The organism is Phycisphaerales bacterium (genome assembly GCA_020852515.1).
Classification (GTDB): domain Bacteria; phylum Planctomycetota; class Phycisphaerae; order Phycisphaerales; family UBA5793; genus UBA5793.
Genome location: JADZAS010000016.1, coordinates 57,672 through 115,342, shown reverse-complemented (window position 1 = coordinate 115,342; position 57,671 = coordinate 57,672). Strand labels below are relative to the sequence as shown.

Here is a 57,671-nt window from a genome sequence, read left to right as displayed (position 1 = left end):
CCTCCTGAGCCGTCAGGCCGTGGTTGGCAACGATCTGCACGGCCGCCCGCTTGCCGCTGCGCCGCTCGACGGCGGTCACATCGAGAATGCCATTTACGTCGATATGGAACGAGACTTCGAGTTGCGGGATGCCGGCCGGCATCGGCGGAATGCCGCGCAGGTGAAACTCACCCAGCGAACGACAATCGCTCACAAGTTCGCGCTCGCCTTGCAGGACGTGGATCTTGATCGAGGTCTGTCCATCGACGGAGGTACTGAAGCGCTCGGTCGCCTGGCACGGCACGGTGCTGTTGCGCATGATGAGCTTCGCCATGGCGCCGCCCATCGTTTCAATCCCCAGGCTCAGCGGGATCACATCCAGAAGAAGCGCCGACTGATGTGCGCCGCTGAGTATCGCGGCCTGCACCGCCGCGCCCAGCGCGACGACCTGGTCCGGATCGATCGCCGTGTACGGGTTGCTCTCGAAAAAGGCCCCGACGCGCTGGCGCACGAGCGGGATGCGCGTCGAGCCGCCGACCATCACGACGCGGTCGATGTCACCCGGGGCGAGTCTGGCGTCGCGCAGGGCACGCCGACACGCCTCGATCGTCCGCTCAACCCAGGGCGTGATCATCGCCTCGAACTCGTCACGTGAGATGGTGCGCTCGTACGTGCGGCCGTCGCCGAGATCGATCTGGATCGGGGCGGAATCCTCGCTGCTCAGTCGGATCTTGGTCGCTTCCGCAAAGCGCCGCAGCGCCTGGCGGGTCGATGGCGGGAACTCGAGCGCCACGCCGTGCTGATCGCGGATCTCGCGCTGCACGAGTTCGACGATAAGGCGGTCGACGTCGTCGCCGCCAAGATGCGTGTCGCCCGCGGTCGATCGGACCTGGAAGAACGCGCTGTCGATCGAGGCGTCGGCGCCGCTGGGCGGGATGATCTGGAGAATGGAGATGTCAAACGTCCCGCCGCCAAGGTCGTATACGGCGATGGTTTCGGGTTCGCCCGAGCGGCCGATGCCGTAGGCCAGGGCCGCAGCGGTCGGTTCGTTGATGATCCGCGCAACATCAAGCCCCGCGAACCGACCGGCATCGCGCGTCGCCTGCCGCTGCGCGTCGTCGAAGTACGCCGGAACGGTAATCACCGCCTTCGCGACCGGACGCTGCAGGGCCGTCTGGGCAATCTCGCGCAGTCTCGCGAGAATGGCGGCGCTGATCTCCTGCGGGCTCAGCAGGCGATCGTGCACTCGAACGCGCGCGGCGGCGCCTTCGCCGGCAGTAACTTCATAGCTGAGATAGTCGAGATCGCCGCGCACCTGATCGATCGTCTGCCCCATGAGCCGCTTGACGCTGTGCACCGTCTGCCGCGGAAACTCCACGGCATGGTCGCGCGCTTCGCGGCCGATGGTCATTTGCCCGTCGGCGTCAATCCGCACGATCGACGGGAGCAGCGCCTGGCCGGCTCCATCGAGCAGAACGCGCGGCCCGCGATCCCCGCAGAAGGCGACGAGGCTGTTCGTCGTGCCGAGATCGATGCCGACGATGAGTTCCGGATCGGTGGACTGATTCATTGCTGAATCGTAGGGGCGAACGCGCCGTCAGCGCAGAAGCGCCAGTTCCTGCAGGCGGCGTCGTATCATCTCCGCTGGCGCCGGGAACTGGCCGCCTTCGGAGTTGAAGCGCGCCGCGTGTTCGTCTCCCGAATCGCGCACCCACAGCAGCATGGCCGGGCCGGTCTCAAGCGGCTCCTCATGCAGCCACTGCGTCGGCGCGATTGACTGCGACTGCGCCGCCATCGCGATGGTCTGCCGCGCAAGATTGAGCAGTTCCGTCATCTGGGCCGATGAGAGCCGCCTCGCCTGGCCGGGATAGGCATTGAGCGCGCCGGCCGGACCGCGAGCGGCGCGCAGCGTGCCGTCGGCGTGGAGGATGTAGTGCTGCGCCACGTCGCTGCGGCCCGCGCCGCTCTGCGGCAGGACCGCCAGGTCGAGGCTGAAATCATCCGGCGTGCCCGCGCGAGGGGCGGAAGTCGCGCACCCCGTGCACAGCGCGCATAAGCCGAGCGCTGCGCTCAACAGCATCGCCAGCAGGGTCCGGTCGGCGCGAGGCGTCATGGTCATGCGACAGTGTATCCTGCACGGAGCGCCAGAGGCGCGGCGGAAGCGTCACATCGGGCGGTAGAGGTCGATGGTCTTCTTGACCTGCATCGGCCGGGGCACGGAGTGCGCGACGATCTCGACGCCATCCTGGCCCGAACTCGATATTCCGATAGTGCCGACGTTGAAGATGCGGTTGAGAAACGACTGCTCCACCTGCACGTTTCGCACATGGTCGTGCATGACTTCGGTCGTGCTCTTGCTGAAGAAGCCGGTGCGAAGGACGGTGCGCTTGTTGGTGATGTAGAGCCGGTTGCCGAGATTGCGGAACCAGAGGATGAGCGTGCCGATGCCAAGCGTGAAGATCATCAGGAACGGATGGGCCCGCCAGTTCGCCGGCGCCAGGACCATCACTTCCTTTTCTGGACCGCTGTCCGGGGGCAGGCCGGCAGCCTGAGCCCGATCGCCCGGCCTCGTCGCCGGCGCGCCAGGCATGAGGTTGACATCGCCGCAGTCCGGGCACTCCACCCGCCGCCCGGCGTGCGAATCCGGGAATTCGAGCGTTCTGTTGCATTTGTCGCAGTGTTTGGTGATCATGGCGCTTCCTGCCGACGGCGAAACGGGCCGTCGGAGTTGTTCGGGAATCAGGTTACGCCCTTGCAGGCGTCCGGGCCAAGGTGCGGCGCCGGTTGATTCTGCATTGTCCAGTCGGCCCGCCAAACGCGAGTAGTGGGCAGGACAGGCGAGCAGTCGCAGCCGAGGTACGACCGACTCCCGGTCGCGGAACCGCGAGCAACGCCCGCCCCGCAGCAAAAGGAGTGAGTCATGAAGAATGTGAAGATGTCTCCCACCGCGTTGTTCGCCATGGTGTGCGCCCTGACGCTTTCTCTGACCGGCGCGGCTCAGGCCGCAGCCGTCATCAGCTGGGGTCACGGCGCCGACCGCAACACCGTCTACTTCCAGTTCAGCACCGACGTTGCGCCCGACGCTTATCGCGCGCTGGTGCGCCAGCCGGGCGTCGGCATCGTGGCCGCCACGCCGGTCCGCCACGTGCACTACGCAAGCAGCGGGTTCGCAGACAGCGTCGGCGGGCTCAACCCCGGCACCAGCTATGTCCTCATCCTGCGGATCCGCTGGGTTCACGGCGGCCCGTGGACGACGGCACGGACTCAATCGTTCATGACAGCGCCGTAGCCATGCTTGCCAACCCGGGGCGACAGTGACCCGCCTCGGTCAATCCGCACGACCCGCCGAACACCACGCTCGGCGGGTCGTCATTGCGCGCCGTCGTGACGGACGCCGCACTCGATGAACCGCTTGAGCCCGTCGCGGAAGAGGCAGTTCCAGCCTTCCTGCAGGCTGGCCAGGTTCGACTGGCTGATGTGGCCGAAATGAGAATCGGTCACCTTCAGCACGCTGCCCTGGCCGCGCGACTCCACGGCGAACTTGAGGTGGCTGCACGCAGGCCCTCCCCAATCGGGTGCCAGGTGGCCGACAAGGTAGACGACGCGCTCCGCCGGGCGAATCCAGTGCACCGTGCACCAGAGCAGGCTTCCTGCGCCCTCCAGCTCCTCGACCAGGCCGCCGCCGGCTCGCGCTTCGAACTGGACCACCGATCCAGGCCCGATCATGTGGAAGTCCGGCAGCCACCATGCGTTGATGTCTTTGAAGATGGCGCGCCAGACGCGATCGGGAGGCCCGGCAATCTCCACTTCAAGTTCATAGCCGGCGACGCTCGCCTCGTGCTGGCCAGACTCGGACATGATTGCTCCTTGCGCGTGCGGACGGAGCAAAGCGTATCAGCGGCCAGCTACGAACTCGACTCGTCGGAGGGCGTTGAGTCCGAATCGCTCTCGGCCGGGAAACAGCAGTGGGCAATGCTGACGGTGGCCGCTTCGAGTCCGGAGTGGCCGTAATCCTCGCCGTAGTAGGTCACGAGGGATTGCGCCTTGTCAGCGAACCACTGCCTGCTCCGCTTGTTGCCGTTCTCGTCGGCGTAGAAGGTCAGGATCTGGTCCGCGTGCTGGGCAAGCTTTTTCGAGATCGGCCCCGCGGCGCCCCATTCGTAAACGCACGGGTTCAGCGCCTCATTGAGGTGATCGGAGATGAAAACGCGAAAGAAGTTGGAGTCCGGCCGCACGTGTGTGTTCAGGCTCCAGTAATCGCCGATGCGGACGAGCATCGGGGGCTGCTCTTCACCCTCAAGAATAACGGGTTCGGTGAGGTTGAGGTAGAACTTGAGACCCAGGTAGTTGGCGGCCAGGTCGCCGTTGGAGAATACTCCGGTGGCGAAGAAGCCGATCGTTGCGGCTTCCGAAATCGGGCCGCGCGAATAGTTGGACACGACGCGCCGCAGCGCCTCGTCCCGATTGACTCCGCCGTCGCACAGCGCGATAAAATCGCGGTGGTAGATGTGGCCGAGATCATGAAAGTGTCCGATTTTGTCGGTGCCGATGTAGTGATCGAATACCCGAATCGTCGATGACGGCAGCGACAGCGGAATGCGCCGAGGATCGAAAGGCAGGTGAACCGACGAGTAGATCCACTTCGATGTTTTGTACGCGGTCATTTTGCGGCCGAAGTGTGATTTGGCCTGCTGCGACCGAAGCGCACCCTCGATCTCGATCATCTCGAAAAAACCTGGGCCGAACGCCGCCCGGACGTGGTTCGCCGCGGCGAGCGGCGACTGGAGCTGCCGCAGAATCGCCTCGCGCGTCTCAGCATCGGGGCCGCGCTTGGTGTCGCGGATGCGCACGTTGGTGCGCGTGACGAAGTCGTCGAGCACGCGGTAGTGGACGTTCGAGAGGTAGGCGCCGACGTCGGCCATCTCGCGGTCGATGGGGAGCAGAAACTGGTCTGTTTCGTTCGCTCGGCTGGTCGGGCTGGTCAGCAGCGCGGCGATGCCGACGAGTAGAATGACAAGGGTCCAACTCCGACGATCGAAACTCGTTGCGGCGCCCATGGAATCGAGCCTCCGGCAAGACAAGGTGCAATCCAATGACCGATCGATTGGTCCGTGAATAGGATACATGCCGTCGATTCATTCGACCAGTACTTTTGAATTGATTGGACGCATGCCGTGACAGACTCATCACCGTCCACTTTCACGCAACGCATTCGATTCCACTCCGTTTTCGGCTTTCGGCGTTCTGTCGCTGCGCCGATCGCGGCAATGCTGCTCGGGTCCGCCGGTGCATTAAGTTGCGCTCATTCACCCTATCGCGAGTCGCTGCGCGAGATGAACGCGGATTCACAAGTGCGTCTGGCTGCGCGAATTAGCGAGGTCGCAGGCCAATACGAAGCGGCCATGGTGCAATTTGAATCGACGGGCACATTGCTGGGCGAAATGGCCGCCGCCGGAGAGCCGCGGGAGTGGGACGTGTACCGCTGTCGCGATGCCGTCCAGTTGTGCCAGTGGTGGACATTCAATCTCAAGCGCTGCGACGAGGCGCTCAAGGATCTCGCGCCGGCGGGCGCCGGTGAGCCGTCCTTCGCACTTTCGGGCGATGGCTCCGAGTCCACCGCGGGCGCCGCGCTTGGTGAGCTGGTCGCAGAGTTTGAGCGCGTGCAGCAGATGATGGAGTCGGTCAGCGGGCAGTACGCGGCCGCCATCGCCGCGATGGAGGGCCCGCCGGCCGATCCATCTGCAGGCGCTGCGGAACTTCCCGATCTGGACCCCTTGCGTGAGGTGATTGCGGCCGCGGTCGAGCGAGCCAACGCGCTGAGCAGCGCCGCGGACCCCGGCCGAGGTGGCGACGCACGCGGCTCCGCGAAACCCTGAGCCGCTCACGCGGTAGGATTCGGTTGCCGCTGGCGGCGGGCTGGCGCTTGGCGCGCCTAGTCCGGCGGCGTGGTGGGTCTGCGCGCGTCTATACTGGAAACTTCACATCCAGGTGGGAGTTCACATGCGCAAGTTCTTCATGTGTGGTGCGTTTCTCGTCGCGGTTCAGGCTTCGCTGCTGCCGGGCGGTTGTGCCGGCAAGGCCACGCCCGAGGCGGCGGGCGGCGCGGGAACAAATCCTGCTGCGGCAGAGCCTCAATCCGCTGCGGCGTCACCTCAATCTGCGCAGCCGCCGGCCCAGCCCCAGCCCGCCCAGCCGCCGCAGCGCGTGGTCGATCCGCAGGCGCAGGGCGAACAGGCGGCGGCGCCGGCCCCTGCCGAGGAGTCCCGGCGGCGCGACAGCCGTTTCCGCGAGCGCGGCACGCGCGATCAGGGCACCATCTTCAGTCCGCTTGATCTTCCCACCCCGACCACCATCCGCCTCGGCTCGGGCGCGCCGGGTCCGGATTACTGGCAGCAGCAGGTGGACTACGTCATGAACGCCTCGCTCGACGCGGACACCAACGAAGTATCCGGCGAAGCGACGATCACCTACACGAACAATTCGCCAAGTCCTCTCGACTACATCTGGCTCCACCTCGAGCAGAACATCTTCCGTGAGGACAGCATCGGCTCGTACATCTCGCGCAACACCGCCATCGGCGTGACGGAGGCGTTCGGCGACGGTTACACGATCAAGTCCCTTCGCTCCGGCGGCTATGACCTCGAGTACCACGTGTACGACACGATGGCTCGAATCGACCTGGCCGAGCCGATCGCCCCGGGGGGTTCGACGTATACATTCCAGATCGCGTGGTCGTTCGTCATTCCCGACCGCGCGTTCCGCCGCTTCGGCATCGAAAAAGTCGAGCAGGGTACGGTGTACCAAGTCGCCCAGTGGTTCCCGGCGGTGGCGGTTTACGATGACGTGGACGGGTGGAACACGCTGGGCTATCTCGGCACCGGTGAGTTCTACACCAACTTCGGCAACTACGACGTGCGCCTCACCGTGCCGCGCAGCCACATCGTGGCCGCCACGGGGGTGCTCCAGAACCCCGGGGACGTGTTCACGCCAACGCAACTCGAGCGCCTCGAATCAGCCCGGCACAGCGATGACACGGTCGTGATCCGCACGGCCGAAGAAGTTGCCGATCCGGCGAGCCGGCCCGAGGGAGAGGGGCCGCTCACCTGGCATTTCAAAGCGGAGAGCGTCCGCACCTTCGCGTGGACGAGTTCGGACGCGTTCATCTACGACGCGTGCAACCTCGACGGCACACAGGTTCAGTCCGTCTATCCCAAGGAAGCGCTGCCTCTGTGGTCCAAGAGCACTCAGATGCTGCGAACTGCGATCAAAGGCTACAACCAGCGCTGGTACAAATATCCATACCCAGTGGCGACCAACGTGAACGGCATCGAAGGCGGCATGGAGTATCCCATGATCATCTTCTGCCGCGCGCGGCGCGGCGAGCCGGGGCTTTACGGCGTAACGACGCATGAAATCGGGCACAACTGGTTCCCAATGACCGTGAACACCGACGAGCGCCGCTATGCCTGGATGGATGAAGGCTTCAACTCGTTCATCAACCACTACTCCGGCCCCGACTGGTTCGGCGGCGAGCCGAGCGGGCGCGGCGGGGGCGGGCGGAACTACGGCCGGACCATGCGCAGCCGGGGCACGGTCCCCATCATGACTCATGCCGACCAACTCCCCGGTAACCAGCTCGGCTTCACGCAATACGACAAGCCCGCGACGGGTCTCGTCCTGCTGCGCGAGCAGATCCTCGGACCCGAACGATTCGATCGCGCTTTCCGCGCGTACATCGATCGATGGGCGTTCAAGTCGCCCCAGCCGGCTGACTTCTTCCGCACGATCGAAGACGTGGCGGGGGCCGACCTCGCGTGGTTCTGGCGCGGCTGGTTCTACGAGACGGCCTATCTCGACCAGGCGGTCTACGAAGTCAAGCAGGAGCTGCGCGACGACGAGGAATTCAACATCTCCATCGAGATCGACAATCTCGCCGAACTTGTCATGCCCGTCGTTCTTGAAATCACCTATGAAGACGGCACGACCGAGCAGAAACGAATTCCGGTGGAAGTGTGGTTCAGTTCCGATCGGTACTCATACGGCTGGCAGTCGCCGCAGCGCATCACCAAGGTCGTCATCGATCCGGAAGATGCGTTCCCCGATGCCGAGCGCGACAACAACACGTGGGAGGCCGGAGCCCGGTCATAATGGATGGCGCCCAGTCGGCGAGGACCGCCGGCGGCGCGCTGCGGCGGCATGGTGACGTTTACTACTGAAAAAAGGGAATGGTGACGAATGGTGCGAACGATTCGCGTGGCGGCACTCGCGTTGATTCTGGCGGCTGCTGAGTTCTCCTCGGCGCAGGTCGATCCGAACGCCGGAATGCTCCGGTATCCGGCCGTCAGCAAGGACCGGATCGTCTTCGTCTACGCGAACGATCTCTGGACCGTGAGCCGCGCCGGCGGTACGGCCGCGCCGCTGGCGAGCCCGCCGGGAGTCGAAGTCACGCCGCGCTTCTCGCCCGATGGCGCGACGATCGCGTTCGTAGGCAATTACGAAGGTCGGCGCGACGTATACACCATTCCCGTGCAGGGCGGTGTTCCCTATCGCGTCACCTACCACCACGGCTCGATGAATCTCAACGGCTGGACCGCGGACGGGCGCATCGTTTATGCGAGCAACTTCCTGGCCGGCCAGCGCCGAGCTGCGCAGATCTTCACGATCGACGCTGAGGGAGGCCAGCCACAGCGCCTGCCCGTGCCCTACGGCGACGATGCGGCGATCAGCGCCGACGGCACGTGGCTCGCTTACACGCCGTACAACACCAACAACCGAACCTGGAAGCGCTACGCCGGCGGCTGGGCCTCGGATATCTGGCTGTTCAACCTCAAGGACCACACGTCGAAGCGAGCCACCGACTGGCAGGGCAGCGACACGCTTCCCATGTGGCACGGCGACAAGGTCTACTTCCTCTCTGACGCCGGGCCGGAGCATCGCCTCAACATCTGGGTCTACGACACGAAGAGCGGCAAGCGAGAGCAGGTCACGACTTATTCCGAATGGGATGTGAAGTGGCCGTCCATCGGTCCCGGCGACCGCGGCCAGGGCGAGATCGTCTATCAGAACGGCGCGAGCCTGTATCTGCTGGATCTGCGCACAAAGGCGCCGCGCGAGGTGAAGGTCACGATCCCCGGCGATCGGCCGAAACTGATGGACCAGGACGTGGACGCCTCGGACTTCATCTCCTCGTGGTCTATCTCGCCCAGCGCCAAGCGCGTCGGGGTCGAAGCGCGCGGCGATCTCTGGACGCTGCCGGCCAAGGACGGTTCGCCTCGAAACCTGACGAGAACCAGCGGCGTGGCCGAGCGGTCGGCGTCGTGGAGTCCCGACGGGCAGTGGATTGCCTATTTCAGCGACGCCACCGGCGAATACGAACTCTACATCACCCAGTCAGACGGCCGCGGCGAGACGAAACAACTCACCAGCGACAACGGCCCGTTCAAAACCAGCCCGCAGTGGTCGCCCGACTCCAAACACATCGTCTTTGCCGACAAGACGAGCACGCTCTGGCTGCACACGATCGAATCCGGCGAAACCAGGAAGATCGATCACGATCCGTGGGGCAACGGCGGCAGCGGGGTGTCGTGGTCGCACGACAGCAGGTGGTTCGCCTACGTCAAGAGCCACGATGATCCCAACAACGGCAGCACCGCCATCTGGGTCTACAACATGGAGACCGGCGAGCCGCGTCAACTCACCAGCGGCTACTTCGCCGACGGAAGCCCGACGTTCGACCGCAAGGGCGACTGGTTCTTCTTTGTGTCAAGCCGCTCGATCGGCAGTCCGCAGTATTCCGACCTGGACACGACCTGGATCTACTCAGGAAGCCAGGTGCTCGTCGCCGTGCCGCTTCGCGAGGATGTGAAGAGCCCTTGGCTGCCCAAGAGCGATGAGGAGAAGTGGAGCAAAGACGAGAAGAAGAAGGACGAGGAAGAAAAGGCGGAGGAAAAGAAGGACGAGCAGGACGGCGAGAAGAAGGACGGCGACGAGAAACCCGCGGCGGTCGACGACGGCATCACAGGCACCTGGGAAGGCGTAGTGCATGTCGAGCAAGTCGAAGGCGGCATGAAAGTCTCGCTCACGCTCGCACTCGGCGCAGACGGTTCGGTGACGGGCACGGCGACCTCGCCGATGGCGACGTTTGCCATCAGCGGCACGTACGACGCCGCCGGCAAGCGCCTGACGCTCTCTGGCTCGACGCCCGACATGGGCACCATCAACCTGGATCTCAAGGTCGAAGGCGACACGATGACCGGCTTGGCGACCTCTGACGATAATTCCGTCGAGATCACGCTGCAGCGAACGAGCAAAGGACCTGCCGGGGACACGAAAGAAGACGATGGCGCCAAGAAGAAGGAGGAATCCAAGCCGGTCGAGATCGCTTTCGACGGCTTTGAGCGCCGGGCGATTCAGATTCCCGTTCCGCCTGGCCGCTTCGGCCAACTCGCCGTCAACGACAAGAACCAGTTGCTCTTCGTTCGCTTTAAGACGCCCGGTTCGTCGGCGACGGACGGCATCAAACTCTTCGACTTTGAAGACGAGAAAAAGCAGGAGCAGTCGGTCGCGGCGGGGGCGACCAACTTCGACATCACGCCCGACGGCAAGAAGATCCTCACCGCGCGCGGCGACTCGGCGTCCATCCAGAACGCCGCTGCGGGCGCCAGCGGCGAAAACGTGCCCACCGGCGGCATGCAGGCCTCCATCGACCCGCGCACCGAATGGAAACAGCTCGTGCTCGACGCCTGGCGCATCCAGCGAGACTACTTCTACGTGGAGAATATGCACGGCGTGGACTGGCCGAAGATCCGCGATCACTACCTCGCCATGGTGGATGACGCCGCCAGCCGCGAGGATGTGAGTTTCATCATCAGCGAGATGATCTCCGAACTGAACATCGGCCACGCGTACTACTTTGGCGGCGACACCGAGAGCGAGCCGACATCCAGCGTCGGCGTTCTCGGCTGCGACTTCGAACTCGACGAAGCGGCCGGCGCCTATCGCATCTCGAGAATCATCGAAGCGGGTCCATGGGATCTCGACGGCCGCGGCCCGCTCAGCCAGCCGGGAATTGATGTGAAAGAAGGCGATTACCTGCTGGAGGTGAACGGCGTGCCCGTTGACCCGACGCAGGATCCTTACGCCGCATTCCAGGGCCTTGCCGGCCGGACGATCACCATCACCGTCAGCGCCAAACCGCAGCGCGATGAAGAGGCTCGCGATGTGGTCATCGAGCCCGTCGGCGACGACGGCGCTTTGCGCTATCGCGCCTGGGTCGAGGCCAACCGGAAGTACGTCGAAGAGAAGACCGGCGGCCGCGTCGGCTACATCCACGTGCCCGACACTGGCGTCAATGGCCAGAACGAACTCGTGCGCCAGTTCTACCCGCAGATCGGCAAGGAAGCGCTCATCATCGACGAACGCTGGAACGGCGGCGGGCAGATTCCCACTCGCTTCATCGAACTGCTCAACCGGCCCGTGACCAACTACTGGGCGACGCGCGATACGATCGACTGGAAGTGGCCGCCTGATGCGCAGCACGGCCCCAAGTGCATGCTCATCAACGGGCCTTCCGGCTCCGGCGGCGACATGTTCCCGTGGCTGTTCCGCTACAACAGCCTCGGGCCGCTCATCGGCACGCGCACCTGGGGCGGTCTCGTGGGCATCTCGGGCAACCCAGGCCTCATCGACGGTGGCTACACGTCCGTTCCAACCTTCGGCTTCTACACCAAAGACGGCAAGTGGGATGTCGAAGGCCACGGCGTCGATCCCGACTACGAAGTCATCGACGATCCCGCCCTCATGGTGAACGGCGGCGATCCCCAACTCGACAAGGCCATTGAACTCATGCTCAAGGCCGCCGACACCAACGGCTTCAAGCGGCCGCAGCGACCGATCGATCCGGACCGCTCGGGCATCGGCCCCGGCCCGGACGGGCGCTGAGCCGATCTGAGATTGAAATCCCCCGCAGAGGCGCCCGCGGCCTCTGCGGTTCGTTTTCTGGAGGTATGATCCTGCCACGAAGGGAGGCGCGATGGATCATCCCAGCGGGCGCATGAAGCGATTGCTCGACTACGCCAACTGCGCGGGTTGAGCCGGCAAACTCTCGGCTCAGGCCGTTGCACAGGTTGTGCAAGGATTACCCCGGTTCCAGGATCCAAACCTGCTCATCGGCGCTGAACATTTCAGCGACGCGGGTGTGTATCGCCTCGCCGACGATTTGGCCATCGTGCAGACGACCGATTTCTTCCCGCCGGTAGTGAATGATCCGTTCGTCTACGGCCAGATCGCCGCCGCCAACGCGCTCAGCGACGTCTACGCGATGGGAGCCCAGCCGCGCACAGCGCTGAACATCGTCGGCTTTCCGGACAAAGACCTCGATCTCTCGATCCTCAACGAAATCCTGCGCGGCGGCGCCGAGCGCGTCATCGCCGCCGGTGCGGTGATCGTCGGCGGCCATTCCGTGCGAGACAGCGAGATCAAGTATGGCCTGGCGGTGACGGGCACTGTGGATCCCAAGCGACTGCTGACCAATGAGCGAGCCCGAGCCGGCGACCTGCTCGTACTCACCAAGGGACTCGGTGTCGGATTCATCACCACCGCCAATCGGGGCGATCGCTGCCCGCCTGAAACGCTGCAGGCGGCATGCGCCAGCATGGTGGCGCTCAACGCGACGGCATCGCAGGCGGCCGTCGACCTCGGCGCCAGCGCCGCGACGGACATCACCGGCTACGGCCTTGCGGGGCACGCATGCGAGATGGCCGAGGCGAGCAACGTCACCATCGAATTGAGCCTGCAGCGCCTGCCGCTGCTTCCCGGCGCCGTTGAACTGGCCACGGCGGCAAACTTCACTCGCGCCGTCGCGGGCAATCGCGAGTTCACGATCGAGCGCACCGAGACAGCCGCCGGCGCCGCTGAATGCGACCTGCTGCCGTTCATGTACGACCCGCAGACGTCGGGCGGGCTGCTCGTCGCCGTGCCGCCGGGAGCGGCGGGCGAGTTCGTGCAGCGCTGCCGGGCCGGCGGCGCGGGCATGGCAACGGTGGTGGGGCGGGTGCTGCCTCCGAGCGGCAAGCGGCTGCGTATCACGCCGTGAGGCTCGTACAGTTGTCCGCATGCGGCAACTCATCCTCGGCACCGCCGGACACATCGACCACGGCAAGACAGCTCTTGTCGCCGCCTTGACGGGTGTCGATACCGACCGCCTGCCCGAGGAGAAGCAGCGGGGCATCACGATCGACATCGGCTTTGCCCACCTCGAAGTCGGCGATGTCCAGTTCGGCATCGTCGATGTGCCCGGGCACGAGCGCTTCATCAGGAACATGCTCGCCGGCGCCGCGGGGGTGGATCTGGCGATGCTCGTCATCGCCGCCGATGACTCGATCATGCCGCAGACGCGCGAACACCTGGCGATTCTGCAACTTCTGCAGATACCCGCGGGACTGATCGTGCTGACCAAATGTGATCTCGTCGAGCCGGACTGGCTCGATCTCGTTGAAGATGAGGCTCGCTCTCTGGTGCGCGATACCTTTCTCGACGGCGCGCCGATCGTGCGGACTTCGGCGGCGACCGGCGCGGGCATTGACGAACTCAAGCAGACCCTCGCCCGACTGGCGAGTGAGAACGAGCACACCATTCTCGAGGCAGTCGCCTCTGGCCACTTCCGCCTGCCCGTGGATCGCTCGTTCGTCCTCGGCGGGCTGGGCACCGTGGTCACCGGCACGGTCTGGTCCGGCGCGATTTCGGCCGGCGATGAGGTGGAGTGGCTCCCCCTCGGCCGGCGCGTGCGCCTGCGCGGGTTGCAGTCGCACGGGCGGTCGGTCGAGCGAGTGCAGGCGGGGCAGCGCGCTGCGATGAATCTCATCGGCGTGCATCACAGCGAGATCATGCGCGGCCACGAACTAGCGTCACCTGGGCTGCTCCGGTCCTCACGCCGCATCACGGCGCACCTTCGAGTGCTTGCCGAGAGCCCGCTGCCGGTGCGCCATCGCGCTCGCCTTCGCGTGCACCTGGGCACGCAGGAGGTGCTTGCCGGGGTGCGCCTGCTCGAGGGAACGAGCCTCGAGCCCGGCGAATCAGGCATCGTGCAACTGATCTCCTCTCAGCCTTTCATCGCGCGCGGGCGCCAACCGCTCATCATCCGCGCCGAGTCGCCGCTGGTGACGCTTGGTGGCGGAATCGTGCTGCAATGCGCGCCGGATCGGCTCTCCCGTCGCGACGCGGCCGCAGCCGATCGCGCCAGCGCATTGCTTTCGCCGGATGAACTTTCGCGCGCGGATGGAGCCATCCGGTTCTTCGGCGCCAGGCCATGGAGCGCGGAAGACCTGGCGTGCGAACTCGACGTTGAGGTTCAATTGGCGGAGCGCCTCGTCGAGCAGCTTGTCGCGCAAAAGCGCGTGATCGAACTGGCCACAGGCGCCAGGCGTGCTGCGCTGATGCACGTCGATCTGTGCAACGAGATCGAGGCGCGCCTCCTGGAATCGCTCCGCCGCCTGCATGCGGAGAATCCCATCGAGCCGACCGTGCCCCGCCAGCGGCTCGCGCAGGGCGTTCGCTACCTCGATGGTGATCTGCTCGCGGGCCTGCTCGCCCGCCTGGTCCGATCCGGCAAGATCGTCGGCGGCGAGACGGGCGTGGCGCTGCGCGATCACGCAGGAAGGTTGACCGCGGCGCAGGAGGCCGCCCGCGAACGCATGGTGCAGCGCTTTGAGAAGACCGCTTTTCAGCCCCCCGATCCCGCCGAACTGGCTGGCGAATTCGGCTTGTCCGGCGAGCAGATGCGGCAGCTGCTCGCGCTATGTGTTCATCGCCGGCATCTCGTGCACCTTGGCGGCGGGCTGTACCTCCACCAGAAGTGGGATGAGCAATTGCGACACAGAATCGGCGAATCGCTGGGCGGCGGCGCGGGCCTGACCGTGGCCGAGATACGCGATCTGCTCGACACGACGCGCAAGTACGCGCTGCCCATCTGCGAATACCTCGATCGCCTGGGCTTGACACGCCGGCGCGGCGATCTGCGCACCGCCGGGCCGGCAGCGAACGCGGGCGCAACAATTGAGTCCAGTCAGGTGGCCGCGCCGCCCGCCGATTGAGCGGCAAGGGAGATGTTCATGACCGAGCAAACGACACGTCCCGCACCGCCTGCATCGGAGTCCGGCGCTGCGGCGCTGCGCACCATCCCTTCCATCCATGAACTGGTCGAATCGCTGGTGGCGGACGGCTGGGCTCGGCGCGTGCCCCGGGCGATCATCGTCGAAGTGGCCCGCGACGTCGTCGACCGCTTTCGCGCGTCCGTTTCGGCAAGTCAGTCCACTCTCGATGAGCGGATCGTGGCCCAGCGGCTGGTTCACGAAGTCTCGCGCGCGCTCGAGCGCGAGGAGCGTCTGCCGCTGCGGCGGGCGATCAACGCCACCGGAATCCTGCTCCACACCGGCCTCGGCCGGGCGCCGCTGGCCGAGGCGGCTGTCGATGCGCTCGCGGATGTGGCGGGAGGTTACGCGCCCGTCGAACTCGAACTCGAGTCCGGTGAGCGCGGCAGACGCCGCCACGTCGTCGAGCGCCTGCTGCAGCGCCTCACCGGCTGCGAGGCCGCCGTCGTCGTCAACAACAACGCGGGCGCGCTGCTGCTCACGCTGGCCACGCTCGCCAGGGGCCGGCGCGTCATTGTCTCGCGCGGCGAACTGATCGAGATCGGCGGCTCGTTTCGCCTGCCCGAGGTCATCGAAGCCGGCGGGGCAACGCTGCGCGAAGTGGGTACGACCAACAAGACCCGGCCCGCTGACTATGAAGGCGCCATCGACGACACCGCCGCCGCGATCCTCAAGGCGCACACCTCAAACTACCGCATCGAGGGCTTCACCGCTTCCGTCGAAGTCGAAGAACTCGTCGCGATCGGACGGTCGCGCGGCGTGGCGGTGATCCACGACATCGGCTCAGGAGTGCTCTCGCCCCGGCACGCAGCGCTGCTTCCGGCCCACGAACCCGATGCGCAGACGTCGATCGCAGCTGGTGCCGACGTAGTGCTCTTCAGCGGCGACAAACTCCTCGGCGGGCCGCAGTGCGGCATCATCATCGGCCGAAAGAGCATCATCGACCGCATCGACGGCAATCCGCTCATGCGCGCTCTGCGCGTGGACAAACTCACCCTTGCGGCGCTGGGCGCCACGCTGCAGATTCACCAGGACCTGGAGCGCGCTCGTCGCGAGATCCCCGTCCTGCGGTTGCTGGAGATCTCGACCGACCACCTGCGGTCGCGCGCGGGCGTGCTCGTGGAGCAGTTGAGCGCCGTCGACGGCGTCGCGGATGTGCAGGTGGAGCCGTCGCAGGCGTTTCTGGGGGGAGGCTCGATGCCCGCCCACGCCATCGAGAGCATCGCGGTGCACCTTCGCGCGGAGGAACTCAGCCCTCGTGAAATCGCAGCGAGGTTACGCCTGGGTGAGCCGGCCGTAGTGGCGCGAGTTCAGTCGGATGCTCTGATCTGTGATTTGCGATCGATGTTCGATGACGACGACGAGCGGTTCATTGAGGCGGTGCGAAGCGCACTGGGCGGATGACGCGGTGGCCTGTACGCATCGCGGCACCTAGTCTCATCGGCCGGCGCTTCCTGGTCGCCGGCGCTGTTAATGGGAGTGTCAGCACGCCTGGTGGCGGTCACGGGCTTCAAACCCGTTGTGGTGTCTGGAAATCAGGCTCCAGGTGGGTTCGATTCCCATCCACTCCCGTTCAAGGTCGGCGTCCTGGACGGTAGAACACGCCATGCAACGATTCGCCATCGCCACGGCCATCGCTTGTGCCATCATCGCGCTTGCGGGCTGCAGCGTGCGGACGAGTGACGCCCGAAGCTCGCGTCTGCTCGATGCGACGTGGCCCATCTTCGACACCGGCACGACCGCGTCACTGCGCGGGGTCTGTGGTGTTGACCGTCGCATCGCCTGGGCCAGCGGGAGCGCCGGAACGGTCCTGCGAACCGTCGATGGCGGAAGCCGCTGGCAAACGGTCAGTGTGCCCGATGCCGAATCGCTCGACTTTCGATGCATTCACGCGTTCGACGCGCAGGCGGCCGTGGTGCTTAGCAGCGGCTCTCCGGCCCGCCTGTACAGGACGACCGATGGCGGGCGGCAGTGGACTCTTGTCTACGAGGACACGCGGCCTGAGATCTTCTTCGACGCCCTCCAGTTCGATCAGGCAGGGTTCGGCATCGCGTTCGGCGATCCGATCGACGGCCAGATCCAGTTGATCACGTCGAGCGATTTCGGCTCGACGTGGCTGCGGCGCGATGTGTACACCTCGCCGGCCGTGGCCCCGGGTGAGGCGGGATTTGCGGCGTCGAACAGCGCGATGGCGTTGGCGGCCGATCGCATCCTCATCGGCCTCGGCGGCGAGAGTCCGACGAGGCGGGCTCGCGTTGCGCGTGCCGATCGCTATGGACGGCAGTGGGAGATCATCGAGACGCCGCTTGCCGCGTCGAAGTCGGCGGGCATCTTCTCGATCGCGTTCGTGGATGCGAACACGGCGGTGGCGGTCGGCGGCGACTACCTCCAGCCCGAGTACGCCCAGAGTCACTGGGCCGTCAGCGAAGACGGCGGGCGCACGTGGCGCCAGCCTGAGCACACCGGCCCGCGCGGCTACTCCAGTTGCATCGCCGCGTTTCCGGCGCTTGGGCCGGACGTTCTGCTGGCGGTGGGCCCCTACGGACTGGACATCTCTGCCGACGGGGGCCGGCGCTGGGTCGGCGCCGACGACACGCCCTGGCACGCGCTGGACACCACTCCCGACGGAAACGCCGTCTGGATGGCCGGCGCGGACGGCCGCGTCGGCGTCTATCGGGTACCGTAGGGCGCAAGCGAGCACGAACCGGACGGGAGAAAGTCGATGACTCGCATCAATACCATTTGCCGGCACGCAATCAGTCTCCCCCGACAATCGCGCGATGTGATTCTCCGGTCCGGGGCCGACTCGCTTGGGGTTGGACGAGCACCACAAACGCGGAAGGTGAGTGTGGACATGTTCCGAATGCCGAGCAACCGGGCGGCGGTTCTGGGCGCCTTCCTCCTTGCGGCATCGGCGATGCCCGCGCACTCCGCGCTCGACGTCGATGATGAAGTTCGCATCGAGGTCGGTCGAGCGTTTCCGTTGATCTCCCTGCCGTTGCTCAAGGACTCCAGCCCCGCCTCGATCGCCGACTTCCACGGCGAAAAAGTCATCTTGCACATCTTCGCATCGTGGTGACAGGGCTGCCGACAACAGGTGCCCGTGTGGTACGAGAGAACCAAGCCGCTCGAGACAGCAGGCCAAATCAGAACCGTCGGGCTGATCCAGGAGCAGCATCCGGAACGTTGCCGGCTGTTCATGCAGTGGAAGCAGATGGATTTCCCGGTGCTGGTCGATTCGCTTAACCTGCTCGACGTGAGTGCCGTGCCGATCACGATGCTCATTGATGAGACTGGCGTGATCAAGGCGATTCGTCCTGATGAGAAGCAGCTGGCTGCGTTCGTTGCGGAGCCGGCGATCCAGGTATCCGGTCCAATGCCTGCGCCTGCAGCGCAGGATGAACTCGACGTGGCGAATCGGCTGCTGCTTTTGGGTGATGCAGATGATCGCGATCGCGCCATTCACACGTACGAGCAGCGGTGCGGCGACGTGCCCGACGACGCGCGAGCGCACTTTCGGCTCGGCGTGGCACTTCGCCGGCGCTTCGACGATCCGGCGGCGCGGCAGCCGGGCGACTTTGCCAGATCAGTCGAACATTGGCGGCGCGCACTGGCGCTGAAGCCGAACCAGTACATCTGGCGCCGGCGAATTCAGCAGTACGGCCCGCGACTCGACAAGCCCTATCCATTCTACGACTGGGTCGAATCAGCCCAGCGCGACATCCGTGCGCGCGGCGAGGAGCCAGTGGCCCTTGCGGTCGATCTCTCCGGCGCCGAGATCGCCCGGCCGCAGCGCGCCACGGACGCCCGAGATGCATTGAGCCAGGTCGAAGCGCTCGAGCCAGACCCGGACGGGAAGATCGATCGCGACCAGCAGCACCTGTTGGGCATCGAGCCCGTGTTGGTTCCCGATACGGGCAGGGCGAAGCGCGCGGTGCGCGTGCACGTGCTGTTCACTCCCTCTGCAGTCGCCGGGGCGAAGTGGAATGATGAAGCCGGGCCATCGGTGGTCTGGATCGATCCGCCCGACGGCTGGTCGGTGGAGCATCGCCTGCTCACGCTGGCGCCGCCGACCACGGCCGGCGGATCAGGCGATAGCGCGATACGGACGATCGAGTTCGAGGCGACGCGCAATGAGGCAATCGAGAGTGCAGAAGGCAATCACCGCGCCAACGGCACGACGGTCCACGGCTATGCGCTCTACAACATCTGCTTTGGCCCCGACGGTGCGTGCACATACGTTCGTCAGGACTTCGCGATCGCGATCGAGTCAGGCGAGTGACGTGCCGGGCGCCCCGGCGTCGCCGATAGGCCGGCTGCACGTGGAGAGAAAAAGCCACCGGTGGGACTCGAACCCGCGACCTGCTCATTACGAATGAGCCGCTCTACCAACTGAGCTACGGTGGCAAACGACGGCCCAATTCATAGGACCATCGACGCGTCGCGGCAACGGTGGCTGAGGCTCGCGGAACCCAATTCCGCATCCCGCCCGAGGCTCAGCGCGGCTCCACCACCGCCATGCGGCGGAACTCCTCCCGGCTCTCCGCGTCGATTTCGCCGCTGCGCACGGTGGTCGCGTTCACCGTCGCCACCGTCAGTGCCTCGCGGAAGGCGCCGGCCCAGTCGCCCGTGCGTCGCCATTCGTGCAGCAACCCGGCGACGAAGCTCTCGCCGCAGCCGACCGTATTGATGACCAGCCCCGGGTGGATGCCTACGTGACCGGTCCAGGCCTGACTCGGCGTGAAGAAGGCAGCTCCTTCGGCCCCCACGGTGACCGCCGCCATCGCGCCGTGCCGCCCGAGGAACTGCGCCATTTCGAGCGCTTCATCGCGCGACACGACGGGGTGACCGGCGATCTGACCGGCGGTGGTGCGGTTCATCCGGATCATCCACACCGGAAGATCGCGCGTGACTTCGAGCGATTCGCCGGCCGTGTCGAGCAGCACGCGGGCGCCGGCGTCGATCGAGCGCTTCACCATGTCGCGAAAAACATCCGGGCTGAGACCCGGCGGGATCGAGCCGCAGAAGCACACGATCGCGTCATCGCGGGCCATCAGGCCGATCTTGCCCTGCATGCGCTCCAGGTCCTTCAGGCTGATCTGAAAACCCTCTTCGCGCACGTAGGTGGAGCGGTCGTTGATCGGATCGACAATCGTCACGTTCTCGCGCGTCGGCTGGTTGACGCGCAGCATCTGCGGCACGGCGCGACCTGCGGCGGGCGCGCTCAGAAAGGCGTCGAAGAGTTCAAGTTCGCGATCGCCGACAAAACCGGTGGCGATGCTGCGCGTGCCCAGCCGCGCCAGCACGCGAGAGAGGCGAATGCCCTTGCCCGCTGGGTAGACGTCGATGCGGCGACCCATCATGTGCCGCCCGGCCTCGAAGTTGGGCACTTCGATCAGTCGGTCGATGGCCGGGTTGAGCGTGACGGTGACGATTTCAGTGGCGGAGGCGAACATCGCGCGACAAGTGTACGGGGCCCATCGGTCCAATTGCGAGAGCCGCCGCTATGATGGGGTCGTGCCCCATGCCCTTCCAAGCCCTTGTAACCGCTCGGTGTCCATGCCGTGAGTCTGCCTGAACTGCTCATTGCCTCGGCGCTGGGCCTGCTGGGCGGTTGCGTGGGAGGGATGCTGGGCCTGGGCGGCGGCATCGTCATCATTCCCGCGCTGACGCTGATCCGCGGGCCGGACCAGCACCTCTACCAGGCTGCGTTGATGATCATCTACGTCGTCGTCGCGCTGGCGGCGCTGCGGCGTCACCTGCGGGCCCGCGCGGTGCGAGCGGACGTGCTCAAGGGGCTCGTACCCGCGTCGGTGATCACCATTCTCATCGGCGTCTGGCTGAGCAATCAGTTCGGCGAATACACCCTTCGACGCATCTTCGCGATCTTTCTCGTCTACGTCATCGCCATGGATGCAGCGCGGCTCCGCACGGAGTGGATCGGGCGCCATGACCGAAAGGCCGCCGCGGCCGGTGTGCCCGGATCGCCCCGCACGCCGGTGCCCCTGGGCCGCAGCGGATTCGTCGGTGCGGCAATGGGGCTGGTTGGAGGGTGGATCGGCGTGGGAGGGGGCACCATCGCGGTGCCGCTCCAGCAATCGATCTGCAAAGTGACGCTGCGCGAAGCCATCGGGACCTCGACGGCGGTCATCCTCATCACGGGACTGATCGGAGCCGTGGCCAAGAACGCCACGCTGGTTGCCGCCACGCATGGAGAGCGGACCGTCACTGACTCGCTGCTGTTGGCCGCCTCGCTGGCGCCGGGCGCGATCGTCGGCGGCTTGATCGGCTCACACTTGGCGCACCGCCTGCCGTTGTTCTGGGTCCGCCTGGCGTTCATCTGCCTGCTGACGCTTTCGGCACTCAAAATGAGCGGGCTGCTCGATTGAACCGTGCGGCCGGTGGGCTTACACGTCGAGGTTTTTGACTTCGAGCGCGTGCTCTTCGATGAACTCGCGGCGGGGCTCGACGGCTTCGCCCATGAGAATCGAGAAGAGTTCTTCTGCTTCCGAGACGACGTCCCACTTGACGCGCATGAGCCGGCGCCGCGACGGGTCCATCGTCGTTTCCCACAACTGCTCCGGTTCCATTTCGCCCAGGCCCTTGAATCGCTTGATCTCGATGCCCTGACGGCCGACTTCGAGCAGCGTGGCGAGGATGGACGGGATGTTGGGCGCCGAGTAGGTGACTTCCTTGTCGCCGGCTGCGTTCGTCGCCACCCACGCGTAGCGCGTGTCGAGCAGCGCGCCGGTGACGTCTTCCTCCTGCCGAAGCGAGTAGTCGTTGATGTCGATGTGATACTGCGCCAGCCGATCGAAGAGCACGCCAAGCTCCCGGTTCTCATGCAGTTCGCGGAAGTTCGCCGGCTGGGCCGGCGCGGCGTTTTCCGCTTCGGCCTGTTCTATGGCGGCGGGCGAAGGCTGGGCGTCGGCGTCCGGCAGGTCGTCGATGAAGAGTCCATTCTGTTCGAGCAGTTCGCGCGCCTGATGCTCGCTCCAGCAGAACGCCTCGCCACCTACCCACGTGAGCCGGTGCGTGGGCAGACGATTCTGGCCCAGCGGATCATTCGCCCGCGCCTCCAGCAGATCGTCAAACGTCACGCCGCGCCGCTCGACGATCCGGGCCAGTTCGCCCAGACGCGAAAGCAGCATGGTGACCGCGCGCGCGGTGTCGCCCTCGTGCCTGGCCACGGTTTCACCCTGATCATTGCGGACGACCAGCGAGGCGTGCGCGAGGGCCATGTCGATGAGCGTTGACTCAAGCCGCCGATCGTCAAGCACGTAGTTGCACTTCTTGCCGCGCGCGAGTTGGTAGAGCGGCGGCTGGGCAATGTAGATGTGACCCCGCCTGATGAGATCGGGCATCTGGCGGAAGAAGAACGTGAGCAGCAGCGTGCGGATGTGCGACCCGTCCACGTCGGCGTCGGTCATGATGATGATCTTGCCGTAGCGCAGTTGGGAGAGGTCGCAGTCCTCCCCGATGCCGCAGCGCAGGGCCTGGATGATCGTGCGGATTTCTTCGAACGCGAGGACTTTGTCGATGCGGGCCCGCTCGACGTTGAGAATCTTGCCGCGCAGCGGCAGGATTGCCTGGAATTCGGTCTCGCGGCCGCCCTTGGCCGAACCGCCTGCCGAGTCACCTTCGACGATGAACAGTTCAGACTTGTCTACGTCGGTGGTCGTGCAGTCGGCCAGTTTGGCCGGCAGGCCGCTCGACTCGAGCGCCGACTTGCGGCGCGTGAGTTCGCGAGCCTTGCGCGCCGCCTCCCGCGCCTGGGCGGCGATGACGCCCTTCTGGCAGATCCGCCGCGCATCGGCCGGGTGTTCTTCGAGCCACGCGCCGAAGCACTCGCCCACGAGTTGGCTCACCATACCCTCGGCGTCTACGGAAAGCAGCCGCTCCTTGGGCTGGTTGTTGAACTGCGGGTCCGGATGCTTGAGCGAGATGACCGCGACGATGCCTTCGCGCAGGTCTTCGCCGGACGGCGTGATGTCCTTGAGCAAGTTGTTCTTCCGGGCGTAATTGTTCAGCACGCGCGTGATGGCGTTCTTGAAGCCGGTCAGGTGCGTGCCCCCGCCGGGGTTGTGGATGTTGTTCGTAAACGCGAGCGTTGTTTCGTTGAACGAGTCGGTGTACTGCAGCGCCACCTCGCACGTCATCGGTTGGTCGGGATCGCTCGACTGGAAGTAGATCGGCACGCAGATGGGCGCACGGCTCTTGGCCAGTTGCGTCACGTAGGCGAGGATGCCGTCGTTGTAGTGGAACGTCTCATTGCGAGGCTTGCCATCCGGTCCGACGCGCTCGTCGGACAGTTTGATGATCAGGCCCGAATTGAGATACGCCAGTTCGCGCAGGCGCCGCTTGAGCGTTTCGAAGTCAAACTCGGTTTCGGGAAAGATGGTCGCGTCGGGCTTGAAGGTGACGCGCGTGCCGGAGATATCCTCGCCTGGCGGGAGCTGCTGCACGACGTGAAGCGGCGTGGTGACGACGCCGCGCTCAAAGCCGATGAGCTGCACCTTTCCGTCGCGGGTCACCTCGACATCCATCCACTCGGACAGCGCGTTGACGCAGGAGATGCCCACGCCGTGAAGGCCGCCGGACACCTTGTAGGCCTTGTGGTCGAACTTGCCCCCGGCGTGGAGGACCGTCATGACGATTTCGACGGCTGGCCGTCCGTTCAGCGCGGGGTTCTCGTGCTTCATCGGGCCGAGGGGAATGCCGCTGCCGTCATCGGTGACGGAGATCGACCCGTCGGCCTGGACGCTGACCTGGCAGGTCGTGGCGCGGCCCGCCATGACTTCGTCGATGGCGTTGTCCACCGCTTCCCAGACGAGGTGGTGCAGCGCGGCGAGGTCGGTCCCGCCGACGTACATGCCCGGGCGGCGGCGCACGGCGTCCAGGCCCTCGAGGACCTGGATGTCCTCCTCGCCGTAATGTCCGTGATTGCTCTTGAGCCGTTCTGGCGTGGCGGGAATATCGAGTTGATCGGGTTGCATCCCAGCCCCTTGTGCTAGGTCATCCGTGAAGTGAGGCGGTTGCGTCATGCGCTTGGGCAGCCGGCCAGGAGCCGCTGCCGGGAAGGGCCTCCGGGCCACCCATATGATAGGAAAATAGGCGGTAGAAATCGACTTTTGGCGCCCGGTTCGGCGGTAATCCGGACGATTGTTTTTCGGGTGAATCCGCCGCAAAAACGGGCCGAGTCCGGGCCTGAGAGCAGTGGCCCAGCCCGTGCAGCCGGAGCAGGATGGAAACCGCAGAATCTCTATTGCGACTGGCCGTTCTCCTGCTCATCGGGCTGGGCGTGCTGATTGTCCTTTTGGCCGCCGTGCTCGGCTGGGCCCTGACCCACCCGCCACGGGTTGGGGCGGGGGCGGCCGCGGCGCGCGGCTGGTATCTCGATCCAGCCGACGCCGGTCATGAGTTCACCGAATGGACGCTCGAAACCCGGGACGGCGTTCGCCTGCCCGTCTGGGAGGTCGTAAACCCGGGGCAGCCGGCCGGGCCGGTGGTCATTCTGTCGCACTGCTGGGGGGGGTCGCGGCGCGAGTCGTTGCAACGGCTCGGCTTCGTCCAAGGGCGCGCCTCGCGCATCATCATCTGGGACATGCGCGGCCACGGCGAGGCCGGGCCGGGCATCGCTCAACTGGGCACGGCGGAAATCGACGACCTGATCATGCTCATGGATCGCGTCGGCCCCGAGCGACCCTTCATCCTCTACGGCTATTCGATGGGCGCGGGGGTGTCGATCTGCGCCGCGGCCCGCGATGCTCAGCGAACCCGCGTGATTGGAGTGATAGCCGACGGCCCGTACCGTTGGACCCGCGAGCCCGTGCACGCGCTGCTGACGGTCAATGGCCTGCCGTCCTTCCCCATCCTGAACATCGTGCACCGCGCTTTGTGCGTGCTCATCCGCGGCCTGCGCAACTCGGAGCGAGCCCAGTTCGCCCGCCAACTCAGGTGCCCGCTGCTGGTATTGCACGGCGCCGATGACCCGGTGTGCCCGCTGAATTCGGCGCTGGAGGTCGCGCAGGCGGCGCCGGAGTCGGAGTTTGTGATCATCCCGGCGGCAGGGCATCTGAATCTCCACCAGACCGACGCCCGCCGCTACCAGGCGACGATCGACGACTTCATGCGCCGCTGCATGGATCGCGCCTCGGCTTGGCCGGCCCAAAGCGCGGCCCTCGATGCGTAACGCCGCGCGCGCGGCCGGCATACCCTCTGCCATGCTTGTGCTTTTTGACATAGACGGGACGCTCTATCACGGCGACGGCACCGGCCGCGCCGCCTTCATCGACGCCGGCCGTGAACTGTTCGGCGACCGCTTTCTGGACCACCGGTTCGACCTTTCCGGCAGGCTCGATCCCTGGATCTTCGGCCGATTCATGGAACTCAGCGGACTCGAACTCACGCCGGAGATCGACGCCACATTTCGCGACGCGTGCCACCGTCACTTGCGGCGCAGGATCGAGTCGGGCCGCCATAACGTGCGATCGCTTCCCGGCACGCTCGAACTCGTCGAGAGGCTCGGCAAGGCCCCGGGAGTGACCATCGGCCTGCTCACGGGCAACTGGGAGCCCAACGGGAGGCTGAAAGTCGATTCGGTCGGCTTCGATTCACGACAGTTTCGCATCTGCGCGTGGGGCGATGACGGCCCGACGCGAAACGACCTCCCGCCCGTCGCGCGCCAGCGCTACGTCGATACCTTCAGCCGGGACATCGAATTCGAACAGGTCGTCATCGTCGGCGACACAATCCATGACGTCGCCTGCGCCGCGGCTCACAACTGCCGATGCCTGGCCGTGTGCACGGGCGGCTGCACCGAGGCCCAACTGAGGCAGGCGGGAGCGACGACGATCATGACCGATCTCTCCGACTGCAACGCCGTGCTCGGCTGGCTGCTCGACTCCAGGCAGGCGGTGCCGTCATGAGCGAAAACGGAGGCGTGCGAACGATCGGCTGGATCGGCACAGGCGTCATGGGCGCGTCGATGGCGGGGCGGCTGCTGGATGCGGGATTCCGGCTTCGCGTTTTCAACCGCACGCGCGCGAAGGCGCAGCCGCTGCTCGATCGCGGCGCTCAGTGGGCGGAGACGCCAGCGCAAGCGGCGCACGGCGCCGATGTCGCCGCCATGATCGTCGGCTACCCGCACGACGTGGAGGAAGTGATCCTCGGCGAAACGGGCGTTCTCGCGGCGTCGCAGCCTCCTCGCATCCTCATCGACTTCACCACGAGCAGCCCTGATCTCGCGCAGCGCATTTGGCGCGAAGCGGCGGGCCGCGGCGTCGCGGCGCTGGACGCTCCCGTCTCTGGAGGCGACGTCGGCGCGAAGGGCGGCACGCTGTCGATCATGCTCGGCGGCGACGCGGCGGCGCTCGAGTCGTTGCGGCCGATGCTCGAACACCTCGGAAAGAAGATCACGCTCATGGGCGGGCCGGGCGCGGGACAGCACACGAAGATGGTCAATCAGATCCTCATCGCCACGATGATGATCGGCGTGTGCGAGGGCCTCATCTATGCGCACGGCGCAGGCCTTGATCCGTTGCGCGTGATCGAGGCGGTCGGCAGTGGGGCGGCCGGGTCGTGGTCGATCAACAACCTCGGGCCGCGCATCGCGCACCGCGATTTTGCACCGGGCTTCTACGTCGAGCACTTTCTCAAGGACATGGGAATCGCGCTGGGCGAAGCGAGACGGATGAACCTCGCGCTGCCCGGCCTGGCGCTGGCCGAGCAGTTGTATCAGTCAGTGCGAGCGCAAGGACACGCCCGCGGCGGCACGCAGGCGCTGATGCTCGCGCTCGAGAGCCTGTCAGCCGTCAGGCACCCATGAACCACCCACGGTCAAGGCCGCTGACGCTTTGGCTGCTGCTCATCAGCGCCGCACTTGCGGCGTCAGTCGAGAGCATAACTCATGCTCAGACGTTGCGGCTGGGCGATCCGGAGGCGCCCGCCGCAGCAGAACTGACCATCAGCCGGTTGCAGGCGCGCCGTCTGCGCGAGGAGGCGGCCCAGTGGCGGTCTCGCGCGGATTCATCGCCCGAGCCGGAGGCGTCGGCGCGGCTCGCCAGGGCGCAGTGGCGTGAAGTCGCAGCCGTATTGCTGGATCAGCCAGATCCGCTCGCCAGTGCCGATCTCGTGCTCCGCGGCTGGGCGATGTGGGAATCTGCCGATGCGATTGACCAGGCCGTGCAGGCCGCGGCCGGGCCGTTCGCTTCCGCTCACCGGCCGGTCTCCCCGGCCGAGTGCGCCCGCGTTCTCGAATCATTGATCGGCGTGCTGACGATGGCCGACTCGGGCTGGCTGCCGGCTGGCGTCGGCGCCGGCGAGCGCTTTGCGCACGCCGAAGCGATCGCCGCCGGCGATGCGGATCTTGCATCGGTGCACGACGAGTTGATCCGGCTCAGGTTGTTGAGCGAACAGGTTGAGTCTCGCCTCGCCGCCAACGCCGCTCTTGACTCCTGCATCGGGTTCGTCGAGATCGTCGAGCACCTCGACCAGACGGCATGGATTGGCGCCGTCTGGAAGCAGAACCGCCAGCATGCACTGGCGCAGTGCGTCGAACTGCTGGTTCACCCGCGGGACGGGCGCGTGCAGATTGACAGCCGGATCGTCTGCATCGAGCAGTGCGTGCGCCGGATGGATGCGCTGCTCGGGCTTGGACCGGCCGATCGTCCGCGGCTGGACGCACACCGCGAGGCGCTGCTGCGGTGGATGAACGATGCGCTGCTTACGGGGCGCGAGCGCCCGTGGCCGCTGCTCATCAGCGCTCTGGATGCGATGCTCAGCCGGCGCCGGCAGCAAAGCGCTCCGACGCAGCGAGAACTTCGAGCGGCCAGCGCTGCGCTCGACCGCCAGAGCGACGCCATCGAGCGTCGAATGGGCGAACTGCTCGCCAGTGGAACGTTCGACGGCCCTGCAAGCGATCCGAACTGGGCCACGCTGATCGGTCAGCACCGCCGCAACACGGAACTGCAGCAGGTGCTGCTGGACCTGCCCGGCGCCGTCGAGCGCCTCGCCGAGTACGACCGCCGGGCGACGGCGGCGCTGTGGCCGCACCTCCTGCAGGATGCGAGGCAGATTGAGGATCCGCTCGCCCGGGATCGCTTCACTCAGGCCGCCGAGTTGCTGGTTCGATTCGATACGCGCCATCACGACCTGCCGGGCGAGGCTGACTGGCGCTCCAGCGCCACGCCAATCAGTGAGATCGTCGGAGACTCGCGGCGCGGGGCCCTGGCGCGGCTCGATTCCGTGCGGCGGCTGCGTGCGGCGGAACTCATCGCCGGCAGCGCCGAGTCGAGCGCATCCGAAGAACTCGAGTCGTGGCGAGATGTGTTTCGACTCGTGGAACTGTGGCGCCGACTCGCTTCATCTGAGGAGGTCGAGCACGCGCTCAACCGGCGAGGCGATGCGCTGCTGCCCGCCGGCTTCGTGGGCGCCCAGCGGCGGCGCCTCGAATCCGCCGTTGAGCGCGCCCTGGCATTATCGCAGGGGGGCACCTCATTCGTGCGGGCTGTCGAAGAGGCTCGGCGACAGAGCGCGGGCGCCGTGATCGCGGACGCACTCGCGCAAGTGCCGGCCGGCCAGACGTCCGATGCGCCACGCGCCCTCGCGCCGCTGCTGGCGGCTGCCAGAAGCATCCAGACGAGTGGGATCGACTCCGGTCAGCGCCGCGTGATGCAGTGGTGCGTGCTGCAGTTCGAGGTTGCCCGCCGCACAGATGCCGACGGCCCTGCGCCGAGACCGGCGGTTGAATACGCACAATACCTCGGCGAGCGCCTCGCGCACGGCGAGTGGACCAGAACGCCGTAGAAAAGCACAGCGATCCGAGGCGTGGGCCCCGGATCGCCGGTGTTGGATGCAGTCGGGTGCTGTCCGTGATTCAGCGCTTGGAGAACTGGAATCGTCGGCGAGCGCCGGCCTGACCGTATTTCTTGCGTTCAACCTCGCGCGGGTCGCGCGTGAGGTAGTTATTCTCGCGGAGGATCGGCTCGACGTTGGCGTCGTAGACGCGCAGGGCGCGGGCGAGGCCGAGGCGGATGGCGCCGGCCTGTCCCATGTATCCGCCGCCCTTGGTGGTTACCTGCACTTCAAGTTTGCCGAGCATGTCCGTGGACTTGAGCGGCGCGACCACGTCGCCGCGATCCCGCTCTTCGGTGAAGTACTCGTTCACATCGCGCCCGTTCACCTTGAACGTGCCGTCGCCGGGGCGGATGCGCACGCGGGCGATGGCGGTCTTGCGCCGTCCGGTGCCCCACCACCAGCCGAACTTCTGCGCTTCGGGGCCATGCTTGAAGGTGACGACTTGCGGCGCGGGCGCCGGGGCGGCTGTCGAAGGGATGCCAAGACCTGTGGTCGTTTGAGTCATGTTGATGCGCTCTATGAGTGGTGAAACGCCGTCGCTCAGATGGACATGGCGGCCGGCTGTTGTGCATGGTGGGGGTGTTCCGGGCCGCGATAGACCTTCAACTTCTTGGCCATGCGGCGACCGAGCCGGCCCTTGGGAAGCATGCGCTTCACGGCCCGCTCGACGACCGATTCGGGTTGCGTACGGATGAGTTCGCCGTAGTTGCGCACGCGCAGCCCGCCGGGGTACCCGGAGTAGTCGGTGCGGAGGCGCTGCTCAGCCTTGCGGCCGGTGAGAACGATCTTCTCGGCGTTGGTCACGACGATGTAGTCGCCCGAGTCGATGTGAGCCGTGTAGCCGGGCTTGTGCTTGCCCTGCAGGACCGTGGCGAGCCGCGCCGCCAGCCGGCCGAGCACCTGTCCGTCGGCATCGACGTGGTGCCAGTTGGTCTTGATCTCGCCCGTCTTGGCGATGTACGTTTGCCGTGGCATAAGACTGATCCTTGGGTGCAGAAAGCCTGCCGTCCGGGGCCCGGGAGCCCGAAACGGTGAGACGGGAAGCATAGCGCTTCCGCCCGCACCGTCAACGGCTTGGCACGAGCCCGCCGCAGCGCGAAGGGCATCCCGCCTCCCGTCCTCCCGGGGCGGATGGGGTACCATTGGCTCCGTGCCCGAGTCCGCTGAAACCCGCCCCGACGCTTCGCCGGACGGCTCCAACCCCTGGATGGCCGCGGCGGCGGCCCGCCATGAATGGAGAGGTCCTAGGCCCTCCGTAGCCGCCGGGTGGATTGCCATCCTCGTGGCCGTCGTCGGACTGTTCGGGCTGGCCCAACTGGAGCGATCGAACCCTCCCGCAGCGGACCCGCTCGCCGGCGACGCCTTGTTCGAAATGCAGGCCAAGGTGCTCTACGCGGCAGATGCGCTCGGCGGGGATTCGGGCCTGGTCCAGGCCCGAACGTTCATGACGCTGGCTCAGCCGCTGGGAATGGCCTGGCGCGTCGCAGCGCTTCTGGCGGGGATGGAGCCGCACGATTCGCCCGATCGCGAAGGGATCCTCTCCTTCGTCCAGACGTACGACGACCAGGCGGCAGCGCTGGGCGGCGACGCCGAACTTCTGCACGAAGCAGTCAAGACCGCTCTGCGCGATCCGGATCAACTCGATCCGCGCCAGCGGCAGATGGTGATCGATCACCTCGGGTGGTTCGGCGATCTGCTGCTCGCGCACAGCGCAGGCTCGCAACATCCGCATCGCATCGCCGCCGAACACGAGGCCTTTCGCGTGATGTGGATCGGCGTCGGCGTGTTTTTCGGCGCCGTGCTCCTGCTGCTCGCCGGCAGCGTGCTGTTCTTCTGGAAACTCGTCACTCATGTCATTCGATATGGCGAACTTCGCATCGTCATGCACCAGATGCACGCGCCTCCGGCGATCTACCTTGAAGCCGTTGCCGCCTACCTGCTGCTCGCGTTCATACTGCCGGTGGGCGTCGGCCTCATTCCCGGGGCGGCCGATTCGATCGCGCTGAGCATGGCGCTGCTGGCTTTTGCATCTATAGCCGGCGTGGCGTGGCCGTTTGTTCGGCACCGCTCGGCGCGGGAAGTGGCCAGCGATCTGGGCCTGACGCGCGGGCGCGGCGTGTGGCGGGAGATCGGGGCGGGAATCATCGGCTACGTCGCCGCATCGCCGGTCTTCTTCGTGGGAGTGCTTGTGACCATCGGCGTCATGACGCTGTACGTCTCTCTGGCGAGGCAATTCGGGTGGGACCTTGATGCCGAGGGCCCCGTGGCGCCGCACCCCGTCGTGCAGTGGATCGCCCATGGACCGCTCTATGCCCGTCTCGGCGTGCTGTTGCTCGCGGCCGGCTTCGCGCCGCTCTTTGAGGAGATCATGTTCCGCGGCGCCCTGCTGGGCGGGGCGGCCCGCACCATCGGCCTGGCCGCCGGCATTCTCGTCATGGCGTTTATTTTCGCCGCCATACACCCGCAGGGCTGGCTGGCCATTCCCGCCCTGATGTCGCTGGCGATCGCCTTTGCACTTATCCGCATCTGGCGGCGCGGCTCGCTGATCGCCTGCATGACCGCGCACGCTGTGCATAATGGCTTTCTCGTGCTGCTTATGATCGTCCTCTTCGGATAGGGGAGGGCTTCCTTCTACCATCCGGGCTCGCGGGAGCGTAGACTGCTGGCGCGCACGCGCGCCGGTTCAGGACGGATCCACCCGCATGTCGACGCCTTATCTCGAAATCGATGTGGACGGCGAGAGCCGTCGCCTCAACTTCGACGGGCGGGCGATCACCATCGGCCGGCATCCCGACAACGTCGTTCCCATCGACGACGACCGCGCGAGCCGGTTCCATTGCGTTATCGAGCCCGGCGACAGCGGGTACGTCGTCCGCGACCTCGACTCGCGCAACGGCACCAAAGTCAACGAACGGGCGATGCAACGCGCCGCTCTGCGCAGCGGCGATGTCGTGCGCATCGGCAAGACGCGATTTCGCTTCGTCGATCCTGACACCGAGGTGCTTGACCTTCCCGACGCCGAGCGCGAGATCGAAAGCATCCGCCGCTCGCCGAAACTGCACCGGCCCACGAGCGGCGGCGAGCCGCAGGAGCGCGTGGCGCTGCTGGGCGGAGGCGAAGAGATCGACTACAACGCGCTGCTCGCCGGTCTGGCGGCGCCGCCTGAGGGCCCCGACAATCGAGCCTACGAGAGCGTCCTGCGCGACCTGGCGCGCAGTGCGCATCGGCCGGAGGCCGATCGCCGCGACGTCGAGTTCATCGGCGCTTCCGGTCGGTTGCTTCGTGCCGCGGATCAGGAGCCTGAGCGCAAGGCGGCGCGCAAAGGAGAGGCCGAGACCAACAGCCGCGGCGGCGTGAACCTGTTGCGCCTGCTGCTGCTGGCCGCCGAGCAGGTCGCCGCGACCGATCTGCACGTCGAGCCGCGCACCGACGACTTCCTCTGCCGCCTGCGCGTGGACGGCACGATGGTGGACGCCGTCACGCTGCCCAAAGCAATGGCCGCCAAGCTCGTCGGAGTCGTCAAGGTGCTCAGCGACATTGATATTGCCCAGCGACTCATCGTTCAGGAAGGGCACTTTTCCAGCCGGCTCGATGGTCGCCGCATCGACTATCGTGTGAGTTTCACTCCCTCGATGTTCGGCCAGAAGCTGGTCCTGCGCATCCTCGATCTCGCCAACGCGCCGCAGTTCATTACCGACCTCAACCTGCCCGGCTGGATGGCTGAGAAGGTCAAGCGCATCAGCCGGCAGGATTCGGGCATGCTGCTGGCCTGCGGTCCCACCGGCTCGGGCAAGACCACCACGCTCTACGCCGTGTTGCGCGAGATCGACGCCCGGCAGCGCAACGTCATCACCATCGAAGATCCCGTCGAGTATCACCTCGAAGGCGTGACGCAGATCCCCATCGACCAGCACAAGGGCAACACCTTTGGCATGCTGCTGCGATCGGTGCTGCGACAGGATCCGGATGTCATTCTGCTCGGCGAAGTCCGCGACCAGGAGACGGCCGCGATCGCCATGCAGGCCGCGATGACCGGACACCTGCTGCTCTCGACGCTGCACGCCAAGGATTCGATCGGCACGATCTTCCGCCTGCTCGACCTGGGCGTCGAGCCATACCTCGTCGCATCAAGCCTCAATCTCATTCTGGCCCAGCGGCTGATCCGGCAGTTGTGCCCGGTGTGCCGCTCGGAGCGCCGGCCGACGCCCCAGCAGACGCTGCGCATGGGCCGCTTTGTCGAGGGCGTGAGCCAGATCTACTACCCCGTGGGCTGTTCGCGCTGCTTCGAGACGGGCTACGCCGGACGGCGGGCGCTGTTTGAGTTGCTCGTCATGACCGACGATTTGCGCGACATTATCCTCAAGCGTGCGACGATTGCCGACATCCGCGAGGCGCTCCAGCTGACGATGTTCACGACCCTGGCGCAGGCCGGGTACCAACTCGTGGCCGACGGCATCACTTCGGTGGATGAGGTTGAGCGCGTCGCCGGCGTGGAGTGAGGCCCGGTTTCGGGCGCCGCATCTTCGCAGGCCGCGCGCGAGCCGATGTGTCCGGCGAGCCTTCCGCCAAAAAAACCGCCTCGCCGATGTTTTACCACCAGCGAGACGGGCACAGGGAAACTCCGCAGCACTTGATGTCTCAGCAGGCAGGCATTGCACCGACCAGCCGGACGGCTGCGGAAATTCGAACATACTCGGGGCAAAGCAGCCACTGCCCACCCGGGAGTCGGGTGCCGCATCGGCTGATCCGCCCAATCACCGGACGCCTGACGCTTCAAGCATAACTCAAAAAACCCCTGATTGTCAACTGAATCCCCCAAGATTGATGCAGACAGCCGATTTTGTGCCTTCCGGCCCCGCCGGGGGCTCTGGATGTGGACCCGTCCGCCCGGGCGGCTAAACTCCGCGTCTCGCACGATCAAGCCCGCTTTGGCCCGAAATGACCGGCCCAGGATTCCCGACCATGCCCAACGCACCCAAGCCCGGATCGCAGATCACCCTGAGCATCACGAAGGCGCCGACCCGGCCGGACGACATCGACACCCTCCGTCGGCTCATGCGCATGGACCGCCGGATCCAGTCAGTTCTCGACGATGCCCGGCTGGCCCGCGAGCGCACGACCAAGGTTCACCAGCGCGGCGGCCGCGACTGGGCTGTGCGCCAGAGCCCGCCCAAGTTTGTGCACCCCCAAGTCGGCGCCACCTGGCAACTCCAGTACCGGCCGCAGATCGCGCCCGATCTGGCGTCCGTCGCCGAGTTCATCTCCATTCAGTCCTGACGCGCGGGCTCAGGCTCACGGATTCTCGAGCACCAGCCGCACCGTGCTGCCCGGCGGTTCGTATTCCACGCGCGTCATGTACGCGCGCATGAGCAGCAGGCCACGGCCGCTGGTGCATTCAAGGTTTTCATCCAGCGTCGGGTCGATCACCGCTTGCGGGTCAAACCCCTCACCTTCGTCGGTGATGCGCAGGTACACGCGCTGCGGATCGACGTGGAAGGCCACCTCGATTCGACCATCGGGGCGGTTGTGATTGCCGTGGTGGATCGCGTTGCTGATTGCTTCTTCCCACGCCAGCCTCAAGGCGAACCGAGCCGCTTCGTGATAGCCGCCGGTGGTCATGGCCTCCAGCACGCGCTCGCAGACGCTCTCAGTCTCCGCCCGCTCATGGCCGACGGCAAACACCTGGGCGCCCGGCGGATCGCGGCCTTCTGTGGCTTGCTGCGTGTTGGCCATTGACGGCGCGACCTCTCTGGCTGGGGACCGGAGGCTCGTCGGGCGGCCTCAGCTGAAACTCGCCAGGGCTTCGCGCGCCGTGGGCTGGATCTGAAACAGCCGATCGAGGCGCGTGATCCGGAACACCTCGATGATCTGGTCGTTGATATCGGCGAGGCGCAACTGCCCGTCTTTGCTCTTGATCTTGCTGTTGATCGTGATGAGGGCGCCCAGCGCGGCGGAGGACAGGTGATCGACGTTGGCGAAACTGATGAGCAGTTTGGGGTTCGGGTCCTCATTGACGATGGCGCCGATTTCCTCGCCGATCTGCGCAATGTTGCCTTCATCGAGGATGTTCCGATCGACGAACTCGACGATGGTAATCTGGTCCTGTTTCCTAATGCGTAAACGCGATTCCGGTGCGCTCATCGGACGGGTGCTCCTGTCGTTGCGGGGCTCCAGCGTAGGGCCGGCGGCAAAGCGTAGTCAAGACGCGGCGCGAAAGCGTCGGCCCAATAGAATCGGGCGGCGGGAAACCCGCCGCCCGAATGCGATCTCAGTAATCCGCCCGGCGTCAGAAGGAGTTGCTGAACCCGCCAAGCTGGTCCTGCAGACCGGGATAGAGCAGTTCTTCGTTCTCCTGCTGGATGATGATCGTCGGCTTGAGCAGGATGAGCAGCGTCTTCTCCTCCACCGAGTCGATGCGGTTGGTGAAGAAGCGGTTGATGATGGGAATCTTGGACAGTACCGGCACGCCGGTTTCCACCTGGATGTCGTTGCGGATCGACTGCCCACCGAGCAGGATCGTGCCGCGATCAGGCACGCTGACGGTGGTGTTGACCGCCGACACCTGGGTGATGGGCGACTGCAACTGACCCGTCTGCGACAGCACGTCGTTCGGATCGCCCGAGTTGAGCACCTGGCCGCCGACCACGATCGGAATGGAGGTATTGGTGATGTCCACGATGTCGGCCAGGCTCGTCAGGACGGTCAGCGTCACATAGCGGCGGTCCGCCGACACGGTGCCCTCGACGTCGAGCACCACGCCTTCGTTGGCGGCCGTCAGGTCCGGATCGAGACCCGCCGACGAGTCGCCGACCACCGGCTGCAGGTCGGAGACGAAGAAGCGGCTGGTCGTCACCTGCACGAAGGCTCGCTGGCCGTTGAAGAAGGTCAGTTTGGGCGAAGTCAACTGAATGTTGCGCCGGTCGGCCTGGGTCGCCTGAATGAGCAGGTCCACCTGCAGGTCGTTGAGGAAGGAGATGCCGTAGCTGAACGCCGGATTGCCGGCGATGACGTCGGCCGCCATGCTGTCGCCGCCGGGGTTGAAGATGCTGCGCGCAATGTCCAGCGTGTTGTTCTGAGCAGCCGACGGCGACCACGTGGAGCGAGGGAGATTCTGAATGGGCCCGAACTGGATCTCAATGGTTTCGCGGCCGTTGTTGATTTCACCCGTCGGCACAAAGTTCAGGCTTCCGAACTGCCGCTGCGGGAACGGCGACAGGTTGCCGGTCTGCAGACTTCGGAACATGTCGATGGGGTACAGATTCGGATCGATTTTCGACGCCTGGTTGTACTCATCGCCGCCGAAGTAGATGTCCAGGTCGATGCCGACCTGCTCGAAGTAGTCTTCGTTGACGATGAGGAAGCGCGAATCGACGTTGATCTGGATCGACCGGATCTCGCGGAGTTTGGTGAGCAGATCGGAAATCTGCCGGTGATTCGAGGCGGTGGTCTTGATGATCAGGTTCGAGTCGATGGACTGGATCGTGCCGACGTCGCCGCCGTTGATCTGCCACGAACCGCTGTCCACCGTGGTCGTGATGACTTCGCGGATCTTTTCGAGCAGTTCCTCGCGCTTGTCCCGGCCGCGGTCGTACTTCTCGACTTCGTCCGAGCCGAACAGAGCCGCCTTGAGGCCCTGGTCACGCTGGTTCCGCTTTTCAAGTTTGGATTCGAGATCGAAACTCTTGGCATTGTCGAAGTGTGGGACGTTGACGAGCAGATCGCCAATCGGGTAGAGGTGCGTGATCGGGTTGGCGGCGAGTTTTTCCTTCGTCGAGATCGTCAGAATGCCGTCGCGCACGTCGTAGCGCGGCTGGGTGGAGGCGTCACCGAGTTGGGCCAGCGTGCGCTCGAGCACCACCTGCAGGTTCACCTGATCGTTGAGGCGCAGGTTGATGGGCATATTGCGGTCGATGAAGTTCTGCTCGAGCGATTTCCAATCGACGTCCACGTTGATGTTGGCCACCTGCTCGATCCAGTCGATGACGTCGCCGACCGGCGTGCCGCGGAACTCGACGTTGGCCCGCTGCCGCGCCAGGGCGTTGTAGACCCGGCGGTCGGCCTCGCTGTCGTTGTACGCAAAGTCGCTACGGCGGAGGCTCAGCGCCGGCCAGTCCAGCGGATATTCGACGATGTCGTTGGAGATGAGCGTTGCTTCGAGCAGGTTGAGTGAATTGGTCGACGAGCGAATCGCCTGGTCGCGGTTCAGTTCATCCCAGCGGCGCAGGTTGCGCAGGTCTTCGAGCGTGTCGCGGAGGATGAGGCCGGCAGGGTTGCCCGGATCCTCGAAGAGCAGCGTGCGGACTTCGAGCAGCGCTTCGTCGTAGCGCTGGGCCGCCTGCAGCTTGCGAATCGAGAGCAGGCGCTCGGCGATCTTCTGCTGGCGCTCCATTTCGATGCGGCGCTGATTTTCCTGTTGGGCTATCTGGGCCTCCAGTGCCGTCTCCTGAATATCGCGCAGCTCCGTTTCGCGGCGGGCCGTTTCGATGTTCTGGGCCAGATCGAGGGCGCGGTTGCGCAGGTCTTCGCGCTCTTGGCTGGCAAGCACGGCCCGGCCTTCGTCGACGCGGATCTTGGCCTGGGTGACGAGGCTGTTGGCCATCGAGAAATCGCCCTGGGCCAGCGCCTGCCGCGCCTGCTCCATCAGGTTGTTGAACTCGGCGATCAACTGATCGTGCTGAATCTTCGTCGTCTGCGTCACGTCGCGCAGCGGCCCGCCCTGATTGAGCATGTCCTGGGCGTTCTGCAGGCCCTGTCTGGCCGCCTCGTTGTCGGGCTGCACGGCGAGCACGCGCTTGAAGAGTTCTTCGGCGGCGGCGTAGTTGCCGGCGGCGTACGCCTGCTGGGCCTGATCGAGATTGATCTTCGCCTGCGCCTGCTGCGCCTGGTAGATCAGATCATCGGTGCGGTTGTCATCCTGCGCCGGCTCCTGAACCGGTTCTTCGGCGGGCTCCTGCGGCTCGGTCGCGGGTTCCTCGGGCGGCTGGTCCTGCATGACGCCGGCGTTGACGACCGGCGTAGTGAACCGGCCGCGCTGCGCTTCGAGCGAAGTCAGATCGGCGATGTAGCGGCTCAGGTCGGTCTGCTGATCGAGATCGAGCTGCACGCCGGAGTTGTACACGAAGTTGAGGCCGGCCTTGGCCTGGCCGTAGTTGCCCGCGTCGAAGTCGGACATCGCCTTCTGCAGCACCATGGTGATTCGCGGCGCGAGTTGCTCCTGCGCGGTCTTGACGTCGCCGAGCATGGCCGCCGCCTGGGACTTCTGCTCGACCGAGGCCGAGTCGAGTTTGCGGATGGCTTCGAGGTGCGACGTGGCGGTGCGGTAGTCCTGGCTCGACATCGCGAGTTGCGCCTTCATCAGGCGCAGTTCCGACTCGGGCATCTGGCGCAGGCGATTGTCGATCTCATCAATGGTGGCGAGCAACTGCTGGCGCTTGGCGCGTTCGAGTTGCGTGAGATCGACGCGAAGCAGCAGTTCCCTTGCTTCGAGCACGCGATCCTGCAGGTACAGGTTGCTGCCTTCGGTAAACAGTTCATCGGCAGTCGGCTGCGGCGGGGTCGCCAGCGCGGTGGACCCGACGAACATCGAAAGGCCAAGCGTGCACAGACGAAGCCAGTGGGGGGTGCTCTGCTGATTCATAGTGGCTGATGTCCCTTCAGTGGTGGTCCCGTCAGGTTCGCCCGTCGAAAGCGACTGGACGCGGACCGAACTCTTTGCTGCGAGGCAACGGCGAAAACCGATCGCGACCCTGACCCGGGTCGTGATCTCCAACTCTTCTCCTCAACACGGGACGGCGCTGCGACCGAAGCACCCACCCCGTTTGCGGACGAAAGGCTACCACCTTCAAGGCTGGGATGCAAGTCCTTAGTCGCACAGGTTTCCGGATGGACCCGCGGGCCGGTCTGTGCGCAAAGCGCGCGCTTTTCGCTGATTTTTGCCGCCGCCGCTTCCCGCTCGGCGCGGCCCCCGGCCGGAGCGCAGGAAAAAGCGCGGCGGCGCCGGGTCGGTCGGGAGGGGCTGTTTAAAGCTCGGGGATGTCCGCCTCGGTGGTGGCGATCTCGCCGCGCTCAAGCCGCGCCTTCTCGCTGGCCACCCAGGGGATGGTGGGGGCGTTGCGCTCCATCCAGAGAGGCATCGGCGTGCGAAGGCCCTTTTTGTCGAGTTCGGCGAACTCGACGATCATGTCGTCGCGCGAGTAGGCGGACAGGTCGTGGTTCTTGCCCATGTGGATGCAATCCGTGGGGCAGGGCTCGGTGCACAGGCCGCAGAACATGCACTTCTGATAGTCGATGGCGTAGCGGAGCAGGTCGCCGCCCGTGGCCGTGCCCGTCTTCTTGTCGATCTTGCGGGGGGCGGACTTGTCGATGTAGATGCAGTCCACGGGGCAGGCCTTGGCGCACATGTCGCAGGCGATGCACTTTTCCGCTTCGAACTCGTGAATGCCGCGGTAGCGCGGGGCGAAACTGATGCGCTCAAAGGGGTACTGGATGGTGACGACCGGGCTGAAGCAGTACTTGATCGTGATGCGCATCCCGATGAGGATGCTCTTCATCATCTGGTACATGCTGGTGAAGTAGCCCTCGTGGGCAACGGTGGACATCTCGTGCGTCTCCGCGGTGCTCAAAGTCGGCGCCGGTGTCAGCGCCGGGTCAGTTCAAATGCAGCCCATGATAGCGTCAAAGGCGCCGCCTGGTGAGTCGGGCCGCAGGCCGATTCGGTCGCGCGGCTTCAGGATCGACCCGCGAAGCGCCGGTCGAATTCGCCCCGCAGTTCCTCGGACAAGTACAGAATGCGGCGGCAGGAAGGGCAGTTCGCCGTGGTGGCGCGGCTGAGCAGCACGCTGACCACTTCCACCGGGACCGTCATGTTGCACGCGCCGCAGCAGTACTCCTGACGCCGGCGATCCTCTTCGATGATCTCCGCCATCGCTTCGCCTTCGTTACGCCGCGCCAACTGCTCGAACTCGGCCATGGCTTCGGCGGGCACGGCGGCGGCGGCCTGAGTACGCCTCGACTTCAGTTCTTCGAGCCGACTGGCGATCTCGCCCTTTTCCGAGTCGAGTTGCTGGGCAGCCACGTCGTGAACCTTGCGCCGCTGCTCGATCTCGGCTTCGATTTCCGCGATCTGCGCGTTCATCGCGTCCACCTTGCTCAGCGATTCGATCGCCTCGGTTTCGATGCGCTCGCGGTCGGCCTTGACGGTGTTGAGTTCGGTGAGGACGGCTTTGTATTCCTTGGCCGACTGGGCTTCGTTCATGCGCTTGCGAAGTTCTTCGATGCGCTGGTCGAGGCCCTTGACGTCGGTTTCGAGGTTGGCGGCGGTGGCGGAGAGCTGCCTCGCCTGCGTCTGGGCGGCGCTGCGGCGGGATTCGAGTTCGGTCAGTTGCCGCTGCTGCGCTTCGTAGTAGCGGCGGGCGGCGTTTACGCGTGTGGTCAAACCCTGAATCTGCTGATCAATCCGATAGAGGCTCAGGAGTTTGTCCGTGATCGACATCGTTTGCGGCTCCGCGACTTCCATATGGGGATAATAGCCGCCCCGCCCGCTGGGCATCGGAAACATGTTCCGCCGAGCCCGGATTTCAGCGGTTGGCCAGAGTCAGCAGCCAATAGGCCACCGGCCCGGCAAGCAGCGGCGAGTCGATGACATCGAGCACCCCTCCGAAGCCCGGCAGCAGGCTCGATGAGTCTTTGATCCCCGCGTCGCGTTTGAGCAGGCTGGCGATGAGATCGCCCGCCTGTCCCACCAGCGCCAGCGCCGCCCCGCCCAGGGCCGCCTCGACGGGGCCGAAGGCAAAGTCGTACGCCGGGCCGTTGCCGACGATCGCGGGTTCGATCGAACGGCCCCACCACGCGAGCAGCGAGGCGGCGATCACCGAAAGCGCCACTCCGCCGGCAAGTCCTTCCCACGTCTTGCCGGGGCTGAGCCAGACGATGAGTTTGTGGCGGCCGATGGTCCGGCCCGTGAAATAGGCGCCGATATCGCAGCACTTGGTGATCACGATAATGGCGGCGACGACCCAGGCCGACTCCCACCGGCGGATCGCGATGAGGAAGCCGAACATGAACCCGAGGTAGATCATGGCGAACATCGTGCCGCCTGCCGCCGCCACCACGCCCTCGACGCGGCGTTCGCGGCTGTGGTACACGAGCGAGCCGATGAACATGGCGACCATGATCGTGCCCACGATGGCGACCGCTTGCGCGGCGTTCGCGGTGTAGGGCATGGCGAAGTGGATGATCAGGCCGAGTTCGGCGGCGGCGCAGTTGAGCCAGGTCCGGGACCGGATGTCGTTGGCCCGCAGAATCTGCGTCAGTTCCCACGCCGCGATCGGCACGATCGCCAGGCACAGCGCGAACAGCGCCAGGCCAGAGGGCAGGTACTGGCGGTCATTGAACAGTTCGCTCCAGAATCCGCTCAGCGCGATGCGATCGAGCCGGTCGTCGGCCCAGAAAACGAACCCGACCAGCACGATGAACAGCGACCCGAAGATGATTCGGTATCGGAGCAAGGGCAAAGGATAGCGGGGGCCTGAGGAGCGTCGCCCCGCGGAGTGCCCCGGAGGGAGGCGGTTGGCGGCGCATCGTTTTTTGCGGAAATCAGAGCTTTCAGGACAGGCGGCGGCATCAACTACATCATGTAGGACAGAGCCGCCGTGCGGCGGCTCTGCAGGCCCTTTATGAGAGGAGAGGAGACTTCATGCGAGTTTTTCTGGTTCCCGTGTTCGGGCTGATAGTGGCGGCGATTCCGTGCCGGTCCACTTTGGCTCAGTTCGTCGAGTCGACGCGCGTGATCCACCAGTTCGTTGGTGAAGCAGCCAATGACCAGTTTGGCTGGGTGTCGGCGCCGCTGCTCGACGTCGACGGCGACGGCGCTGACGAAGTGATTGTCACGGCACCGTTCAATTCCGCAGGCGGGGCCGGCGCGGGACGCGTCTACGTCTATTCCGGTCGGACCGGAGCAGAGATGCTCCGCTGGGATGGCGTCGCCGGCGATCAGAACGGAATCGCCGCGCGCGATGCCGGCGACGTGGACAACGACGGAAAGAACGACGTGATTTCGGGGGCGCCCGCCGCCGGCGGCATCGGGCGCGCTTACGTTTACTCCGGCGCCGACGGGCGTCTCATTCACTCCATCCGGATCGGTTCGGCGGGAGATCGGTTCGGATCGGCGGTCTGCGGCGTCGGCGACCTCAACGGCGACGGACACGATGACCTTGCCGTCGGTGCTGATGGGCATGACGCAGGCGGCGCTGACGCCGGTTGCGTGTACATCATCTCCGGGATCGACGGCGCGACGGTGTTCTGGACGATCGACGGCGTGGATGCCGGCGATCGCTTCGGCAACTCCGCGGCCGACGCCGGCGATGTCACCGGTGACGGGTTTGATGATCTGATCGTCGGGGCGCCGGCGGCGGGGCCGAGCAATCGCGGCCGGGCGTATCTGTTCTCCGTGAAGGAGCAGGCGCGGCGCTTCGAGATGATTCCGGATTCGACGGCGGTCGGATTCGGCCAGTTCTTTGTGGCGGGAGTCGGCGACACGAATGGCGATCTCGTCGGCGATCTCTACGTCGCCGACTTCAGCGACAACACGCATGGAACCGGAACGGGTAAGGCGTACGTTTTCAGCGGGGTCGATGGCTCGCGCCTGCTCACGCTCACCGGCGCCGCCGCGGGCGAAGGGTATGGCATCGGGCGCGGGTGCAGCGACGTCAATTTCGACGGCCGGGGTGATCTGATCATCTGCGGCTGGGTCAACGACGAAGGCGCCATCAACGCCGGCAAGGCGGACATCATCTCCGGCGCCGATGGCACCGTCATCCGATCCTTCACCAGTACGACGGCGGGCGAGGGCTTCGGCTTTGACGCCCATGGAATCGGTGACGTGGATGGCGACGGTCGTCTCGACTTTTTCGTGACCGCCGCGTACAACCCGAGCAACGGATTCCGCGCGGGCAAGTGCTACCTCATCTCCGGCGGACTGACGCTCCAGACGCCCGATCCCGGCAGCGCCGGTGCGCGAAACAGGCTTGTCGCAAACGGCGCAGCGCCGGGTAACCGCATTCAGTTCGGCTATGGATTCAGCGGCGGCTCGATGTCCGTGCCCGGCTGTCCCGGCGTGGTGATCAGCATCCGCAATGTGCAGATCGCGGGGACGGCTATCGCCGACGGTTTGGGCAACGCCCGACTGAGCGCGAATGTGCCGGGCGGGCTCGCCGGCCGCACCGTGCTGCTGCAGGCGCTGGAGCGGACCGACTGCAACGTGTCGAATCTGGTGATGCACATGTTTCCGTGACGTTCAGCGCGCCAGGGAAGTCGTCGCCGCCGGTAGAAAGCGCTGGCCGTGTACTGTCCGCACGAGCAGGCCCCGAAGCGGATCAATCCGCTCCACTGTGCCTGTAATGCGCTCGCGACCGATCGTGAAGTGCTGCGTGGTGCCGGCGAGCAGATCGCGATCCTGAAACGCGGCGGTCAGTCGATCGTCATCGCGTCCGAGTGCGTCGCCGAGTTGACTCACGATGCGGTGTATTACCGTGATTCGGTCCTGTGGAGAATCCAGCAACTCCCTCAGACTGATGGCGATCTCTTCAAGGCTCTCGGGCCAGGCGGGCTGGTTCACATTGACGCCGATGCCGATGAGTGCGAGCGGCCCGTGCTGCTCGATGAGAATGCCGGCGAGTTTGCGACCGCTGGCCATGATGTCATTGGGCCAGCGGATACTCAGGCGTCTGCCCACGAAGCGCTCGGCCGCCTCGCACGCGGCGATGGCCGATGCGACCGAGAGGCGCTCGGGAGGTTGCGGGGCGACGGCGATGGTCAGCGCCACACCTTCGCCGCGATCGTCCGCCCATTGCCGGCCGAGCCGGCCGCGGCCGGCGGTCTGCCTCAGCGCCGTCACCAGCAGTCCCGGTCGATCGGTGAGGCGGCGGCATTCATCCTGCGTCGAGGGCGTTTCGTCCAGCACGACGATCCGATCAACGATGGAGTCGGGTTGCTGCACGAGCGGCGCCAGCGCTCGGCGCCAGCGAGCGACCTCAATCTGATGCGCAGGCTCGCTCACGGTAGAAAGTCCAGGCCCAGATCGAGATGCGCAGCCGAGTGCGTCAAGGCGCCGATGGCGATGCGATCGACTCCGCTGGCGGCGATCGCGCCGATGGTGTCGAGTGTTACTCCGCCCGATGCTTCGAGTTCGACGCTCCTATTGAGATCATCGCGCAGCGCCGCCGCCCGGAGCATGTCAGCCGGCGCCATGTTGTCGAGCAGAATGACGTCAACGATGCCCGGCGAGCAGGCCAGAACCGCGCGCAACTGGTCGAGCGAGTCCACCTCAACCTCGACGAATCGAAGCGCGAACTGCCCGCGGGCCTGGCTGAGCCGCTCGCTGAGCCAGAGAGTGAGTTCCGAAGGATTCACGGCCGCGAGATGATTGTCTTTTACGAGCACGGCGTCATACAAGCCAAGGCGATGGCAGAATCCGCCGCCGCAGCGCACGGCGTATTTCTCAAGCCCGCGCCAACCGGGCGTCGTCTTGCGCGTGTCGAAAATGCGCGCGTCGGTGGCGCTGACGGCACGGACGAAGCGCTGCGTGAGCGTGGCGATGCCGCTGAGATGGCAGAGCAGATTGAGCATCGGCCGTTCGAGCGCCAGCAGATCGTTCTGCGGGCCGCGGACGATTCCCGCTGCAATGGCCGGATCGATCTCCCCGCCGTCGGGCGTCAGGGCGTCGACCGAGCAGGCGCTCGAGTAGGCTTCGATCAGCGCCGGCATCGCGCGCCAGCCGCAGATGACGCCGGCGCCGCGCGCGACGACTTGCGCCTGCACGCGCTCGCCGCCAAGCAGCAGCGCTTGCGTCGTCACGTCGCCCACTGCGCCAAGATCCTCCTCGCGCGCCAAGCGAAAGAGCGTGCGCAGCGACTCAGTGGGATTCAGCGCGTGGAACGCCGGCTCCAGGGGCATGGCATTGATGTCCGGCAGCGTCTCACCCATCGCCCAAGTGTAGTGTCCGCGGTTCGTCAGTCGCGCCCGCCGGCGCGGCGCAGCAGCGTCACGTCGAACTCACCGGCCCCGCGCGGCCGCAGGCATACCCGGTCGCCCTCCCGCGCGCCGTGCTGGGCGAACCAGGCGCGCCATGCCCGGCTGCGGAAGATATTGCGGTGCCGCACGATGTCGGTGTGCACCGTGGCGCCGCGGGCGAAGCGAAGCGTGAGCGGCATGCCGGCCTCGGCGCGCGTCCGGCCGCCCAGCGACGCGGCGGGAAATCGATCGGTCAGGCCGGTGAGGTAGACGTGACCATGGCGGATGTTGGCGGCGGTGAGGGGGATGACCATTTCATGGGCCGCGCTGCTGGCGCCGGTTGACTCCGCCGGCGCGTGCAGAAGCTCCTCGAGACAGGCGGGATAGACATCCTCGCGCTCGGGCAGGCATTGCCACGCCACGCCGTGGTGCGGCTTCATCCTCGGGCCGAAGCGGATCGCCTCGACGTCGCGCAGCCAGATCAGCGTGCCGTAGCGAGCCTGCTTGCGGGCGCTCCAGGCAGCGCCGTCGGCGCCGATCCACTCGTTGTAGTCGCGCCGGATGCGGTCGATGTCGCCGGGGCTCAGGTCACGCATGAACATGACGTGCTCCGCAATGGCCGTGGCGCGGAATGGGCCGCCGGATCGTTTCAGATACAGCCGCTCGCCGGCTTCGATCGCCTCGAAGGGCGCCCGGTTGGTCATCGTCAGGCGGATCTCGACGGTCTTGCGGCCGTCGAGGATCGCGCGAAGGTACGTTTCGTAGAGGATGGCGACGTGAATCATCGCGACTCCGCTCGTCCAGGCTCGCGCTCATTCTAACCCGGCGGCGGTCAATCTGTCGCAGACTTCCGCGCTGCCGCACTTGCCCGAGGCGCGTGCCGTTGCTACGTCTACTGTCATGGACATCACCTTCTACGGCGCGGCGCGCGAGGTTACGGGTTCGTGCTTTCTGATCCGCTATCGGGATCGCCGGGTGCTCTTCGACTGCGGCATGCGGCAGGGGACGTTCGAAGCCGACAAGAAAAACCGGCGCCGCTTCCAGTTTGACATCGGCGAACTCGACGCCGTCGTCCTCTCGCACGCGCACATCGATCATTGCGGCCTGCTGCCCAAGCTCGCCGCGGCCGGCTATGCCGGGCCGATCTACGCGACACCCGCCACCATCGCGCTCACCGAGATCCTCCTGCGCGACGCGGCCCACATACAGGAGTCCGACGCCGAGCGTGAAACGCGCTGGCGGGCGAGCGAGGGCAAGAGCGCCGTCGAGCCGCTGTACACGACGCAGGACGCAGAGAAAGTGTTCCCCCTCTTCAAGCCGGTCCCGTACTGGAAGGACTGCCAGGTTCTGGATGAAGTCAGGTTTCGCTTCCACGACGCAGGGCACATCCTCGGCTCGGCCATCACCGAATTCGAAATCGGGAGCGGCGGCAACATGCGCCGGCTGGTCATGTCCGGCGACATCGGACCCGACGGCCAGGCGCTCATTCGCGATCCGGAAACACTCGAGCACGCCCACGCCGTCGTCATGGAATCGACCTACGGCGATCGGGATCATCGCACCAAGGCGCAGACACTGGCGGAGTTCGAGCAGGTGCTGAACGAAGCAGCCCAGACGGGCGGGCATGTCGTCATCCCTGCCTTCGCCGTCGGCCGCATTCAATCGCTGATCTACCGACTGGCCGAACTCGATCGGGAGAAGCGACTGCCGTTCCGCGAGGTGTACGTGGACAGCCCCATGGCTCTGACCACGACGGGACTGTACTGCCGCAACGCCGGGCTCTTTGATGAAGAGACGCTCGAACTCATCGAGCAGGGATTCGAATTGTGCGATCTCGATTTCGTGCACTTCACCCACAGCGTGGATGATTCGAAAGCGCTCAACGAACTGAAGCGGCCGGCCATCATCATCAGCGCCAGCGGCATGTGCACCGGTGGGCGCGTGCTGCACCATCTCCGGCACAACCTCTGGCGGCCCGAGGCGCACGTCGTCTTCGTGGGCTTCCAGGGGCGCGGCACGCTGGGACGCCAACTCGTTGATGGGGCGAAGACGGTTCGCATCTACGGCAAGGAGGTCAGCGTCAAGGCCGCGATTCACACCATCAACGGCTTCTCGGCCCATGCAGGACGCACCGATCTCATCCGCTGGCACGATGCATTCACCAAGGGCAACCCGCAGACGCTGCTCGTGCACGGCGAAGAGGAGTCGATGGAAGCGTTGGCTGACGCGCTCGAAAAGCGCCGCCACGTCAGGCCCGCCATGCCTCGCGAAGGCGAGACGATCAGTTTCGGAAAGGACTGACGGCGGCTCAGCCGCCGCGCGCGTTCAGTTGCCCGATGACCTCGCGCAGCGCCTCGCGCCAGTGGCGCGGCGGACGTCCCAGCGCGTGTTGGAGCCGGGTGAGATCGAGCGTCGAATACCGGGGTCGCCGGGCGGGCGTGGGGTAATCCTCCGTTCGGCATGGTTCAACGGTCGCCTCCGGCGCGCCGAAGTCGCGAATCGCGCATGCGAATTCGCACCAGCTCGCCTCGCCATCATTGGCCGCGTGGATGGTGCCGCGCAGAGGCGAATCGATGAGCGCGAGGGTGAATTCCGCCAGATCATCGCAGCACGTCGGCCGGCCGCGCTGATCGTCGATGACGCGCACCTTTCCAGCGCTGCGAAGCCGGCCAAGGATCGTGCGGACAAAGTTGCGGCCGTGCGCGGCGTACAGCCACGAGCTGCGAATCAGCAGGTGCTCGCAGCCGCTCTCGACGACCGCCCGCTCGCCCGCGAATTTAGATCGGCCGTACTCATTGATCGGGCCGGTTGGATCGTCCTCGCGCCAAGGTCGATGGGCGGATCCGTCGAAGACGTAGTCGGTGGAGTAGTGGACGAGTAGCGAGCCGTGCTGTCGGCAGGCGCGGGCCAGGCTGCCGACGGCGTCGCCATTGAGCCGGTGAGCGGCCGCGGCATCGCTTTCCGCGCCGTCCACGTTGGTGTACCCCGACGCGTTGATCACCCAATTGGGTTTCGATTCACGAACCACCGCCTCAACGCGAGAGTCGATGGTGATGTCAAGATCATCCTGGGTCAGGAACGTCCATTCGTTCGACAGACCTCGCCGCTGCACCAGATCGGCGAGCGAAGTAGCGAGCATGCCGCCGGCTCCGAGAACGATGGTTCGACCGCTCACGAAGCGGGCCGCCTGCGGAGTTGCCGCTGCGTGTCCAGCGCGGCCCGCCAACTCGGAGCAAAGGGGTGGCTCGAGCGGTGCAGCGCCAGCGTCGATCGGAGGAGCAGGCCGAACACCACCACCTCCCAGCCGGGGCGGTGCCGGGCGAGGTAGCGCACGAGGCTGCGCCGCGTGTGCACCTGCCGCACGGGGTCGGCCGCCCGCTGCGCGTTGGGCGAGCGATGCATCACCCGCCACGACGGCTCAAAGCGGGTGCGCCAGCCGCGATCAGCCAGTCGCTTGCACAGGTCGGTGTCTTCGTAGTCGAGGAACATGCCCTCGTCGAATCCTCCCGCGGCTGTGAAGGCGCTGCGTCGAAGCGCCAGGCACGCACCGGTCGCCCATGGCACATTGCATGCGACTGTCGGCGTCATCCGGTACTTTCGCGTACGGCGCGGCTTGAGCCGCCCCAGCAGCAGGCCAGGCAGCGTCGGAAAGTCGCCGACGCTGGGCTGGATGCCGCCGCCCTGATCGGGCGGATCGAGCAGCATCGGCGCGATGCACCCGACGTCGCGAGCTACAGCGCCGATGACCGTCTGCATGGCCTCGAACGAGCCCGCGGGAAAATCGAGATCGCAATTGCAGGCGAGAATCCACTCGGAACTGCCGTCTCCCGCGGAACATGCGCGGTTGACGGCCCCGCCGTAGCCGGCGTTGGCGCCGAAGTCGATGCGTCGGGCCCACGGGAATGTCTGGAGGCACTCGATGGTTGTGTCAGTGCATTCGTTGGTAACGACGCGCACAACTACGTCCCAAGCCTCATCGCGCTGGTGCTCGATCGAGGAAAGCAGGCGCGACAGGTCGGGAGCGGCCGCCCCGTTGGCGACGATGAGGATTTCGATTTCGCTGCCCATGCGGGTGGAGTCGGTGTAAAGAAGCAAGGCGGCCAGTTGCCGCCGGCGGCGTGGCGCGACTATAACCGTGGGATTCTAGAAGGCGACCAGGCAGTGGGGGGCCGGTGGGCCAGGGAGAGGCGCATGACCCGCTCGGCGACCAATTCAGCACGGCAGGCGATGCAGGACGGCCGCCTTGCGCGCTTTGAACCCCACCGTGTCGGCAAATTCTGGGATGAGATCGAAGTCGGCGACCGCCTCACGGACTTCCCCCATTGCGTCGTCACGATCACTGAAGACATGGTCGTGCGCTTTGCCGAACTCACCGGCGATCTCAATCCGCTGCACGTGGATCACGAGTTTGCCATGCGTAGTGTCTATCGGCGGACGATCACGCACGGGGCATTTCTCACCTCGCTGGCCATCGGGCAGTACCATCGCTGCGATTACACCTACGGCACGATTCTCGCGCTCTCGACGCTCGCCACGCGCTTCCTCCAGCCGTCCTACGTCGGCGACCGGCTCTATCTCGAAATGCACGTCGTGGGCAAGTCGGAGTCAAGTCACCCCAAGCGAGGGATGGTCGAATACCACGCCTGGATGCGCCGCGCCAATGACCACGTCGCCATCATCCGGCTCGATTTCGAGTTGATGGTTCTGCGGCTCGCCGGCCGGCGGGGCCTTGAACGACTTGGCGTCACGGATGAAGTCCTCGCTCAGCGCCGCTTCCGCTGCGATACCGATCCGCCCTCGCCGCCGGGCATCGAGTATCCCTGAGCGATTGCTCACCCCCGGATATACAATGCCCGCCGGCTGCGGTCGAGTCAGCCGTGGCATCATCGTCGATCGCGTGAGACTGTCCCCAGACTGTGCGAGCCCGTCCCCATGAGCGAACTGCTGCGACCCGAGCGGAGTGAATCTCTGGCCGATTTCAAGTCGAGATGCGAGGCCGCCGCCGCACCCGGGTTCTTTCCGCTCAGCGCGTGGGTGGACGACCGCGGCTGGTCGTTCATGGGGCTTATGGCCGGCATTCTCAGCGGCGGACAGATCAACTACTCCGTCCAGCAGCCCGGCGTGATCAAAGCCTGGCATCTGCACGAGCGCCAGACGGATGTGTGGTGCCTGCTGCACGGCTGCATCAAGGCAGCCGTCATGACGCGTGATGGCGGGGCGCGATGGACGGCGGCGCTGGGCGAGCGGAATCCAGGAGTGCTGGTCATTCCCCCGAGCCTCTGGCACGGGGCCATGACCATCGGCCCGGCTCAGGCGGGCCTGTTGTATTACGTGGACCACGAATACGACCCGAGCCGCCCCGACGAGCAGCGGCAGAGCCACGACTGGCAATGGAACCCCTGGGTCGTGCAGCCGCGTTGACCGGTTCGCCGTCGGATTGCGAGTAAGAGTCTGGGTGGCAGTGAGTTGTGCCAACCCGTCATGAGGAGAGACGATTCATGTTCAGACGAACCGGCGCCCGCTGCCTGCGACGGCCCGCGCATCCGGGATTGCTCGGCCGCATCGCCTTTCACCCGCTCGAACCGCGGAAACTGCTCTTCGGCGACCCCGTGTTCAATGTCGGCGCGCTCGATGGATCCAACGGCTTTCGCATCCCGGGCGTCGAAGCCGGTGGCGAACTGGGCTTCTCAATCACGGCCATCGGCGATCTCAACGCCGATGGCATTTCCGATCTCGCCGTCAGCGCTCCCGCCGCGGGCGACCTCCTGCAGAACGGTCGCGTCTACATCGTTTTCGGAGCCACGGGTCTGGGCGCGAGCGGCCAGATCGACCTTGCATCGCTCGATGGTTCGAATGGCTTTGTCATCAACGGCGTCGAGACCGCCGGGCACGCCGGCTGGAGCCTCTCATCGGCAGGCGATGTCAATGGCGACATGATCGCCGATCTGATCATCGGCACGCCTTTCGCCAATAAGGCCTACATCCTCTACGGCAGGAGCGGAATCGGCGCCGGCGGCGCATTCTCGCTCGGCGACATCGTCAACGGGGCCAACGGCGTCGAGATCCTCGGAGGAATCGACGACTCCATCGGATTGTCTGTTGCCGGAATCGGCGATCTCAACAACGACGGCTATGGCGACGTGGCGTTGGGATCGATCACCGCGTTCAACGCCGCGGGCGCTGCGTATGTCGTCTTCGGCGACCCGAATCTGGGGACCGACGGCCCGGTAAACGTGACTGATCTCGATGGGTTCACTGGCCTGTTCATTCCCGGTCTGGCTGTCGATGACGACCTCGGCTGGCGCGTCGGCGGAGCGGGCGATCTCAATAACGACGGCATCGCGGACCTCGTCGTCGGCGCTCTCGAGGTGGATTCGAACGGCGCCGGCTCGGCGTACGTCATCTTCGGCAAGTCCGGACTCGGTCAGAACACCTCAGGTTTCATCGATCTGGCGGGCCTCGACGGGTCAAGCGGTTTCGTCGTACAGGGCCCCAGCGTCGGCAGCCTGTTCTCGTTCAGCGTGTCCGGCGGCGGCGATGTGAACGGCGATGAGATCGACGATCTGATCGTCGGCAGCATCACCCAGAACGCCTACGTCATCTTCGGCGCCGCGGGCATCGGCGGCAGCGGAGTCTTCAGCCTCAGCACGCTCAACGGCTCGAACGGGTATACCGTGCTCGTGCCGCTTGGCTCGGGCGCCTTCGCCACGCACGCGGGCGATCTCAACAACGATGGCGTCGACGACGTCGCCATCGCCGGCTATGCCCTCGACGAGGTCTATGTCTTCGTCGGCGGGCCCGATGTAGGATCGAGCGGCACGTTCGACGTGTCCATGGTCGATGGCGAGAACGGCTTCATCATCCAGGGCGTGTCGCTCATCAGCGGCATCATCGGCGAGCCGATCTCGCTGGGCAAGGATGTGAACAACGACGGCCGCGACGACCTGCTCATCGGCGCTGCCGCCACGAATCAGAACACCGGCGAGGCGTACGTTCTCTTCGGCATTTCCATCACCAACCTCAGCGCACCCGTCAACTTGACCGCCACAGCGCTCGACGGCATGTCGATCGAATTGCAGTGGGAAGACACGACGCTCTTTGAGGACGGATTCGAACTCGAGCGCTCGCTGGACGGGGTGACTGGCTGGACGCAGGTGACGCTGACCCCGCCCTCCAGCGGCACGGGCGGCTTTGTCACGTATCCCGACGGCAGTCTGAACCCCAACACGCGCTACTACTACCGTGTACGGGCCTACAACTCGCTTACAAACTCCGCGTACTCCAACGTGGCCAGCGCCATCACGCAGGTTCCCCCGCTGGATCCGGGCAATCTGCAGGCGGTTGCGCTCTCGTCATCGGAGATCAGGCTCACGTGGGACGACAACTCAACGGACGAAGACGGCTTCAACATCTATCGCCTTGAAGGCGAGTTCATGACGCTGGTCGGTTCCGTCGGCGCCAATGTGAGCACCTTCGACGACACGATGCTCATGCCCAATACGCCGTACTACTACACCGTGCGCGCCTACAACGACGCCGGGGAATCCGGCGATTCCAACGTCGCCTTCGCGTACACGCAGGGCGGCGTGCTCCTCACGCCGGCGGCGCCAACCGGCCTCGTCGCCGTGGCGATCTCCCAGAGCGAGATTCGGTTGAACTGGATGGACAACTCAGACAACGAGCAGGGCTTCATCATCGAGCGCGCCGCCGACCCCAGCCTCACGTGGACGCAGATCGATACGGTCCAGCCGAATCAGACGCAGTACGTGAACATGAATCTGCAGGCGGATTCGACGTGGTTCTATCGCGTCCGCGCCTACAACGCAGCGGGCAACTCCGATCCGAGTAACGTCGCCGGCGCGACCACCTCCTCCGCGCAGGGCGGGGGTCGGCGGTCGGAAATCGTCGATGGCGACGGCGACGTCGCCATCTTCACCCTCGTGGGCGTGGGCGGCTCGATCACTTACACGTCATTCGGCGACGGCGGCGGCATTGACACGCTTTACGTCGCCGCACAGGCCGCAAGCGTCGGCTCGCTGAACGTGACGGTCGTTCAGGCCGTCGGCGGAGACGGGCGCATCCAGATCGGCCGCATCCAGGGCGATATCGCGCTGGGCGATCTGTTCGTCCGCGTCGGCACGATCAACTTCGCGCAGGTCGATCTCGTCGGTGATGGGGCCTGGCTGTGCAACGTCAACCGCGCGACGTTCGGCGACCTCACCGGCAGCGCTTCGATCGAAGGGCAATGCGCCGATCTGACGCTGCGCGATGTGAACACGACGGGGAGCATCACGCTGTGCGACGTGAACAGCTTCCGCGCCCGCTCTCTCGTGCTCGGCGGCGGATTTACGGCCCACAGTGTGGCAAACCTCAACGTCGATACCGACGCCGACTTCGCGCTGACAACCGACAGTGAAAGCGGCCTGGGCTCCATGCGCATCGGCGGCGACGCGACGATCAGCCTCGACGTGAACCGGGCCGGGATGATCAACATCCTCGGCAACTCCACGTTCACCGGCGGCTCGCAGGTGATCGACACGCTCACCCGGCTCAAGATCGGCGGCTCGTGGATCAGCGGCTCGCTCGCCGTCGGCCGCCTGGGAGCCAAACTCGAAGTCGTCGGCAACGTGCAATCCGGCGCCGCGTTCAGTGCCTCGGGCGGCTGCGTCGTCGTTTGCGGCAGTTCGGCCGGCACGTTCAATCTCGACCACTTCGCACGATTCACCGTCAAGGGCAACGTCACCGGCGGCAGCGTGAACATCACCGACTCGTCGGCCGGCATCGTGAGCATCAAGGGAGATTTCAGCGGCGGCGAGATCACGACCGACGCCGCAGGTCTCTGGTGTCTGAAAGTCTGCGGCTCGATGGGCGCCTCAGCCTCGTTTGACAGCGGCGGGCTGCTGCACAAGGCGACCATCGTCGGCTCGCTGGCCGGTTCGATGACGGTGGGTTCGGCTGACTGCATCGTCGTCTGCGCCGACTTTACCGGCGACTTCACCGCCAACGGCGCCGAGGGCCAGACGGTCGGCAAGTTCAGCGTCAAGGGCGCCGCCACTGGCGCGCGCTTCGCCGCCGTCGGAGACGTGAACTGCATCATCCTCGGCGAACTCAACGCGTCGGAGATCTACGTCGGGCTGCCGGCGGATTGGGCCGGCGGGCTGCCCGTCTCGATGGGCGAGTTTGTGCGCCAGTCCGTGCTCAACAAACTTCAGGTGCGCGGCGGGACCGACGGCGCGACCATCGCTGCTTCGACGATCGCCAACCTGTGCCTGAGGGAGATTTCCGACCAGCAGGTGTTCCATCTCGCCGCGGCCCACGTCGATCGGGCGAAGATGATCGTGGAGAGCCAGAACTACAACCTGGGCCCCGACCGCATCTTCGTCGACCTGCCGATGCTCGCGTATCTGGACATCCTGCAACTGCTCTCAGTTTGAAGCGCATCGCCGCGCTTGCTCGCGCGCGTATCATGCCTTCGACGAAAGGTGGTTGCGCCGGTGAACAAGTACGAGGTCATCGAGAAGGTGCGGCAGGTCGTCGTTCGCGAACGCCGCTGGCATGTCGAAGCCATTTCCGAGCAGGATGCGATACGCGAAGTCAAGCAGGGTGAGGCGACGCGCGGCTATCGCGGCGAGCGCCAATCCGTGATCTCGAGCGAGCACGAAGGATGGGCCGTCAACAACCAGCCCGTCGAGTATCGGGCGGCCGAAGCCGTACCCGTCGATGACGGCATCGCCGACATCGGCGGAGGCGATTGACGCCGGCCGCGATCACACTTGGGCCCCGTCGCCGGGCTGATGAATCTGCACCTGCGGCTCTTGCCGATGCTCCAGAATGATGTCATCGTGGGCCCGGTCCTGGATCACGCGCACCTTGTGCTGGCGCACGAGTTCGAGCGTCGCGAGAAACAGGCCGATCATCTCGCCGCGCTTGCGCCCGGCGCACGCGCGGCGCAGTGAGAGGCGGCCGTCCTCGGCGCGGTTCAACTGGTCGAGCAGGTCCGCCTCGTGCAGCACGATCGGCGTGTCGTCGTACTCGACGCGATGATCTCCAAGGCGGCCGAAGTCAACGGCTTCGGTGATGCGCTGAAAGACTTCGAACAGGTCCCACACGCCGACGTCTTCAAGATCGGCCTCGGGAGCTTCGTGTTCTTGCTCGGGCTCAGGTGCGGCGGCGCCCAGCGCGATCCTGGCCAGAGGCGAGCGGTTGACCCAGTCGTTGCGCAGGTGTTCGAGCGTCTGGGCCGCGTCGCGGAACCGCTTGTAGGCCAGCAGCTGCATGACAAGTTCGTAGCGCGGGTCGGACGCGTCCAGGCCGGAAACGGCCTCGGCGTCCGCGGCCGCGCCGGCCCCGCCAGCCTGCCGCGTCTCGGGCGGCATGAGCATGCGGCTCTTAATTTCCATGAGCATGGCCGCTATCACCAGGAACTCACCAGCCGTCTCGATGTCGATGCGGTCAAGGCCCTTCAGATAAGAGACATACTGATCCGTAATCTCAGCGATCGGGATGTCCACGATGTCCACTTCCGCCCGCTTGATGAGAAAAAGCAGCAGATCCAGTGGGCCCTGGAATGCGTCGATACGGACCGTGTAGTCAGGCTGGGACATGGCTGGTGGAGCATAGGCGTGCTGGGGTGCTGCTGATTTGCCTGTCCGATTCATCCACCGCCGCTATAATCACCCGGCAACACAGCGCCGCTTGGCGCTTCCACGCGGAAGTCGCTCACCTCGGCCGGCGCGTTGCCTCTGCGAGCATCGGCCACCATCGGGATCAAGTCAGCGGTCAATCAGCCCCGAAGGCTGACAGGGGTCGCTGCATGTTTCCATTGCGCGGTGCGATGCGCTCGATCTGGAGTCCGCGATGAAATTCCGCGTCGTGTTCTGGTTGATCGTGGTGCTTACTCCTGTGGCCGTCTACTTCATGCTCACCGTCGGGCGGCAGTACGACGACTACCTTGCCGGACGGCTGCTCCAGGTGCTCGGCGGATTCGTCGGCCTCGGCTGGACGACCTGGGCGTTCCTCGAAGTGGCTCAGGGCCTGACGCGCCTGTTCCGCGCCAACCGAAGCGACCTGGGCGAACCCGTAGAGTCGGCCGAACTCGAATCGACCGAGCCCGGCCGCCCGCCGCGCCGCCGTGCCGCGTAACCGATGATGGTCAGTCCGGATCGAACGGTGTGCGCGGCGCTGCAGTCTCGCCCGGCGGCTCGGCGCGCTCCTCATTCTGTCTGCCGGGATTGACAGGTGCGGCCGGTGCGCCCGCCGCAGTCGAGAGCGTTTCCGACGGATCGAGCACGCCCGCCGCGTCCGTGGAAAGCCGGATGGTGAACGTCGCGCCCTCGCCCTCGGTGGACTCGAACGAGATCTGCCCGCCGTGTTCTTCAACGATCTTGCGCGTCACGGCCAGGCCCAGCCCTGTGCCGCGCAGGCCCTTGGTCGAATGGAAGGGCAGCCAGATGCGCGACTGCTCGCTCTCGGGAATGCCCGGGCCATTGTCGCTGATGTGAATGAGCACCGCGTCATCGACCATGTCGTAATCGCATCGGAGCGTAATCACGCCCGTCGTCGGCTCGACCGCCTCGATCGAATTGATGAGCAGGTTCATGAGCGCCTGGTGCATCATTCCCGGATCCAGCGGGATGGGCGGCATGTCCGGGTCGTAGTCAGTCATCAGCACAATGCCGCGCCGGTCGCACTGCGGCTGCACGAGCGCGACGACGTCCTGGAGCAGCATCGAGAGCTTGGTCATCTCGATCTCGACCTGGCGCTGCTTTGAGTAGGTAAGCATGTTCATCGTCAGCGCGTAGATCCGGTCGAGGTTGCGCGACAGGATGTCCCATCCCCCTTCGGCCAGGCCGAGGTCCTTCTTCTTGAGCGCCCGCCCGACCACGTCGGCACCGCCGCGCAGGCCCTGCAGGATGTTCTTGATCGAATGCGAAAGCGAGGCGACGGTTTCGCCCACCGCCGCAAGCCGGGCGCCCTGCAACTGCTGTTCGTAAAGGGCAAGATTGGACAGCGCGAGGCCCACGTGTTGGCCGATGGCAGTGAGCAGGCGCAGCTGGCTGTCGCTGAAGGTGTAGTTCTTGAGCGACGTGTCGATGTGGATCACGCCGTAGGTGTGGTCGTGGTATCTGATGGGCACACAGATGGCTGAGCGAATGGCGTAGTTGCGCACGGAATCGCCGGAGGAGAAGCGCCGGTCCTTCATGGCATTCGAAGACAACACGCCCTCGCCGCGGCTCATCACGTGCGCCACGATCGTGCGGCTGACGTGGATCTGCCCTTCGTCCTGACTGCGCGGCGGAGTGCGGTACTTCACCACCGTCGGCTCGGGCTTCTCGTCGGGGCGCTCCTGAATCAGGATAAAGCCGCGCTCGGGCTCGAACTCGTCAAAGATCAGTTCCATCACAAACTCGAGCAGGCTCTCCCGATCGACCGTCTGCGTCGTGATGCGCGTGAGTTCATAGATGATGCGCAGGTGCTCCTGCGCCGCCGCGGCCGGATCGGGCACGGCCATGATCATCGAATCGTCGTTGGACTCGAACCGCTGCTCGACGATGGCGTCCATGAACTCGTCCTGCAGAGCGCGGACAGGGTTGTTCACCCCGCCGTAGCGCCGAGCGCCAAACGCGAACACCGTCGAGCCGGCGCGGATGAGATCGCCCAGTTGCAGCCGCACGCGGTTCG

General features: G+C 65.6%; 47 protein-coding genes and 2 tRNA genes (2 of these 49 cut by a window edge). 26 read left to right on the top strand and 23 right to left on the bottom strand.

What is annotated here, in order from left to right:
* The 3 genes in view from hscA to IT430_12285 are tightly spaced (at most 45 nt apart) and all read right to left on the bottom strand, a layout consistent with a single transcriptional unit that may run on beyond the window.
* Positions 1-1,549, bottom strand: partial view of a Fe-S protein assembly chaperone HscA gene (gene hscA / locus IT430_12295; GenBank protein ID MCC6908715.1) — the 5' portion only. Its footprint begins 323 nt before the window's first position; the window shows 1,549 of its 1,872 coding nt (coding positions 1-1,549); it begins with the start codon at positions 1,547-1,549; its stop codon lies off the left edge, out of view.
* Between the two features lie 27 nt (positions 1,550-1,576).
* A complete protein-coding gene (locus tag IT430_12290) occupies positions 1,577-2,098 on the bottom strand; it encodes a hypothetical protein (GenBank protein ID MCC6908714.1) in 522 nt (173 codons plus the stop codon).
* A gap of 45 nt (positions 2,099-2,143) precedes the next feature.
* Entirely contained in the window at positions 2,144-2,671 is a 528-nt protein-coding gene (locus tag IT430_12285; protein MCC6908713.1) for a PH domain-containing protein, read from the bottom strand.
* 228 nt (positions 2,672-2,899) lie between these two features.
* On the opposite strand from IT430_12285, the gene IT430_12280 reads away from it, so the two are divergent.
* The gene (locus tag IT430_12280) at positions 2,900-3,268 is read left to right on the top strand and encodes a hypothetical protein (protein ID MCC6908712.1); all 369 of its coding nucleotides are present in this window, start codon (positions 2,900-2,902) and stop codon (positions 3,266-3,268) included.
* Positions 3,269-3,348: 80 nt separating this feature from the next.
* Here the strand turns inward: IT430_12280 and IT430_12275 are convergent, their stop codons facing one another.
* Positions 3,349-3,837: an SRPBCC domain-containing protein gene (locus tag IT430_12275; GenBank protein MCC6908711.1), complete on the bottom strand. Its 489-nt coding sequence runs from the start codon at positions 3,835-3,837 to the stop codon at positions 3,349-3,351.
* Positions 3,838-3,884: 47 nt separating this feature from the next.
* Entirely contained in the window at positions 3,885-5,036 is a 1,152-nt protein-coding gene (locus IT430_12270) for a hypothetical protein (protein MCC6908710.1), read from the bottom strand.
* Between the two features lie 345 nt (positions 5,037-5,381).
* On the opposite strand from IT430_12270, the gene IT430_12265 reads away from it, so the two are divergent.
* The 10 genes from IT430_12265 (at position 5,382) to IT430_12220 (ending at position 19,407) form a co-directional block, all read left to right on the top strand.
* Positions 5,382-5,855 carry a hypothetical protein gene (locus IT430_12265; GenBank protein ID MCC6908709.1) on the top strand — a complete coding sequence of 158 codons (474 nt, stop codon included), beginning with the start codon at positions 5,382-5,384 and terminating at the stop codon, positions 5,853-5,855.
* A 124-nt stretch (positions 5,856-5,979) separates the two neighbouring features.
* Positions 5,980-8,127 (top strand): M1 family metallopeptidase, encoded by a 2,148-nt coding sequence (locus IT430_12260; protein MCC6908708.1) that lies wholly within the window; start codon positions 5,980-5,982, stop codon positions 8,125-8,127.
* Between the two features lie 87 nt (positions 8,128-8,214).
* Positions 8,215-11,919 (top strand): PD40 domain-containing protein, encoded by a 3,705-nt coding sequence (locus IT430_12255; protein ID MCC6908707.1) that lies wholly within the window; start codon positions 8,215-8,217, stop codon positions 11,917-11,919.
* 187 nt (positions 11,920-12,106) lie between these two features.
* Positions 12,107-13,072, top strand: coding sequence for a selenide, water dikinase SelD (gene selD, locus IT430_12250; protein MCC6908706.1), 966 nt, complete (start codon positions 12,107-12,109; stop codon positions 13,070-13,072).
* Between the two features lie 19 nt (positions 13,073-13,091).
* On the top strand, positions 13,092-15,068 hold the full coding sequence (gene selB, locus IT430_12245) for a selenocysteine-specific translation elongation factor (GenBank protein ID MCC6908705.1): 1,977 nt from the start codon (positions 13,092-13,094) through the stop codon (positions 15,066-15,068).
* Positions 15,069-15,086: 18 nt separating this feature from the next.
* On the top strand, positions 15,087-16,529 hold the full coding sequence (locus IT430_12240; GenBank protein MCC6908704.1) for an L-seryl-tRNA(Sec) selenium transferase: 1,443 nt from the start codon (positions 15,087-15,089) through the stop codon (positions 16,527-16,529).
* A gap of 71 nt (positions 16,530-16,600) precedes the next feature.
* Positions 16,601-16,697 (top strand) — tRNA-Sec (locus IT430_12235).
* Between the two features lie 34 nt (positions 16,698-16,731).
* Positions 16,732-17,811: a hypothetical protein gene (locus IT430_12230; GenBank protein ID MCC6908703.1), complete on the top strand. Its 1,080-nt coding sequence runs from the start codon at positions 16,732-16,734 to the stop codon at positions 17,809-17,811.
* A gap of 168 nt (positions 17,812-17,979) precedes the next feature.
* The gene (locus IT430_12225) at positions 17,980-18,204 is read left to right on the top strand and encodes a hypothetical protein (GenBank protein MCC6908702.1); all 225 of its coding nucleotides are present in this window, start codon (positions 17,980-17,982) and stop codon (positions 18,202-18,204) included.
* A gap of 120 nt (positions 18,205-18,324) precedes the next feature.
* Positions 18,325-19,407, top strand: a complete 1,083-nt coding sequence (locus IT430_12220) for a tetratricopeptide repeat protein (GenBank protein ID MCC6908701.1) — start codon at positions 18,325-18,327, stop codon at positions 19,405-19,407.
* A 52-nt stretch (positions 19,408-19,459) separates the two neighbouring features.
* Here the strand turns inward: IT430_12220 and IT430_12215 are convergent.
* Positions 19,460-19,532: transfer RNA gene (locus IT430_12215), tRNA-Thr, on the bottom strand.
* A gap of 89 nt (positions 19,533-19,621) precedes the next feature.
* Entirely contained in the window at positions 19,622-20,581 is a 960-nt protein-coding gene (locus tag IT430_12210; protein ID MCC6908700.1) for a hypothetical protein, read from the bottom strand.
* A 108-nt stretch (positions 20,582-20,689) separates the two neighbouring features.
* Between IT430_12210 and IT430_12205 the strand changes: the two genes are divergently transcribed.
* Entirely contained in the window at positions 20,690-21,514 is an 825-nt protein-coding gene (locus IT430_12205; GenBank protein ID MCC6908699.1) for a sulfite exporter TauE/SafE family protein, read from the top strand.
* Between the two features lie 18 nt (positions 21,515-21,532).
* Here IT430_12205 and IT430_12200 read toward each other — a convergent pair whose 3' ends face one another.
* Positions 21,533-24,121, bottom strand: a complete 2,589-nt coding sequence (locus tag IT430_12200) for a DNA gyrase subunit B (GenBank protein ID MCC6908698.1) — start codon at positions 24,119-24,121, stop codon at positions 21,533-21,535.
* A gap of 269 nt (positions 24,122-24,390) precedes the next feature.
* Here IT430_12200 and IT430_12195 point away from each other — a divergent pair, with 269 nt between their 5' ends.
* From IT430_12195 to IT430_12180, 4 genes are read left to right on the top strand one after another with little or no spacing between them, the layout of a single operon-like run.
* Positions 24,391-25,317: an alpha/beta fold hydrolase gene (locus tag IT430_12195; GenBank protein ID MCC6908697.1), complete on the top strand. Its 927-nt coding sequence runs from the start codon at positions 24,391-24,393 to the stop codon at positions 25,315-25,317.
* 31 nt (positions 25,318-25,348) lie between these two features.
* Positions 25,349-26,053, top strand: a complete 705-nt coding sequence (locus IT430_12190) for a haloacid dehalogenase-like hydrolase (protein MCC6908696.1) — start codon at positions 25,349-25,351, stop codon at positions 26,051-26,053.
* 14 nt (positions 26,054-26,067) lie between these two features.
* Positions 26,068-26,952, top strand: a complete 885-nt coding sequence (locus IT430_12185) for an NAD(P)-dependent oxidoreductase (protein ID MCC6908695.1) — start codon at positions 26,068-26,070, stop codon at positions 26,950-26,952.
* A complete protein-coding gene (locus tag IT430_12180; protein MCC6908694.1) occupies positions 26,949-28,931 on the top strand; it encodes a hypothetical protein in 1,983 nt (660 codons plus the stop codon). Before IT430_12185 ends, IT430_12180 begins: the two co-directional genes overlap by 4 nt.
* A 70-nt stretch (positions 28,932-29,001) precedes the next feature.
* Here IT430_12180 and rpsI read toward each other — a convergent pair whose 3' ends face one another.
* Positions 29,002-29,487, bottom strand: a complete 486-nt coding sequence (rpsI, locus tag IT430_12175) for a 30S ribosomal protein S9 (protein ID MCC6908693.1) — start codon at positions 29,485-29,487, stop codon at positions 29,002-29,004.
* Between the two features lie 35 nt (positions 29,488-29,522).
* On the bottom strand, positions 29,523-29,957 hold the full coding sequence (gene rplM / locus IT430_12170; GenBank protein ID MCC6908692.1) for a 50S ribosomal protein L13: 435 nt from the start codon (positions 29,955-29,957) through the stop codon (positions 29,523-29,525).
* Positions 29,958-30,264: 307 nt separating this feature from the next.
* Between rplM and IT430_12165 the strand changes: the two genes are divergently transcribed.
* The 3 genes from IT430_12165 (at position 30,265) to IT430_12155 (ending at position 34,259) form a co-directional block, all read left to right on the top strand.
* Entirely contained in the window at positions 30,265-31,599 is a 1,335-nt protein-coding gene (locus IT430_12165) for a CPBP family intramembrane metalloprotease (GenBank protein MCC6908691.1), read from the top strand.
* Positions 31,600-31,684: 85 nt separating this feature from the next.
* On the top strand, positions 31,685-33,481 hold the full coding sequence (gene tadA, locus IT430_12160; GenBank protein MCC6908690.1) for a Flp pilus assembly complex ATPase component TadA: 1,797 nt from the start codon (positions 31,685-31,687) through the stop codon (positions 33,479-33,481).
* A gap of 463 nt (positions 33,482-33,944) precedes the next feature.
* Positions 33,945-34,259, top strand: coding sequence for a hypothetical protein (locus IT430_12155; protein MCC6908689.1), 315 nt, complete (start codon positions 33,945-33,947; stop codon positions 34,257-34,259).
* Positions 34,260-34,274: 15 nt separating this feature from the next.
* On the opposite strand, the gene IT430_12150 is transcribed toward IT430_12155, so the two are convergent.
* The 6 genes from IT430_12150 to IT430_12125 form a co-directional block, all read right to left on the bottom strand.
* Positions 34,275-34,715: an ATP-binding protein gene (locus IT430_12150; GenBank protein MCC6908688.1), complete on the bottom strand. Its 441-nt coding sequence runs from the start codon at positions 34,713-34,715 to the stop codon at positions 34,275-34,277.
* Between the two features lie 48 nt (positions 34,716-34,763).
* A complete protein-coding gene (locus IT430_12145; GenBank protein ID MCC6908687.1) occupies positions 34,764-35,123 on the bottom strand; it encodes an STAS domain-containing protein in 360 nt (119 codons plus the stop codon).
* 145 nt (positions 35,124-35,268) lie between these two features.
* Entirely contained in the window at positions 35,269-38,619 is a 3,351-nt protein-coding gene (locus IT430_12140; GenBank protein MCC6908686.1) for a hypothetical protein, read from the bottom strand.
* A 382-nt stretch (positions 38,620-39,001) separates the two neighbouring features.
* Positions 39,002-39,580, bottom strand: a complete 579-nt coding sequence (locus IT430_12135; GenBank protein MCC6908685.1) for an NADH-quinone oxidoreductase subunit I — start codon at positions 39,578-39,580, stop codon at positions 39,002-39,004.
* A 128-nt stretch (positions 39,581-39,708) separates the two neighbouring features.
* Positions 39,709-40,473 carry a hypothetical protein gene (locus IT430_12130; GenBank protein MCC6908684.1) on the bottom strand — a complete coding sequence of 255 codons (765 nt, stop codon included), beginning with the start codon at positions 40,471-40,473 and terminating at the stop codon, positions 39,709-39,711.
* An 85-nt stretch (positions 40,474-40,558) separates the two neighbouring features.
* Entirely contained in the window at positions 40,559-41,488 is a 930-nt protein-coding gene (locus IT430_12125; GenBank protein ID MCC6908683.1) for a phosphatidate cytidylyltransferase, read from the bottom strand.
* 188 nt (positions 41,489-41,676) lie between these two features.
* Here IT430_12125 and IT430_12120 point away from each other — a divergent pair, with 188 nt between their 5' ends.
* Positions 41,677-43,272: a VCBS repeat-containing protein gene (locus IT430_12120; protein MCC6908682.1), complete on the top strand. Its 1,596-nt coding sequence runs from the start codon at positions 41,677-41,679 to the stop codon at positions 43,270-43,272.
* A gap of 3 nt (positions 43,273-43,275) precedes the next feature.
* On the opposite strand, the gene IT430_12115 is transcribed toward IT430_12120, so the two are convergent.
* Genes IT430_12115 through IT430_12105 form a run of 3 tightly spaced genes read right to left on the bottom strand, consistent with a single transcriptional unit; the run spans position 43,276 to position 45,775 of the window.
* Positions 43,276-44,037, bottom strand: a complete 762-nt coding sequence (locus tag IT430_12115) for a biotin--[acetyl-CoA-carboxylase] ligase (GenBank protein MCC6908681.1) — start codon at positions 44,035-44,037, stop codon at positions 43,276-43,278.
* Positions 44,034-44,963 (bottom strand): carboxylating nicotinate-nucleotide diphosphorylase, encoded by a 930-nt coding sequence (gene nadC / locus IT430_12110; protein ID MCC6908680.1) that lies wholly within the window; start codon positions 44,961-44,963, stop codon positions 44,034-44,036. Before nadC ends, IT430_12115 begins: the two co-directional genes overlap by 4 nt.
* Positions 44,964-44,989: 26 nt before the next feature.
* The gene (locus IT430_12105) at positions 44,990-45,775 is read right to left on the bottom strand and encodes a hypothetical protein (GenBank protein ID MCC6908679.1); all 786 of its coding nucleotides are present in this window, start codon (positions 45,773-45,775) and stop codon (positions 44,990-44,992) included.
* A 115-nt stretch (positions 45,776-45,890) separates the two neighbouring features.
* On the opposite strand from IT430_12105, the gene IT430_12100 reads away from it, so the two are divergent.
* Complete coding sequence (locus IT430_12100; protein ID MCC6908678.1) at positions 45,891-47,291, top strand: MBL fold metallo-hydrolase; 1,401 nt, start codon at positions 45,891-45,893, stop codon at positions 47,289-47,291.
* Between the two features lie 7 nt (positions 47,292-47,298).
* Here the strand turns inward: IT430_12100 and rfbD are convergent, their stop codons facing one another.
* Complete coding sequence (rfbD, locus tag IT430_12095; GenBank protein MCC6908677.1) at positions 47,299-48,165, bottom strand: dTDP-4-dehydrorhamnose reductase; 867 nt, start codon at positions 48,163-48,165, stop codon at positions 47,299-47,301.
* Positions 48,162-49,058, bottom strand: a complete 897-nt coding sequence (locus IT430_12090; protein ID MCC6908676.1) for a glycosyltransferase family 2 protein — start codon at positions 49,056-49,058, stop codon at positions 48,162-48,164. Before IT430_12090 ends, rfbD begins: the two co-directional genes overlap by 4 nt.
* 123 nt (positions 49,059-49,181) lie before the next feature.
* On the opposite strand from IT430_12090, the gene IT430_12085 reads away from it, so the two are divergent.
* The 4 genes from IT430_12085 to IT430_12070 all read left to right on the top strand — a co-directional run bounded on the left by IT430_12085 (position 49,182) and on the right by IT430_12070 (position 54,745).
* On the top strand, positions 49,182-49,814 hold the full coding sequence (locus IT430_12085; protein MCC6908675.1) for a MaoC family dehydratase: 633 nt from the start codon (positions 49,182-49,184) through the stop codon (positions 49,812-49,814).
* Between the two features lie 108 nt (positions 49,815-49,922).
* The gene (locus tag IT430_12080) at positions 49,923-50,411 is read left to right on the top strand and encodes a dTDP-4-dehydrorhamnose 3,5-epimerase family protein (protein MCC6908674.1); all 489 of its coding nucleotides are present in this window, start codon (positions 49,923-49,925) and stop codon (positions 50,409-50,411) included.
* A gap of 77 nt (positions 50,412-50,488) precedes the next feature.
* A complete protein-coding gene (locus IT430_12075) occupies positions 50,489-54,424 on the top strand; it encodes an FG-GAP repeat protein (GenBank protein ID MCC6908673.1) in 3,936 nt (1,311 codons plus the stop codon).
* A 60-nt stretch (positions 54,425-54,484) separates the two neighbouring features.
* On the top strand, positions 54,485-54,745 hold the full coding sequence (locus IT430_12070; protein MCC6908672.1) for a hypothetical protein: 261 nt from the start codon (positions 54,485-54,487) through the stop codon (positions 54,743-54,745).
* 12 nt (positions 54,746-54,757) lie between these two features.
* On the opposite strand, the gene IT430_12065 is transcribed toward IT430_12070, so the two are convergent.
* Positions 54,758-55,594: a segregation/condensation protein A gene (locus IT430_12065; GenBank protein MCC6908671.1), complete on the bottom strand. Its 837-nt coding sequence runs from the start codon at positions 55,592-55,594 to the stop codon at positions 54,758-54,760.
* Positions 55,595-55,847: 253 nt separating this feature from the next.
* Here IT430_12065 and IT430_12060 point away from each other — a divergent pair, with 253 nt between their 5' ends.
* On the top strand, positions 55,848-56,132 hold the full coding sequence (locus tag IT430_12060; protein MCC6908670.1) for a hypothetical protein: 285 nt from the start codon (positions 55,848-55,850) through the stop codon (positions 56,130-56,132).
* Positions 56,133-56,142: 10 nt separating this feature from the next.
* On the opposite strand, the gene IT430_12055 is transcribed toward IT430_12060, so the two are convergent.
* Positions 56,143-57,671 carry the 3' portion of an FHA domain-containing protein gene (locus IT430_12055; GenBank protein ID MCC6908669.1) on the bottom strand. The gene runs 220 nt beyond the window's last position, so only the last 1,529 of its 1,749 coding nucleotides appear in the window; its start codon lies off the right edge, out of view; the stop codon is at positions 56,143-56,145.

Bases quoted from the DNA above. Each gene is read 5' to 3' on its own strand.
- IT430_12290 (MCC6908714.1), bottom strand. From the start codon at position 2,098: ATGACCATGACGCCTCGCGCCGACCGGACCCTGCTGGCGATGCTGTTG.
- IT430_12285 (MCC6908713.1), bottom strand. From the start codon at position 2,671: ATGATCACCAAACACTGCGACAAATGCAACAGAACGCTCGAATTCCCG.
- IT430_12280 (MCC6908712.1), top strand. From the start codon at position 2,900: ATGAAGAATGTGAAGATGTCTCCCACCGCGTTGTTCGCCATGGTGTGC.
- IT430_12275 (MCC6908711.1), bottom strand. From the start codon at position 3,837: ATGTCCGAGTCTGGCCAGCACGAGGCGAGCGTCGCCGGCTATGAACTT.
- IT430_12270 (MCC6908710.1), bottom strand. From the start codon at position 5,036: ATGGGCGCCGCAACGAGTTTCGATCGTCGGAGTTGGACCCTTGTCATT.
- IT430_12265 (MCC6908709.1), top strand. From the start codon at position 5,382: ATGGTGCAATTTGAATCGACGGGCACATTGCTGGGCGAAATGGCCGCC.
- IT430_12260 (MCC6908708.1), top strand. From the start codon at position 5,980: ATGCGCAAGTTCTTCATGTGTGGTGCGTTTCTCGTCGCGGTTCAGGCT.
- IT430_12255 (MCC6908707.1), top strand. From the start codon at position 8,215: ATGGTGCGAACGATTCGCGTGGCGGCACTCGCGTTGATTCTGGCGGCT.
- selB (MCC6908705.1), top strand. From the start codon at position 13,092: ATGCGGCAACTCATCCTCGGCACCGCCGGACACATCGACCACGGCAAG.
- IT430_12240 (MCC6908704.1), top strand. From the start codon at position 15,087: ATGACCGAGCAAACGACACGTCCCGCACCGCCTGCATCGGAGTCCGGC.
- IT430_12230 (MCC6908703.1), top strand. From the start codon at position 16,732: ATGCAACGATTCGCCATCGCCACGGCCATCGCTTGTGCCATCATCGCG.
- IT430_12225 (MCC6908702.1), top strand. From the start codon at position 17,980: ATGTTCCGAATGCCGAGCAACCGGGCGGCGGTTCTGGGCGCCTTCCTC.
- IT430_12220 (MCC6908701.1), top strand. From the start codon at position 18,325: ATGCAGTGGAAGCAGATGGATTTCCCGGTGCTGGTCGATTCGCTTAAC.
- IT430_12210 (MCC6908700.1), bottom strand. From the start codon at position 20,581: ATGTTCGCCTCCGCCACTGAAATCGTCACCGTCACGCTCAACCCGGCC.
- IT430_12200 (MCC6908698.1), bottom strand. From the start codon at position 24,121: ATGCAACCCGATCAACTCGATATTCCCGCCACGCCAGAACGGCTCAAG.
- IT430_12190 (MCC6908696.1), top strand. From the start codon at position 25,349: ATGCTTGTGCTTTTTGACATAGACGGGACGCTCTATCACGGCGACGGC.
- IT430_12180 (MCC6908694.1), top strand. From the start codon at position 26,949: ATGAACCACCCACGGTCAAGGCCGCTGACGCTTTGGCTGCTGCTCATC.
- rpsI (MCC6908693.1), bottom strand. From the start codon at position 29,487: ATGACTCAAACGACCACAGGTCTTGGCATCCCTTCGACAGCCGCCCCG.
- rplM (MCC6908692.1), bottom strand. From the start codon at position 29,957: ATGCCACGGCAAACGTACATCGCCAAGACGGGCGAGATCAAGACCAAC.
- tadA (MCC6908690.1), top strand. From the start codon at position 31,685: ATGTCGACGCCTTATCTCGAAATCGATGTGGACGGCGAGAGCCGTCGC.
- IT430_12155 (MCC6908689.1), top strand. From the start codon at position 33,945: ATGCCCAACGCACCCAAGCCCGGATCGCAGATCACCCTGAGCATCACG.
- IT430_12150 (MCC6908688.1), bottom strand. From the start codon at position 34,715: ATGGCCAACACGCAGCAAGCCACAGAAGGCCGCGATCCGCCGGGCGCC.
- IT430_12145 (MCC6908687.1), bottom strand. From the start codon at position 35,123: ATGAGCGCACCGGAATCGCGTTTACGCATTAGGAAACAGGACCAGATT.
- IT430_12140 (MCC6908686.1), bottom strand. From the start codon at position 38,619: ATGAATCAGCAGAGCACCCCCCACTGGCTTCGTCTGTGCACGCTTGGC.
- IT430_12135 (MCC6908685.1), bottom strand. From the start codon at position 39,580: ATGTCCACCGTTGCCCACGAGGGCTACTTCACCAGCATGTACCAGATG.
- IT430_12130 (MCC6908684.1), bottom strand. From the start codon at position 40,473: ATGTCGATCACGGACAAACTCCTGAGCCTCTATCGGATTGATCAGCAG.
- IT430_12120 (MCC6908682.1), top strand. From the start codon at position 41,677: ATGCGAGTTTTTCTGGTTCCCGTGTTCGGGCTGATAGTGGCGGCGATT.
- nadC (MCC6908680.1), bottom strand. From the start codon at position 44,963: ATGGGTGAGACGCTGCCGGACATCAATGCCATGCCCCTGGAGCCGGCG.
- IT430_12105 (MCC6908679.1), bottom strand. From the start codon at position 45,775: ATGATTCACGTCGCCATCCTCTACGAAACGTACCTTCGCGCGATCCTC.
- IT430_12100 (MCC6908678.1), top strand. From the start codon at position 45,891: ATGGACATCACCTTCTACGGCGCGGCGCGCGAGGTTACGGGTTCGTGC.
- IT430_12090 (MCC6908676.1), bottom strand. From the start codon at position 49,058: ATGGGCAGCGAAATCGAAATCCTCATCGTCGCCAACGGGGCGGCCGCT.
- IT430_12085 (MCC6908675.1), top strand. From the start codon at position 49,182: ATGACCCGCTCGGCGACCAATTCAGCACGGCAGGCGATGCAGGACGGC.
- IT430_12080 (MCC6908674.1), top strand. From the start codon at position 49,923: ATGAGCGAACTGCTGCGACCCGAGCGGAGTGAATCTCTGGCCGATTTC.
- IT430_12075 (MCC6908673.1), top strand. From the start codon at position 50,489: ATGTTCAGACGAACCGGCGCCCGCTGCCTGCGACGGCCCGCGCATCCG.
- IT430_12065 (MCC6908671.1), bottom strand. From the start codon at position 55,594: ATGTCCCAGCCTGACTACACGGTCCGTATCGACGCATTCCAGGGCCCA.
- IT430_12060 (MCC6908670.1), top strand. From the start codon at position 55,848: ATGAAATTCCGCGTCGTGTTCTGGTTGATCGTGGTGCTTACTCCTGTG.